Raw genomic sequence first — 56614 nt, 5'->3', positions numbered from 1 at the left:
ACCCGATGATCGCCGCGAACAGCGACGCGATGACGATGTGCACCGTCGGCGACTCACCGTGTTGGAAGGCGGTGAACCCGTCCGAGTCCAGGAACTCGGCGTACGCGATCAACGCGACCGTGCCGCCACCGACACCGTTGAACAGTGCCACCAGCTGCGGCATCGCGGTCATCTTCGTCCGCAACGCCGGCGGCACACCCAGGATCACACCGATCACCAGACCGGCGACGATCAGCACCCAGTTGGAGGTGTCCCGGATCGCGATCAGAGTGGCGACCACCGCGACACCCATGCCGACCGCGGCGATCTGGTTACCGCGGACCGCGGTCTTCGGGCCGGTCAGGCCCATCAGACCGTAGATAAACATCGCGAACGCCACGATGTACAGAACGTTGACCAAGTACTCCATTACCGGTCCCCACCCTTCTCAACAACAGCAGCAGCGGCGGGGGCGGCGGGCTTGGACTTGAACATCGCCAGCATCCGGTCGGTGACCACGAAACCACCGACCACGTTGATCGTTCCGAAGACCAGGGCGACGAACAGGATCACCTGCAGGCCCCACGGCGGGTTCTCGACCTTGCCGAGCACCACCAGTGCACCCAGCACGACGATGCCGTGGATGGCGTTGGTGCCCGACATCAGCGGGGTATGCAACGTGTTCGGGACCTTCGAGATGACCGCGAACCCCACGAACCCGGACAACACCAGGATCGCGATGTTCGCCAACAATTCGGTATACATCTAGGACACACCCTCCTCACGGGTGACGCAGGACGCGGCGAGGACCTCGTCCGAGAAATCGGGGGCCAGCGCCCCGTCGACGAGCATCAACTCGAGCAGCGCGGAGATGTTCTTCGAGTACAGCTCCGAGGCGTGCTCGGGCATGCTGGCGGGCAGGTTCAGCGGCGAGCAGATCGTCACCCCGTGCTTGACCACGGTCTGACCGGGCTCGGTGAGCTCGCAGTTACCGCCGGTCTCCCCGGCCAGGTCGACCACCACGGAGCCGGGCTTCATGCCCTCCACCGCGGCCGCGGTCACCAACCGCGGCGCCGGACGGCCCGGCACCAGGGCGGTGGTAATGACCACGTCGAAGCCCTTGATCGCGTCCTCGAGCGCCTGCTGCTGCTGCGCCCGCTCCGCCTCGGTCAGCTCGCGGGCGTAGCCGCCCTCACCGGCGGCGTCGATCCCGAGATCGAGCCACTGGGCACCGACCGAGCGGACCTGGTCGGCGACCTCCGGGCGCACGTCGTAGCCGGTGGCCCGGCCCCCGAGACGCTTCGCCGTCGCCAACGCCTGCAGGCCGGCGACACCGACACCGAGGACCAGCACCGTCGCCGGCTTGACGGTGCCGGCGGCGGTGGTGAGCATCGGGAAGAACCGGGTCGACTCCGACGCCGCGAGCAGCACCGACTTGTAGCCGGACACGTTCGCCTGCGACGACAACGCGTCCATCACCTGGGCGCGGGAGATACGCGGGATCGCCTCCACCGCGAACGCCTGCACCCCGGCCGCCTTCAGCGCGGCGACCTGATTGTCCTGGTTGCGGGGGGCGAGGAACCCGATCAGGGTCTGCCCGGCACGCAACCGGCCCACTTCCTCGTCCGATGGCGGCGCGACCTTGACGATCACGTCCGCCGACCACGGGTCGGCAATGGCGGCTCCTGCCAATTTGTACAACTCGTCCGGGATCAGCGCGCCCAAACCGGCACCCGACTCGACCACCACGTCGACGCCCTTGGCGATCAACGACGCCACGATCTTCGGCACCAACGCGACCCGACGCTCACCGTCGTTCGACTCCCGAACGACGCCGACCGTCGGGCGCGCGGTGGACGCGCTCTGCGATGTATCCATGTATCGACTTCCTGCGGTAGATGGTGTGTGTGCCGCGACGAGCGGCGATCAACCGATGATGAGCGGAAATATTTCCCCCGACTCGACTGAGTTAGCTGATAGTAGCCAGAGAAAGCGTGACGTAGGGAACAGAGAAGTCCGTGGGTAGGCGTCTGAATCGAGTCCGAACAGTCGTTCTCACAGATCTTTCTGCTCGTTTGTGAACCCGGTCACAGGGTGTTTCGTCGTAGTCTGACGGTAGACAGCCGCACGGAAGCGGAGGTTCGGCCATGAGCACACCGAAGGAACGGAGCGCGGAGGACGTCACCGCGAATCCACCGGTCGTCGTCGAGCGGGTCTACGACCATCCGACCGAGGGCGACGGACTCCGACTGTTCGTGGACCGGCTCTGGCCGCGGGGGCTCCGCAAGGACGCGTTCCATTTCGACGACTGGGCCAAGGACCTCGCACCGTCGACGGAGCTGCGTCACTGGTACTCGCACGACGTCGCCGCATTCAGCGAGTTCCGCGAGCGGTACGTCCACGAGCTCGACTCACCGAGCGGACGGAAGGCTGTCGCGCGGGTGCAGGAACTCGCGCAGGGGCGGCCGATCGTTCTCCTGACCGCGACGAAGGACGTCAGCCACAGTCACGCCGAGGTGCTCGCCGAATACATGCTGGATCGGTTGTGACCGCCCACCGCGACGACGCCGCGCCCATCACCGAACCGGACGACGACCTCGGCGGCGACCCCGTCTGCTGGCTCGACCGCGTGTGCCCCGACTGCGGGTTGTTCCTCACCGACCACACCGCGGGCACCTGCCCGCGCTGCGGGGGGCGCGGGACAGGTGACGGGCGGGACAGGTGACGTGCCGGAATTCAGCCGGCGTTCAGGTACCGGGCACGGAGTTTGTGCTTGACGAGTTTGCCGGTGGGTGTGCGCGGCAGGTCGTCGGAGAAGTCGATGCTGCGCGGTGCCTTGAAGTGACTCACCCGGTCGCGCACGTAGTCGAGTAATTCGCGGGCGACGGCATCGGACGGTTCCACCCCCTCGACGAGTTGCACGACGGCTTTGACCTGTTCGCCCATCTCCTCGTCGGGCACGCCGATCACCGCGACGTCGAACACCTTGGGATGCATCGTGAGAACGTTCTCCGACTCCTGCGGGTAGATGTTCACCCCACCGGAGATGATCATGAACGCGGCGCGGTCGGTGAGATAGAGGAAGCGGTCGGAGTCGATGTACCCGATGTCGCCGCTCGTGGTCCACGTCGGATGGTCGGGGTGCGTCGCGGATTCGGTCTTGGCCGGGTCGTTGTGATATTCGAACGGCCGTTCCTCCCTCTCCCAGTAGACGGTCCCGATGTCACCGACGGGTACGTCCGCACCGTTGTCGTCGCAGATGTGGACGATGCCCATGACCCCGTCGTGGCCGACCGATCCCGGCTTCGCGAGGGCCTGGGCGCTGTCGATGAACGTGGCACCGGCGCCTTCGGTGGACGCGTAGTACTCGTGGATCACCGGGCCCCACCACTCGATCATCGAACGCTTCACGTCGGGCGGGCACGGCGCCGCCGCGTGGATCGCCACCTTCAGACTCGACACGTCGAACTTGTCGCGAACGTCCTTGGGCAGCTTGAGCATCCGGACGAACATCGTCGGGACCCACTGGCTGTGGGTCACCCGGTACTCCTCGATGAGCCGCAGCGCCTCCTCGGCGTCGAAGCGGTCCATCAGGACGATCGTGCCGCCGACGGACGTGATGGTGCCGCAGAAGCGCAGCGGCGCTGCGTGATACAGGGGTGCGGGGCACAGATAGACGGTGTCGGAATCGAATCCGTACATCGGGGCGAACACGGCGGTGTACGGATCCGTGGTGGTGTCCACCTCGCCCTCGGGCAGAGCGGGTTTGATCCCCTTGGGCCTGCCGGTGGTGCCCGAGGAGTACAGCATGTCCTGCCCGCGGGGCTGCGAATCGAGCGGTTCGGCCGACTGCGCCGCCACGGCGTCGTCGTAGCTGTCGAATCCGTCGAGTTCGCCGCCGTACACGAGACGGTGACGGATGCGGGGCAGCTGATTCTCCTCGCGCGGCACGGCGCCGCCCGCATCGGCGGACACGATGAGCACCTCGGCTCCGCAGTCGTCCACGACGTAACCGGCTTCCTCCGGGGTGAGATGCCAGTTCACCACGGTGATGTACAGCCCGGATCGCAGCGCCGCCCAGTACACCTCGAGAACCCGGAGGTCGTTGCTCGACACGAGCGCCAGGTGGTCGCCGACCTTCAGGCCGAGCGAACGCAGGTGCCGTGCGAGGCGGGTGGACCGCTCGTCCAGCTCCCGGTAGGTCAGCTGCTCCCCCGTCGAGGGACGAATGACAGCGGGCTTGTCCGGGGTGGTCGCCACGAAGTTTCCAGGGAACATCCGCACTCCTTTTGTTAATGGAGATTCTCACCATCGGTCTACCACACCGAACCCGGGCCGGGGAGGCCTTCGACGCCGTCACCGGCGCATTCGTCCGCCCGCGGCGAAAACCCTCGGACGCGTCGGCGGGAGGTCCTAGAGTTGAGGCAAAAGGAGGCGTACGACCCGTGAATGCCCTGCAGAAGGAACCGATCCTCGACGCATTGTTCGAGGAATGGGACGTACTCGACGACGTGCTGTCCACGTTGTCCGGCGACGCGTGGTTCACGCCCACCGCGCTGCCGGGCTGGACCGTCCACGACGTGACCGCGCATCTCATCGGCACGGAGTCGCTCCTCGCCGGAATCTCCGCACCGCACACCAGTATCGACGTCCGCGGCCTCGCGCACGTGCGCAACGCGATCGGTGCGTTCAACGAAGAGTGGGTCGAAGGGCTGCGGGGCTGCTCCGGCCCCGAGATGCTCGAGCGTTTCCGGGTGATCGTGGCCCGCAGGCGGTCGGAGCTGAGCGAGATGACCGACGAGGCGTTCGAGGCCGAGACCACCACACCGGTCGGTCCGGCTCCCTACCTCCGGTTCATGCGCATCCGCGTGTTCGACTGCTGGATGCACGAGCTCGACCTGCGCGACGCCCTCGCGCTGCCCGGCGACGAGGGCGGCCTGCGCGGGGAGACGGCGTTCGAGGAGATCGCGGGCGCTGTCGCGTTCCTCGTCGGCAAGCGCGGTAAGGCCCCGGACGGGTCGAGGATCACCCTGGAGCTGACGGGACCGCTCGCGCGGAACATTCACGTCGCCGTCGACGGCAGAGCCGCGGTGGTCGACGCACTGCCGTCCGAGGCCACCGCGACCGTGACTCTCGACTCCCGGCTGTTCACCCGGTTGGCGGGCGGCCGGACGACGGCGGCCGATCACCGCGACGAGATCGCGTTGAGCGGCGACACCGCCGTGGGCAAGAGGATCGTCGACAACCTCGCGTTCACGATCTGACCGCGGTGCGCCTGTTCCTGTCTTCGTATCGGTTCGGTGCGGATCCCGCGCCGCTGCTGTCGCTCGTCGGCCGCCCGGGGCGTGTGGGGGTGATCGCCGCGGCCGCGGACGCGTGGCCGCGGACGGCGCGGACGTCCGCGGTCGTGAGTGACGTGATGCCGCTGACGCGGCTGGGCTTCACCCCGGAAGAGGTGGATCTGCGCGACTACATCGGCAGCGACGGGCACGCGCGTTCGGCCGTGCTGAGGGAGCGGCTGGCGGGGTTCGGCATGCTGTGGGTGCGCGGTGGGAACACGTTCGTGTTGCGCGCGCAGATGGCCCGGAGCGGCGCGGACCGGGTGATCCCGGAACTACTGCTGGGGGATTCGCTGGTGTACGCCGGCTACAGCGCGGGGGCGTGTGTGATGACTCCGACGCTGCACGGTCTCGACTCCTCCGATGACCCGGCGGAGGTGGTCGCCACCTGCGGCATGGAGCCGCTCTGGGACGGTCTGGGCGTGGTGGGCTTCGCGATCGTGCCGCATCACCCGCCTGCGGAGCTTCCAGGGGCCGAAGACGCCGTCCCCTTGGAGGACGCGGCAGCCGTTCGGCGCACTGTCACCGCTTTGAGGCTCGCCGGCATCGAGTACCGCACTTTGACGGACGATCAGGCGATCGTCGTGAACGGAGATCGAACCGAACTCGTGTGACGACGGCGAGCCCTGCGACGGGAAGGCCTTCAGCCGAAGACGGCGACCGGCACGGACGGAGTGAACGGGGCGACGCGGTCGAGTGCGGCCCAGGTGACCTCGCAGCGCTTGGCGGTGACTTCGTCCGCGTCGGCGAGGAGCGTGTTCAGGAGGGTCTTCGGGTTCAGGCGCCATTCCTGCACCATGGACCGAACTTCCTCGTTGGTGAACAACCCCGAACCGGCCAGTGCGAAGATCCATTCGTCGAACTCGCCACGGTGGATCTGTTCGATGGAATCGTAGTCGATACCACCGTCGAGGAACTCGTACGAGAACATCGCGGAGATGTAGCTGCTGGGATCTCGGTGGAGTGCATTCATCGGTGCGGGTCCTTCCAGGGTCGGTGCGGCAAAACCCGGCCCCAACCGTGTTCTAGCTCACATTTCGTGAGAATCTCCGTTTGGGTGTAACGCCTCGCCGGTGTTTGACGATGCAAGACGCTAACCCGTAGAAGTGAGTTTTTGCATTGCCTGGTCGATACGATCCGGTAACGGAGTGACGAATGTGACCTGTGTTACACCCGATTCGTCCGGTTCCTCGCGGTTCGCGGGACGCCCCTACCTGCATTTTCTCCTCCGGACCCGGTTGCATACCCCATCGCCGGAACCCCGGAAAAAATTCACCCCCCTGATCCCACATCGTGAGACTCCTACGCGTAAGTAACTAACAGATGGACTATTGGGATCTCACTTCCAGGCCGAACGTCCAGGTTGGAGCGATATCCGCATAAGCCGGTCGGAATCGGTTCAGTTGGACGCCTGACCAATTCGAGGACACCCGAGGCCCACTGGGTTACCGTCGGGGCGCCCGACACCCGCATTTCAGGAGTCACGATGACGGTCACCGACGACGCACTCGCGACGCTCGCCGCCGCGCTCCCCCAGGGGTGTCTCGTCACCGATCCGGACATCCTGGTCTCCTATCGCCAGGACTGGGCGCGCGACCCCGATGCCGTCCTCCCCCTCGCCGTCGCCCGCCCCGCGACCACCGAGGAAGTCCAGGTGGTGATGCGCTGGGCGACCGAGCACCGGGTCCCCGTGATCCCACGCGGGGCGGGATCCGGGCTCAGCGGCGGCGCCACCGCCGTGGCGGGGTGCGTGGTGGTCAGCACCGAGCGCATGCGCCGGATCGAGGTGGACCCGGTGACACGGATCGCCGTCGTCGAACCGGGACTGCTCAACGCGGAGGTCAAGGCCGCGGCCGCCGAGCACGGACTCTGGTACCCACCGGATCCGTCGTCGTTCGAGATGTGCTCGATCGGCGGCAACGTCGCGACCAACGCCGGCGGCCTGTGCTGCGTCAAGTACGGCGTCACCACCGACTACGTCCTCGCGCTGCGCGTGGTCCTCGCGGACGGGACGGACGTGCGCCTGGGCGGACCGCGACTGAAGGACGTGGCCGGCCTGTCGCTGACCAAGCTGTTCGTCGGGAGCGAGGGAACCCTCGGCATCGTCACGGAAGCGACACTGAGGCTGATCCCGGCCCAGCCGCCGTCGAGCACCCTCGTCGCGTCGTTCACCTCCGTCCAGGCCGCCGCCGACACGGTGCTGGCCATCACCCGCACGCTGCGGCCGTCGATGCTCGAATTCATGGACCGCGCCTCGATCGGCGCCGTCGAGGACGCGCTGAAGATGGGCCTGGACCGGACGGCGGAGGCGATGCTCATCGCCCGCTCGGACGCGCCCGGTGCGATTGCGGCCGAAGAGATTTCCGTGATGGCGGACGCGTGCACAGCGAACGGCGCGTCCGAGGTATTCACCACCGACGACCCCGAGGAGGGCGAAGCCTTCGCCGCGGCAAGACGATTCGCGATCCCCGCGGTCGAGAGACTCGGCAGCCTGCTCCTCGAGGACGTCGGGGTCCCGCTCCCCAAACTGCCTGCGCTGGTGGAGGGAATCGCTGCCATCTCCCGCGAGCGTGACGTGATGGTGGCGGTGATCGCGCACGCGGGCGACGGAAACACGCACCCGCTCATCGTGTTCGACCCCGAGGACGCCGCGATGGCCGAGCGTGCCCACCTCGCCTTCGGCGAGATCATGGACCTCGCAATCTCTCTCGGCGGCACGATCACCGGCGAGCACGGCGTGGGTCGGCTGAAGAAGGCCTGGCTGCCCGACCAGTTGGGCGAGGACGTCATGGAATTGACGCATCGGATCAAGAACGCACTGGACCCACTGGGGATCCTCAACCCCGGAGCGATTCTGTAGCTACACGGTCCGGGATGCGATACCCAATGGTTACCCAAGGGGCTGGTGTGGCAGGTGAGGTATTGCTAGCGTGACCGGACCCGACTCGATTCCTCGCAGAGAGGTGCGCTCGTGACCAGACTCCGCCGTGTCGCCTCCCTGGCGATGCCCGCCTTACTTGCTTCTACCTGCACGTTTTTCACGATGACGCCCCCTGTAGCGACGGCGGCGCCGTGCCTCGGCGGAACCGGCAGCCTCGGATCGAGCGGCTCCAACCAGGGCATCAACCCCATTCCCTGGCTCAACGGAAGTGACGGTCGCCTTCCCGAGCTGCGTGGCAAAACTCAGGCTATCGCGCACATCACCGGGCCGCGCAGCTCCAACGACACGATCGGCAGGTTCCGGGTGCTCGGCACCGACCTCGGCATCATGTGGGACAACGGCGGCGGTGAGATCCTCACCGCGTTCGGTGACACCGTCGGGCTGAGCGACAACCCGCTGTGCGGTCTTGTCGGCGACTGGCGCAGCAACATCCTGTTGCGCAGCTCCGACAAGGACCTCACCGACGGGATGCGCATCGACAATTCCCCGGTCGATACCCCGAACCATTCCAAGGAGATCATCCAGAGCAAGAAGATCCCGGGTGTGGAGCAGACCGTCATCCCCACCACCGGCATCTCGGTCGGTGAGGGTCCCGGGGCGACGCAGTACATCAACTACATGTCCGTGCGGAGCTGGGGCGCCCCCGGCGAGTGGGACACCAACGCGTCCGGCATCGCGTACTCCGTGGACAACGGCGAGAACTGGGTCACCGACCCTCTGACGCTGCGGCCCAACGTCCCGGGTACGGGCGCCGAGAACTTCCAGATGGGCTCGTACGTCAAGCACGACGGATTCGTCTACGCGTTCGGCACGCCGTCGGGTCGATCCGGCGACGCCCGGCTGTCGCGGGTGAAGGAAGCGGACATCCGGAACCTCACGCTGTACGAGTACTGGGACGGCAAGGCGTGGGTGAAGGCCAACGCCACCGTCGCCGCACCGGTCATCCCCGGACCCGTCAGCGAGTTGTCGGTGCAGTTCAACCAGTACCTCGGTCAGTTCGTGGCGATGTACACCGATGCCGGCAATTCGGTGGTCATGCGCCGGTCCGACCACCTCGAATCCGGCTGGAGCGAACCCGAGGTGCTGGTGAGCAGCCGGGACGTGCCGGAGCTGTACGGCGCGTACATGCACCCGTGGTCGCAGGGATCCGATCTGTATTTCCTGGCCACCACCTGGTCGGACTACAACGTCATGCTGCTGCGCACCAACCTCGCGGACTGACGGTAATCTGCGAGTGACAGCGTGCGCGGGACAGCGCGCACGCCACACGAGCAGAGGAGCGGTCTGTGGCGGCCACGGTGGAGCACGACGTGTCGGAATCCCGGTTCGAGATCTACCTCGACGGCCAGCTGGCCGGATACGCCGACTATTTCGAGCGGAACGGGGCCCGCGACTTCCACCACACCGTGACGTACCCCCAGTTCCGCGGTCAGGGTCTGGCCGCGGAAGTGGTGAAGGCCGCCCTCGACGACACGAAGGCCAGCGGGCTCACCGTGATTCCGTCGTGCTCGTACGTCGAGAAGTACATCGCCGAGAATCCGAGCTATGCGGAGCTCGTCTGATCCGGTCCGCCTGACCGTCCGCGCGTCGTGTCTGGTCGCCGCGGCGGTCGTGCTGGCCGGCTGCGGTTCCGGCGACGGTTCCGAGACCGATCCGGCGGCGTCCGCGCCGACCACGTCGGTGTCCGCACAGCCCGGCGCGTTCGTGGGTGAATGCGGCTCGCTGACCGACGCCGAGGTGTACGAGCGGGCCGGGATCACCGCGCTCACCCCGGTGTCGCGCAACGGCATCAAATGCCGGTGGGAGGCGGACGGCGGCGAACGGTACGTGATGTTCACCTGGTACCGCGGCAGCCCCATCGACCGGGAGCGGTCGGTGGCCAAGGGCATCGGTCACGAGGTCCACGACCTCGAGATCGCCGGGCACCGCGGGTTCTCCTCGCAGAACGTCGGATTCTGCGAGGTCGCGCTCGGCACGGGTTCCGACTTCGTGCACTGGCTGGTCCGCTACGGCACGGGCACCGCACCCTCCGATCCGTGCGCGGCTCCCACCGCGCTCGGCCGGTTGACGTTGGAGAAGGTCAAGTGAGCGCCGCCCGCCGGGTCGCTGCGGCGCTGGCGTCGGCGATGATCCTGGCCGGCTGCGGCACCTCCGTCACCGGCAGTCCCCTGCCCGAGGGCGCCGCATCGTCCGACGACGGCGGCTCCCCGCAGTTCGACAAGCTCCTCCGCGAGTGCGACGCCGTCCCCAACGACAAGATCGCGGAGACCCTCCACGGCGCCGGCATCGACCAGTACTTCTTCGGCGCGGTGTGCATGTGGACGGTGTCGTCCGCCGCCGGTTCGATCGACGTCACGTTCGGCTGGTTCGAGAACAACTCGCTGCAACGCGAGCGGAGTGTGGCCGATGGGCTGGGCTACGAGGTGGAAACCACGTCGATCGCGGGCACGTCGGCGTTCAGCGCCCGGCGTCCGGGCGATTCGGCGGCGTGCGGGATCACCGCCGCCTACTCCGGCGTCATCACCTGGTGGGTGCAGCAGCGGTCGGGCACCGGCGACCCGTGCGACGGAGCGCGCACCCTCGCCGAACTGACCCTGCAACGCAACCAGTAGCGGCCGAAATTCGCTCGCGGTGGCCACGACCTCGCTGTTAGCGTCGAAGGACCACCGATCGAGCCGACCAGAGGACCCTTGCCGTGACCGCCACCGAGACGGCTGTGACTCGCCGGTTCGGGCCCCTGATCCTCCTGAACCTCGCGACGCTGTTCTCGTCCACCGGCAACGGCATCGCGATCGTCGTGCTGCCCTGGCTCGTGCTCGAGAGGACCGGTCGCGCGTCCGACGCCGCGATCGTCGCGGGCGCGGCCACCCTCCCGCTGCTGGTGTCGAGCCTGTTCGCGGGCACGTTCGTCGACCTGTTCGGACGTCGCCGCACGTCGATGATCTCCGACTGCCTGTCCGCCCTGTCCGTGGCGGCCATCCCAGTGATCGCGAACACGACGGGCCTCACCGTCACGGTGATCGCCGTCCTCGCCGCGATCGGCGCCGCGTTCGATCCGGCCGGAATCGCGGCGCGGGAGTCGATGCTGCCGGCCGCCACGAAGTCCGCGGGCTGGTCACTCGACCGGATGAACAGCCTCTACGAGGCCAACTACAACGTGGCGTATCTCGTCGGACCCGGCATCGGCGGCGTCCTCATCGCCACCGTGGGTGCGGTGAACACGTTGTGGGTCACCGCCGTCGGATTCGTGCTGTCCGTGGTGACCATCGCATTCCTGCGACTGGAGAACGCAGGCAGACCCGACACGTCCACGCGCCCGACGTCCATCTGGCACGGCACGCTCGAGGGCCTGAAGTTCGTGTGGCACAACCGGCTCCTGCGCACGATCGCTCTGGTCGACATGGCGGTGGTCGCGCTGTACATGCCCGTCGAATCGGTGGTGTTCCCGGTGTACTTCACCGAACTCGACAAGCCCGCGCAACTGGGTTCGGTGCTGATGGCGCTCAGCATCGGCGGCGTGGTGGGTGCCCTCGCGTACGGACCGCTCGCGCCGTATGTGTCGCGCAGGATGCTGATGGTGGTGGCGGTGACGGTGCTGGGCGCGGCCATGGTCGCGATGGCGTTCCTGCCGCCGCTGTGGGCGATTCTGGCGCTGGCCCTCCTCCAGGGTCTCGTGTTCGGTCCGGTCGGCCCGATCGCCAACTACGCCATGCAGACTCGTAGTCCGGAGCACATGCGCGGGCGCGTCACCGGGGTCATGACGTCCACCGCGTACGCCGCGGGTCCGCTGGGTTACCTGCTGGCCGGTCCCCTCCTCGACAAGTGGGGAATCCAGCCGACCTTCTTCGTGCTCGCGATCCCGGTCCTGATCATCGGGCTGGCCTGCTTCGCGCTGCCCGTCCTGAAGGAACTGGACGACAAGGTCCCCGTCAGTTGAAGCCCATGACGTCGTTGCCCCACGCGATCCGCATCTCGTGGTCCGGGTCCTTCACGAGGGTGTCCGCGCCGTCGATCAGCAACGTCGAGCGGTTCTCCTCGTCGTAGGGCGCCCAGTGCTTGGACCCGTCCAGCGCGGCGGGGACACCGTGCCGCGCGAACGCGAGCCACCGGCGCTGGATCCGGCCCGACACCTCGAGCGCCGTCTTCCGGCCCCCGAGCCAGAACGTCGGGTCGATGTTGAGGGTGTCGAAATTGCCGAAGACGTACGGGAGTTCGGTGGCGTGGCCGGCTCCGATCCGTGCGGCCTTGAGCATCGGCGTGGCCTGATCGAACCGGTACATCCACGTCGGCGAGTGCCGGCTGTGGGCGTCGGCCACCCACAGGGCGGGCATCCGGAACGCGGCGTCCCTCGACATCGCGAGCGCGCCCTTCGGCTTTCCGCGGTCCGGGTACGCCGACAGGATGTCGGCGAGGCGGGCGGCGGGCAGTTCCGGGTGATCGGCCGCGATCGCCCTCAACATCTCCTGCACCGAATCCGACGTGACCGGCAGCAGAGGAGATTTCATGAACTTGAAGATCGACGACTCGTCCTTGTTGGAACCGATGATGAGAGGGATGCGGTGGGAGTGCCCCTTCTGGAACGCGGCCACCGGGTAGCGGGGCAGGAAGTCGCGGTCCACCACGGGCGCCATCGCGAGCGTGCCCGGAATCCTCGTCGGCACCTCGTTGACGAGTGTGTCGCTGGCCTCGATCACCGTGCGGTACGGAAGGTGCAGCAGGGTGTCGATCTGCGCGGGTTCCACGTCGAGGATGTCGAGGAACTGTTTCGCGACGGTGGCCGCCCGCTCGCTCCCGTAGACCGACGTGGCGGGCGGGCTCTGGGCGATCGCGCGGTGGAACAGGCCCTCCGCGCTCGGACACGTCATCAGCGTGGTGATCGACCCGGCTCCGGACGACTCCCCGAACACCGTCACCTCGTCCGGGTCACCGCCGAACGACGCGATGTTGTCGCGGACCCATTCGAGGGCCGCGACCTGGTCGCGCAGCCCGCAGTTGGTCTCGAACACCCGCTCGGTCGTGGAGAACGACGACAGGTCGAGGAAGCCGAGCGCTCCCACCCGGTAGTTGAACGAGACCAGCACGACGTCGCCGATTGTGGACAGGATGCGCCCGTTGTAGATGCCCTGAGCTGCGGTTCCCAGGCAGTAGGCACCGCCGTGGATCCACACCATCACCGGCCGCGGGGTGCCGTCGGGTCTCGGGGCCCAGACGTTGACGGACAGGCAGTCCTCGTCCATCTCGAGTCCCGCGTCGATGGGGACGGCGGTGCCGTGCCCCTGCGGCGCCATCGGGCCGAAGTCGACGCAGTCGCGCACACCCTCCCACGGTGCGGGCGGGGCCGGGGCGCGGAACCGCAGATCGCCGACGGGGGCCGCGGCGAACGGAATGCCCTTCCACGCGTAGACGTCGCCCTCGGGGTAGCCACGCACCTCACCGTCCCGGGCGCGGACGACGAGCGTGTCGCCGGACTTGTCGACCTCCACGGAATCTCCTCACGCAGCACGTTCCGGGAATCTCTCGCCAAACTACCAACGATGAGCAGGCAGGACCGATCGAACGCGACATAGATCAACAGTGCGCTAACATTCCCGCGTGGCCGCATGGACCGATTCCGAGGGCAGGAGCCTCCTCGACTACTTGCGCCCGTCCGTAGCCGTCGACGTCGCCGTCCTCACCGGCGACGGCCCGGAACTGAAAGTTCTTGTGGTTCCGCACCGTTCGGGCCGGCTCGCCCTTCCCGGCACGTTCCTCCACGAGGGTGAGCGACTGCGGGACGCCGCCGAGCGGTGCCTCCGCATCAAGGCCGGCCTGACGTGCACCGTATTCCATCAGCTGGCGATGCTGGACGATCCCGGCCGCGACGATCGCGGGTGGGTGCTGTCGATGACGCACGGCGCCGCGCTGCCCCGCACGGCGCTCCCCCGCGACACGATGTTGATCACCGTCGACGACGACCGGGTGACGCAGGACCTGGCGTTCGACCACGCGGACGTCGTCGCCCTTGCCGTCGCCGACCTGAGAGAGCGGTACGCGCGGGCCGTCGACCCGTCCGGCCTGGCCGGCGACACGTTCACGGTGCTCGAACTCCGCCGGGTGTACGAGGTGGTGTTCGGGCGTCCACTGCCGAAGGACTCGTTCCGGCGGCACCTGATGCCGGCCCTCGAGAACACCGGCGACATGGCCGTCGTCGGAACCGGCCGGCCCGCGGAGATCTACCGGCGCGGCCCCGCACCCCTCCCGCCGAGCGCGGCCGCGTTCCTCGCCGGCTGAGCCCCTCCACCGACCCTGGCCTTTCCGCCCGCGGCACGGCCGGTGCTAGGGTCGGCTTGTTCTGACACGGGGTGCTCCGCACGGGCGGGGCTGAGAACACACCCGGGAACCTGCTCAGGTAATGCTGACGAAGGGATGTCAACGTTGTGAATAGCTCTGTCCAAGATGCTGCCGGCGCCGGCCAGCACGCCCGATTCACGGACCACTTGTGGGACCGGACCAAGGTGCTGCGCGAGGCGATCGACGAACTCGAGTTCCTGCGCCGCCTCGGCGACGGAACGCTGCCGCTGGACGTGTTCCGCACGTACATCGAGCAGGATTTCCTGTACCTGACCGGGTACGCGAAAGCCCTTTCACTGGTGGCCGCGCACGCGCCGGGCCCGGTCGAGGCCGGCTTCTGGGCGGGCTCGGCCGCGGAGGCCGCCACGGTCGAGGCCGCGTTGCACCAGAATCTGCTGACCAGCGGACGACTCCCCGAGTCGGACGCGGAGCCGCTGCATTCGCCTGCCTGCCTCGGGTACATCTCCTACCTGACGGCCGTCGCCGCCACCGAGCCGTACGCGGTGGCCGCCGCGGCAGTGCTGCCCTGCTTCTGGATCTACGCCGACGTCGGGCACCGGCTCGCGGCGCGCGCCCGTGAGGTGCTCTCCACCGACCCGTCGCACCCGTACGCACAGTGGGTGACCACCTACGACGCGGAGGAGTTCCACGCCGCCGTCGCGAGGGCCCGCGAACTCGTGGACGCGGCGGCCGAGGCCGCGACCGATGCTCAGCGCGAGGCGATGGCGGAGGCGTTCGTGATCGCCAGCCGCTACGAACTCATGTTCTGGGACACCGCTCTCAACAAGCAGGAATGGCCGGCGTCGTGACACTCTTCTCTCGTACCAAGCGCGCCGCCACCGCAGCCGTCGTCCTGGTCTCCGCCCTGTCGCTGCTCACCGGTTGCGCCGGTGACTCCCAGTCCGGCGACACCATCCGGTTCGCACTCGACTGGACACCGAACACCAACCACACCGGCCTGTTCGTCGCCCAGCAGGAAGGCTGGTTCGCGGACGCCGGCCTCGACGTGCAGGTGCTGCCCTACAACGACACCTCGCCCGACACCCTGGTCGACGCCGGCAACGCGGAGTTCGGGGTGAGCTTCCAGAGTTCGGCGACGTTCTCGAAGGCCGCGGGCGCACAGACCACGTCGGTGATGGCTCCGCTGCAGCACTGGGCGACGGGCATCGCGGTGAAGGCGGATCGCGCCGACATCACCCGCCCCCGGGATCTGGACGGCAAGATCTACGCCGGGTTCGCGGACCCGGACGGCGAGGAGACGCTGAAGCAGATCATCCGCAACGACGGCGGCAAGGGCGAATTCACCACCGTCACGCTCGGCACCTCGGCCTACGAGGCCGTGTACTCCGGCACCGCCGACTTCACCGTCTCGTTCTTCGGCTGGGAGGGCATCGAGGCCGAGCACCAGGGCACGCCGATGCGTTACTTCCACTACACCGACTACGGCTTCCCGGATGCGTACGCTCTCGTCATCGAGGGCAACGAGGAGTGGATGGCCGACCATCCCGAGCAGGCCCGCAAGTTCGTCCAGGCCCTGCAGCGCGGATACCAGTTCGCCGCCGACCGGCCGGACGAGGCCGCGCAGATACTGATCGACGCCAACCCCGGCGCCTTCACCGACGAGTCCCTTGTGCGGGAGAGTCAGCAGATGCTGTCCTCCGAGTACATGAAGGACAGTTCCGGCAAGGTCGGGACACAGACGGCCGAGCAGTGGGCGGGGTACTCCGGTTTCCTGTTCCAGCACGGCCTGCTCACCGGCCCCGACGGGGCACCGCTGACCACGGAACCCGACTGGTCGACGTACTTCACCAATGAGTACCTCACTCAGCCCTGACCCGAGTCTGCGCACCACGGCCCCGGGCACGTCCCCGCTGCTGCGGCGGGTGCTGCCCGCGGTCGTGGTCGTGGCACTGCTGGTCGTCGCGTGGCAGGTGTACGTGACGGTCAGCGGAATCCGGCCGCAGGTGCTGCCGTCGCCGCTGCGGGTGGTCCAGCAGGGCTGGCGGGCGCGGGACGCCATCTCCGGTCACGCCTCCGCGACACTGCAAGTGACACTGATCGGGTTCGCCGTCTCCCTGCTCTTCGCGTGGGCCCTCGCCGTGCTCGTGGACTTCTCGCCGTGGCTGCGCCGCGCGTTCGTTCCGCTGTTCGTCGTGTCGCAGACACTGCCGATCATCGCGATCGCGCCGCTGATGATCATCTGGTTCGGATTCGGTCTGCTGCCGAAGATTCTCGTGATCGCCCTCGCCACGTTCTTCCCGATGACGATCGGTCTGATCGAGGGTTTCGCCGCGGCCGACCGGGAGGCGGGCGCGTTGTTGCGCAGCATGGGCGCCTCACGGTGGCAGGAATTCCGCTACGTGCGGCTTCCGTCGGCGATCCCCCGGTTCTTCACCGCCCTGCGCATCGGCATCACGTACGCCGTGGTGGGTGCCGTGTTCGCCGAATACGTCGGGGCCACGTCCGGTCTCGGCATCTACATGGCGACGCAGAAGAACTCCTTCCGCACCGACCTCGTGCTGGCGGCGGTGCTCGTGACCGCCGTGATCAGCGTCAGCCTCTACCTGCTCACCTTCGCGGTCGAGCGCGTCGTCGCCCCGTGGATCAAGAACGAAAGGGCTCGGCATGAGTGACACCGCGCGCGTCGCACTGTCCGGTCTGAGCAAGGGATTCCCGGTCCGCGGCGGCATCCGGCCCGTCCTCGACGACGTCTCGTTCACCGTCGAACCGGGTGAGTTCGTGTCGGTGATCGGCCCCAGCGGGTGTGGGAAGAGCACCGCGTTCTCCATGCTCGCCGGTCTCGATCAACCCGACTCCGGCACCGTCACGATCGGCGGCGAACCGGTGCGTCCCGCGGGGAGTGGTCCCGCGAAATGCGCGTACATGCCGCAGAAGGACCTGCTGTTCCCGTGGCGCACCGTCCTCGACAACACCACTCTCGGACTCGAGGTGCAGGGCGTGCCCCGGAAGCAGGCGCGGGACAAGGCCCGGGAATTGTTCTCAGTGTTCGGTCTCGGCGGATTCGAGGACGCCCGCCCCAGCCAGCTGTCCGGCGGGATGCGGCAGCGGGCCGCGATGCTGCGGACCGTCGTCCAGGACCGTCCGGTGCTGCTGCTCGACGAGCCGTTCGGCGCTCTGGATTCGTTGACCCGCACCGAGATGCAGACCTGGTTGCAGGACGTGTGGCAGCGCTACCGGTGGACGGTGCTGATGATCACCCACGACATCCGGGAGGCCGTCTACCTGTCGGACCGGGTGGTCGTGCTGTCTGCACGGCCCGCCACCGTGCGGCGCGAGGTGACGGTGGGCCTGCCGCGTCCCCGCGAATTGTCGATGATGACGTCGCCCGAGTTCGCGGACGTCGAACACGAATTGCTCGGGGTGCTCCACGAGGAGTCGCGGCGGGCACTCGTCGAGCAGGAGTCGGCCCGGCGCTGAAACAGGCGGCGTCTCAGAGCAGTGCCGCCTCGAGCTCGCCCAGAGCCGTCTCGAGATAGAAGAGGATGCGCTGCAGGCTCGGCACCGAGCGGCGGCACCCGATGACACCGAAATCGAGGTTGCCGCCGTTGGTGGTGAGTGTGATGTTGAGCGCCTGCCCGTCCAGCACCACCGACGTCGGATAGATGCCGTCCAGCCGGGACCCGTTCCAGTACATGGTCTTCCGCGGCCCCGGGACGTTGGAGATGATCACGTTGAACGGCGGCGGCGTGAAGCGGACGAACCCCGGCACCGGTGTCAGAGCGATCGGCGACATGTTGAAAGCGGACCACGCCAGCGCCTGCATCGAGGTGAGGCTGCCGAACAGCTCCTTCCCCTGGGACATGGAGGCGGAGATCGCCGTCAGACGTTCGGCCGGGTCGTCGACGTCCGTCGCCAGGTTGCACAGCGTGACCCCCACCGCGTTACCGCCGGCGTCGGCCTGCTGCTCGTCGCGCAACGACACCGGAACCATCGCGATCAGCGGCTCGTCGGGCAGCGCGTTCTGTTCCTCGAGGTACCCCCGCAGCGCCCCGGCGCACATGGCCATCACGACGTCGTTGACACTGACCCCCGCCGCCTTCCGGACGGCGTGGACGCGTTCGAGCGGCCAGGACTGCGCGGCGAACCGGCGCGCGCCACCGATCGGGACGTTCAGCATGGTGCGGGGCGCCTCGTACGGAAACCTCATGTCGTGCTGCCCCATCGCGGTGCGGGCGATGCGCAGCGACGCAGGCGCGAGACCGGCCACCTCACCGACCGTGCGACGGACCCCGTTCACCACCGACCAGAGGTCGGGGGCGGGGGCGGAACCGTTGGCCGACGCCCTGCGCGGCAGGTTCCACGGCGGCGGTGCGTCGCGCACGTCCGGGTCGGTCGACAGCGTCCGCATCAGCAGCCGCAAACCGGAGACCCCGTCCATCAGCGAGTGGTGCATCTTGGTGTAGATCGCGAACCGGCCGTCGCTGAGACCCTCGATCAGATACATCTCCCACAGCGGGCGATGACGGTCCAGCAGCGTGCCGTGCAACCGGGACGTCAGCGTCAGCAGTTCCCGGACCCGGTACGGGGCCGGCAGCGCCGAATGACGCACGTGGTATTCGAGATCGACGTCCGACTCGTCGGCCCACCACAGGTTCCCGAGACTGCCGACGGGGCCCGCAGGCTTCTTCCGGAAGGTGGGGTCGACGTCCGTGTGCTTCAGCAGAGTTTCGTGCATCGACTTCACGTAGTCGGGGCCGGCATCCTCCGGCGGTGTGAACAATTCGAGCGATCCCACGTGCATCGGATGCTCTCGCGATTCGCCGAGAAGGAATATCGAATCGGTAACCGGCATGATCCCCACCTGGACGTTCACCCCCACTCGGTCACTATCCCATTACGACTTCCGCCTGGATGCTACGTCGGGCGTAGCGTCCGTGCGACCAACTTCGATGTAGACCGTACGGCGCAAAGAGGTGGAAAACCTAAAGGCAGCAAGTCGATGGGCACCGAGGCCGGATCGGAGGCAGGCAATGAGCACTGCGACTTACGAATTCTGCCCGTCACCCCTCCCGGTGACGCGGCGGGAGTTCGCCGGAACCAGCCTGCAGTCGACGGCCCTCGCCCACACACTCCGCCGCACGGTCCGGCCGTTCCTGGACGGGTGGGCGCGCTACCCCGAACTGCCGTGGCCCACGGGAGTCGTCGACCTGTTCGGGTACTCGCTCGGCCCCATCCGCGGAACCGTGCGCAGGCCCATCCGGCTGCCGCACTGCCGCGCCGAATGGATCCGGCCTCCGGGTGAGCTCGGCGAGCGGGCGATCCTCTACCTCCACGGCGGGGCGTTCCTGTGCTGCGGGATCAACTCCCACCGCCAGATGGTGTCCCGGATCGCGGCGGAGTCGCAGGCGTCGACGCTGAACGTCGCGTACCGGATGATCCCGCGGAACCCCATCCGGGCGGCCGTCGAGGACGGTGTCGACGGGTACCGGTGGCTGCTCTCGCACGGGTACACCGCCGACCGCATCGTCATCGCCGGCGACTCGGCAGGCGGATTCCTGACGTTCATGGTGACGCTCGAAGCCCTGCGCCAGGGGTTGCCGCGTCCCGCCGCCGACGTCGCGCTGTCGCCGCTGACCGACCTCGACCCGGTGAACAAGCTGGCCCATCCCAACGCCGACCTCTGCGCCGTCTTCCCCAAACGCGCGGTCGGTGCCCTGTCCAGGCTGATCGAAAGGCTGGACACCAGGGGCGGGCACGAGCCGTCCACGTCACCCGTGGACGGCTCCCTCGCCGCCATGCCGCCGGCGCTGATCCAGACCGGCTCGCAGGAAATGGTCTACGTCGACGCGGAACTGATGTCCGAGCGGCTGTCCCAGGCGGGTGTGCCGTGCGAACTGCAGGTATGGGAGCGGCAGGTGCACGTCTTCCAGGCCGCCGCCGGACTGCTCCCCGAGGGCACCCGCGCCATCCGCGAGATCGGTCGGTTCATCCGCAAGGCCACACCCGTGAGTACTTCTTAACCGCCGGACGTTGACAAGTACTCACGGGGTGAAGAGGTGATTCCGGTCGAGCGTGGACCCCGGCGTGCGACGGCCACCCCACCCGATCACGGCGCGGTAGGCGCCGAGCGCCCCGGACGCGGCCAAACCCTCGGCGTCGGTGTGCGTCGAGTCCTCGGGAACCGGGGTGTCGAACGGCGCGACGTACAGCGCGTCGGTCGGACAGTTCGCCTCACACATGAAGCATGTCTGACAGTCCTCCTGATGCGCGACGACGGGAACCCCGTCCGTGCCGCGGCGGAAGACGTCCGTCGGGCAGACCTTGATGCAGATGTCGCACTGCACGCAGCGGTCGGCGACGACGACCTCGATCACGACGCGACCGTCCGGGCCTCGGCGGTGCCGTGTTCCGGACGCACCCACACCTCGCCCAGCCCGCCCGACAGCAGTCGACGGGTCTGCGCCGGGTCGGTGTCCGGCAGGTCGGTGCGCACGTGCATCCCCCGGGTCTCGGTCCGCGCCAGCGCGGAGTGCGTCGCCCACCGCGCGACGGCGAGCATCGCGGCGGCCGAACGTGCCTGCAGCAGCTCCCGTTCGGTGCCGCCGAGCAGATCGGCGGCGCCCGACCAGGCCTCGTCGAGGGCGGTCACGCTGTCCTGCAGGCTCGTTGCGCTGCGCCGGTAGCTGCGTCGCAGCGGCAGGGTGTGCTCCTGCACCAGTCCGACGATGGAGCGCGACGCCTGCCGGCGGGCGGACGGTCCGCGCAGGCCTGCCGCGCCCGCGCCGCGCACCCCGTCGGGGGCAGGACGCGTCCGCGCGAACCGGGCGGCCCCCGCACCGGCCCATGTCCCCGAGGAGATGGCCCACGCCCCGTTGTGGCTGCCGCCTCCGCTGCGACCACCGGTGATGAGCTCCCGGGTGGCCGCGTCGCCCGCCACGAACAGGCCGGGAACGTCGCTGGCGCAGTCGGTGCCGGCGACCCGGATGCCACCGGTTCCGCGCACCGTACCCTCCAATACGGCCCGCACGGGATACTTCTGCGTGAACGGGTCGATGCCTGCCTTGTCCAGCGGCAGAAAGTAATTCGGTTGCGACGTGCGCATGGCCGCGCGGATGTCGGGTCTGGCCCGGTCCAGTCGCGCGTACACGGGGCGGCCGGCGGCGAGGTGCGCCATCGCGGCGCCGCGTGCGGAGAAGCCACCGTCGCCGAGAGCCCGACCGTCCGCGTCGTAGTAGGTGGCGAACTGCATCATCAAACCCTTGGTGTGCCCACTCCACGCCGGTGCCAGCGCGTAGGCCGTCGAGAATTCCATGCCCGAGAACGACGCCCCGACCTCCGCGGCCATCAGCAGTCCGTCGCCGGTGTCGACGTTCGTTCCGAAGCTTCCGGACAGGAAGGCGCAGCCGCCGGTCGCGACGACCACCGCCCCTGCGCGCACCGACCACGGCGCGTATCCGTTCTGCCGTTGCAGACCCGCGGCACCGGACACGACGCCGTCACCGGTGGTGAGCAGTTCCAGGGCGGGGCTGTGGTCGAGGATGGTGACCCCGGCGCGGTGCACGCGCCTGCGCATCCGGCGCATGTACTCCGGCCCCTGCAGGCTGGTGCGCACCTCCCGGCCGTCGTCGCCGGACGGAAACCGGTAGCCGGCGCCCGCCAGTTCGTCCACCCGGTGGTGGGTCTCCTCGAGCACCCGGTACATCCAGGCCGGCTCCGACAGCCTGCCGCCGTCCTCGAAGCGGGCCTGCACCGACCGTTCGCGTGCCGGCCCGGGCGGGACGTTCCACAGGTTGTTGCCGCCCGACGCGGTGGGGCCGCTGGTGCCGCAGTACCCCTTGTCGGCGAGGACGACCCGCGCGCCGTCCCGGGCCGCCGCCAGTGCCGCCCACGTTCCCGTGGGTCCGCCACCGAGGACGAGGACGTCGGCGTCGATCTCGAGCCGGCTCACGAAGCGAACAGCATCGCCGACGCGGCGACGGCCGCCCCGGTTCGTTCGGACAGCGGGCGGCGGAACAACCAGTCGAGCAGAGACATCGTTACCCCCGGTCGGAGCGGTATGGACACCGCTCGATCGTCGGCTGACCGGCTCGTCCGAACAAGGGTTCTCGTCAGCGTGCGCCGAACCCCGGCAACCGTCCAGCGAACCCGCCCGGCCGACTCGACTTCCGAACACATGCGGCGGCAGGCGGCACCGCCCTCTATGGTGGACGCATTTGCACGCCGAGGACGGGTAGCGCATGGACGACAGGACTGTAGCGATCGGGGCACTCGCGATTGCCACCGTGTCGGCGGTCTCCGGCCTGATGATCGGTGCCGCGGGCGGCGCGTTCGGCAACCGCGGACCGACAGTCGCACCGCCGCCGCTGACGTCGGAGGGCCTGCAGGCCGCCGGACCCTACAGCGCCGCACCGGCCACCTTCCAGGTGTTCGTCCCGCCGACCCCCACCTGGCAGATGGCCGACCTCACCACCCCACGGGCCGTCACGCTCACCACCGAACCGGCGCCGGTGACCACGGCGCCGCCGCCCGCGCCCTCGACGACCCCCGCCCCGCCTCCGCCGCCGGTCCGGACCACGGTCGCGCCGCCTCCCCCGACGATCAGCCTCGCCCCGGTCACCACACCCGTCACCCGGCCTCCCGTCGTCACGACGACCGAGCAGACCGTGCCCCGGATCGCGGCCCCGCCGTCCGCGGCACCCGCGGAGCCGACCCTGCCGCCGGTCACCACCACCACGACGACGACGCGTCCGGTGATCACCATCCCGCCCGTCACCACCAGACCGCGCGGCTGACGCCCACCACAGCCCGTCCGAGATCGGGAGCACCGACACGCCCTGCGCAGGAGTCGGTAAGGTGGCTTCCCGCCGGATTGGGGGGTCCACTCCGGGACCGTGAGTGTCCAGCATCGGAGGTCGGGGATGAGTGGCGGGGAGAATTTTCGGTCGGGCGAGTGGGATCACCGCGCCATCAGGAGTGCGGTCGACGCGCTGAGGCCCGCCGAGTCCGGCGCGGTCGCCGCGGCCTGGGACGACCTCGGACGGCGATTCCAGGAGTCGGTCACCGCGTTCCACGACGCGACCCGCGCCGCGGTCGACACCGGCTGGCGTGGGCCGGCGGCGGCCGCGGTGGCATCGGCACTCGACGACTACGCCGTCCGCGCCGGGCAGGTCGGCGGCCGGTTCACCGATGTGGGCGATGCGTTGCGGCACGCGACCGCCGCAGCCGAAGCGGTGCGCGGCGCGGTCGGCAGGCCCGGCGACCACCCGGCCGACTGGACCCGGGTGCTGCCCGCCAACTGGACCGCGGACGCCGACGCGGACGCCGCGGAACAGAACGCGAAGGCCGCCATGGACACCCTCTACACCTCGGCGTACCGCCTTGCGGACGAACAACTCCCCGCGGCCGGCCTCGCCGCCACCCACGCCGCCGCAACGGCCCACGGTCAGCCGGTGGGCTTCGACATCGGACCGAACGGGGTGCACGGCATACCCAGCGATCAGCAGGTGGCCGAACCCGAATCCGATTCCATACCGCGCAATGAGCACCGCAGAAGCGGCGAGGTGCCGCTCGAAGACTCGCTGGCGACCGCGCAGACCGCACCGGGTTCGATCGCGGGTGCGGCGCTGGCCGGCGCCGTCGGCGGCGGGGTGGCGCAGTACGCGCGCGGCATCGTGTCCGCTCACCGGACGACCACCGCCGAGCGGCCCGGCGGCCCGGTCCGGCCCGCCGCACGGGAGGACGAGGAGGAACCACCCACCTACCTCGAAAGCATCGACGAGGGAAGCGAACTCGTCGGGAAACTGCCCCTCGTCACACCCGCGGTGATCGGCGAATAGTCGTGGGGCATTGGGTGTTGAGCGGTCCGCAGTTCTCGGCGTTGTGGGCCCAGACCGGACAGGACCGCATTCCGTATCCGTTCAAGGTCACGAGCACGCTGGCCACCGCCGACGAGTACGAGGCGGAGCAGCGCCGGATCCGCGCCGACTTCTCCGGCCCCGAACACGACCCGCTCGGGTTGGCACTGCTGGTGCTCGCCGAACCCGACCTCCGGATCGAGATCTCCGGTTCGGCAGGTGTGGACGGCGGTACCTCGATCCGCATGACGGGAGCCCTGGCACGCGGGCACGGGATCGCGGCGGTGCAGCATCCGGGCGCCGAAGTGGTGATCCGGAGCTGCGAACCGTACGACGTCGGCCGGCAGCTGATCGCTCAGCTCCCCGACACCGACCCGGGCACGGCGGCGGGCATCGTGGTCCCGCCGACACCGGCCGGGAGCGCACAGGCAGCCCGGATCCTCGACAGGCCCTCGACGAGCCAGGGGGTCGTCACCGTCGTCCGCGGCTCGCGGCACTCACCACGCCCCGTCGGCGGTCTGGCGTGGCGGGACATCGAGGGCGACGGCCGGTACCTCGTGTGGGGCGATACCGCCGTGGCCGTGGAACCGGGCACGTCGTGGGACCTCCTCGACGCCGTCACCAGGCTGACCGGACGGATCGCGGCCGGTCACCCCGTCTGAGCGCGCCACACCCTCCTGCGCTGCGGTCTCGGCGATCGCCGCTACCGTATAGAGCGGAAGTAGGTGATTCGTGGTCGACCCGGACGGAGCAGACATGCAGGACTTCGATCTGGATTCGAGTGTGAACCGCGACTGGGCCGAGTTCCAGCGGCGCCTCGCGGACTATCTGGCAGCGATGCAGGACGAGGACCTTCTGGTCCTGGAATCGGGGTTCGAGGAGCTCGACGAATCCCAGGGGCTGATGCCGTGCATCCAGTTCGTCGTGTGGGACGGGGACACGGTGCGCTGCGAGGTGCCGTCGAACCATTACCTGCACCCCGACCGCGCACTGACCGACGCCGAGCAGACGTACCTCACCGAGCTGGGCTGGAACCGGCCGACCCGCGGTCCGGACGACGAACCCGATGACGGCTCCCCCGCGTTCTACGTCGACAAGAAGCTGTCGTGGTCGGATCAGCTGGCCGCGATGGCCGTGGCCGCGTTCCGCGACGTCTGGGGAATCACGCATCCCGCGTTCCTGAGCACCGAGACGTCGAGTACGGATCCCGAGGCCACGTTCGACCCGGTTGCGGTGCGGCCGCCGCTGGTCGCGCAGCTCGACCCCGCAGCCGCCGTGGTCCCGCGCGACGTCGAGCACCTCCACGAACTGATCACTCTCGCGTTGGTCCCGATGCTCGGGCTGCTGCCCGAACGCGACCCGGACGGCGACGTCCCGATCCGGATGGGCAACACCATCCTGTTCGTCGGCCCGCTCGCCGACACCGTCGACGTGCAACTGTTCGCGCCGCTGGTGCACGACATCAGCGACCGCACCCGGGCCGCCGAGGTCACCGCCGACCTCAACCGCATGTGGTCGCGGATCAAGTTCGTGCTGGTCGACGACCGGTTGTCGGCGTTCCTGGAAGTATCGGGTAACCCGTTCGTCCCGCAGCACCTCACCGACAGCTGCAAGGCGTTCTCCGATTTCCTGCGCACCGTCGACAACGAGTTCGCGTCGCGGTTCGGTGGCGAACTGTTCTTCAACCGCGACTCCGGACCCGACGGGGAACCCGAACCGGACGCGGCACCTCGCACCGAGAGCCGGATGTCGTCGACCGACCTGCCGAAGGAACTCCAGACGCTGTTCCATCTCGATCCCGGGCCCGGGATCGACACCGATCCGGCTGTCGTCGCCGACGTCTGCGGTCACGACCGCGACCGGATCCTCGTGCTCCTGGACACCGGCACCGCCTGGGTGTCCCGGTTGCGGGAGACCGACGACGCGTCCGCCGACCAGTGGGAGCGCGTCGTCGGCGCCCTCCGCCACGCCCTCCGCACCGTCGTGCTGCCCCCGACGACTGGCGCCCCCGACACCAAGCCACGGCCCGAGCAGATGGGGCTGTTCACCAATCCCGAGGAGCAGACGCTGTTCGACGATCCGTCGTCCTAGAACCCGCCCTTTCGACGATCGGTCCGGGTTTCCCGGGATGTGGCGTACTGTCAGCACTATCGGAGCCGTCCAGGTTCCGCATTCAGGGATGGTCCATGGCTGACAAATCGCCCCGCAATTCCATGTCGAAGAAATCCGGTAAGTCGCTGAAGGAGAAGCGCGCCGACAAGAAGATGAAGACGAACGGACAGAGCGATCCGGAAATCGTCTCGCACGTCAAGAAGCGCTAGCGCCCGTGCGCCTTTCTGGTAGCGGCAGCAACCACAAAGGCGCACAAACCGTCAGGCGACGACGGAGCGCTGGGGGACGCCCGAGTACTCGCTGAGCGGGCGAATCACACTGTTCGACGCGCCCTGCTCGATGATGTGGGCGGTCCACCCGGTGATCCGGCTCATCACGAACATCGGCGTGAACATTTCCACGTCGAATCCCATCAGGTAGTACGCCGGACCGGTCGGGAAGTCGAGATTCGGCGCGATCCCGGTGGCGCCGGCCATCGTCTTCTCCAGGATGTCGTACATCCGCACCCACTTCTCGCCGCCGGTGGCGGCGGCGATGTCGAGCAGTGCCGCCTTCATCGTCGGTACCCGCGAGTCACCGTTCTTGTAGACCCGGTGACCGAAACCCATCACCTTGTCCTTGGCGGCGAGTTTGCCCAGCAGCCACTCCTCGGCGCGGTCGGGCTCGCCGATCTCGAGCATGTCGTGCATGACGGCCTCGTTGGCGCCGCCGTGCAACGGACCCTTCAACGCCCCGATCGCCGCGGTGACCGCACCGTAGATGTCGGACAGTGTCGACGTCACCACGCGAGCCGCGAACGTGGACGCGTTGAAACTGTGCTCCGCATACAGGATCAGCGACACCTCGAACGCCTTGACGACGGCCGGATCGGGCATGTCCCCGAAGCACATGTTCAGAAAGTTCTCCGCGAACCCCAAGTGCGAGTGCGGTGCGATCGGGTCCTGTCCACGCCTGCGCCGGAAGTCGGCGGCCACGATCGTGGGCAGCACCGCCGTCATGCGCAGCGCCTTCGCGAGGTTCTCGGACGGCGAATTATCGTCCTCCGCCGGGTCTTCCGCGCCGAGGTAGCTGATCGCCGTGCGCACCACGTCCATGGGGTGGCAGTTGTCGGCATCTTCGCCAGCAGCGACAGCAGGGAGCGGTCGGCCCGGCGTGCCGCCCGTTCACGCTGGCAGAGCAGTTCCAGTTGCGCGGGGGTGGGGAGTTCGGCCTACCAGAGCTGGTACGCCACCTCCTCGAAGCTGCAGTGCGCTGCCAGGTCCTGCACCGCGTAGCCGCGGTAGGTCAGCGAATTGGTCTCCGGCACCACCCGAGAACGGTCGTCCCGATCGGCGCGGGCTGCAAGGTCTGCGACCGGCCCGCGAGCGCGCAACGCGCCTTCCCGCAACTGGGCCGGGCTGTCCTCGTCAACGAGGACAGCAGCGGCCATCTCCCGTATCCGCAGGGCCGGTAGGCGCTCCGCGCCCGTGCGCGGTTAACGAGTCCAGGGACTCGTCGACCACTCACGGGCGGTAACGCTGCTCGCAATCGTGACGACTAGGACTTCGGATGCTCCTTCGTTCGGGATGAGCGCCTGCGACACGGGTGGGGGCACATGAGCGACGGCGCGGACAGGCGCAAGGACCGCTGGACGACGGGACTCGTCGTGGTGTCGATCATGGCGTGCGGGGTGATCGTCGCGGGACTGCTCGATACCGGATCCGGCCCGGCGACCGTCGACCTCACCGCCGACGGTCCCGCCGAAGCCCCGTCGTACGTCACGCCGACGGTCGAGTATCCCGTCGACATTCCCGGTTGCGCGACGGTGGAACCGCCGTCGGAGGGGGAAGCCTTCGCCATGTGGGTCGGAGGCGAGCAGAGTTACGACAACCCGCGCTACCCGTGGTTCTCGGCACTCAAGGCCTCGGCCATGACTGCCGCCGTCCTCGACGCCCTGCCGGAGGCGGTGGAGATCCCCCTCGTCAGCCCCACGGAGTCGTTGCTGTTCGAGCCGATTCCGGAGTACGAGCAGCCACCGGACGTCGAGGACGACTTCGGCGGCGTCACCAGCGCTCGGGGACCACTGCTTCGGGACTCGTCCCCCGGGTCGCTGTGGTTGTCGGTCAGCAAGGCGGACAAGCCGATTCCGCCGTGCGTTGCCGGCGAACTCGACCGTCGCACGACGCTGCCCGACGGCACCGTGCTGGATGCGGACGACACGTGGTCCGAGTACGACGGCCACCGCACGCTGTCCCGGAGCGTCGCCGGCTACTTTCCCGACGGCACATGGATCCATGCCGACGCCACCGACGAGAACTTCGCCGAGGCCGACCCCGGCTCGAAGTACAGCGGCACCATCCCACTGAGCCTCGACGAACTCACCGCCATCGTGCTGCGTCCCGAACTGTTGGCGAGTACACCGGTTCCGCCGGGCACCCCGCCTCCCCCGACGGCATGCGGGTCGGGGGGCGGCTCCGAGGACGAGGGACCGGCGCTGACCCGCGCCGATCTGGACCGGCTGAATGCCGTGCTCGACGACGCGTGGCGCGATCAGCGCATCGCGCTGTCGAGACCGCTCGGATCGCTGCAACTGGCCGATTACAGCGACAACGCGGTGTGTGAGAGCGTCGACGTCACCACACCCGGATCCGAGGGGACCCTGCGGGTCTCGATCGCGGGCGGCTACACCGTTCCGCCCGAGCCGGACAAGTACGACCCGTCCTACGACCCGCAGGCCGCGAAGGCCACCCGACTTCCGGACGGTTCCGTGTTGGAGCGACGGGACGGGTACACCTCCGCGGCGACCGACCCCGGTGAACCCGCCGTCGACGAGGCCGGCCGTCACGTGACGCTGACACGGCCGTCGGGCACCCGGGTGTCGGTCAGCTCGACCTCCACGCTGCCGGCCACTCCGCTCCCCTACGAGCTTCTCGAATCCCTGGCCACGACCCCCGGACTGGAGCTGTAGCCGACATGGGCCTCGACACGAGCACCCGAAACCTTTGGGCCGCAGCGCTCGTGGCGGTCGTGACCGTCGCCGGCGCCGTCACCACCGTGATCGTGCACGAACCGGAGTACCAGGAGGTGAACATCCCCGGGCTCACCGGTTTCGTGGGCCCCGACGCCCCGGAGGCGTCGCCCGATGCACCAGGCGCCGAGTGGTCGCTGGATGCGGCCGCCACCTACGATCGACAGTTCGCCGTCTTCCGCAACCCGGTGTACGGGAGCGGATTCGACTCGGGCGAGCCGGGATTCGTCGACGCCGGACAGGTGCTGGTCACCATGATCGGGTTGGTGAACCAGCAGACGTCGGGGCTGGACGAGACGCGGTTGGTCGGGGTGGACGCCGACACGGGATCGGTGCGTTGGGAGACGCCGGTCGAGTCGCTGGGCGGGTGCGCCGACACCCTCGCTGCCGGGCGGATGGTCTGTTACACGACTCCCTTCGAGGACGCACGCGTCATCCTGGCGGTCGACACCGACAACGGGTCCGTGACCCGCACTCCCACCGACTGGACGATCCTGGCGATGACGGCTGCCGACGACTGGCTGTACGTGATGGAAGGCGACCCGGAATCCGACGACATCCGGGTGCACAGCGGTGTGCCCACCGACCCCGACGCCCGCTGGTCGCAGCGGTTCGATCTCGGTTCGGCGTGGGAGGACGCGTTCGGTCACCTCATGAGCACCGAGCACGGTCAGGGTGTGCTCGAACTCGGCGGGGAGGTGGCGGGGTTCGACCTCGCGACCGGGACTCCGACGTTCACCCGCACCCTGCCCGACTGCACGCAGTCCGCCCGGGCCACCGAGGGTGGGGTGGTCGTCCGCGTCCACAGCGACTGCACCCTCAGCAAGGTGCTGGGCTCCGAGGCCGTCGATCGCACCGGTCGCGTCCTCGCGGCATCGGATGTGGAGGCCGCACACACCCTCGCCGTCGATCGCCCCGCCGACAGTACGATTCCGGTGCTTCTCGGCGACGGTGCCTACGACCGGACGACGGGCGAACTGCTGTGGACCAGCCCCGCTCTCGTGTCGACGCCACGGGTCGACACTCCGGAGTCGTACGGCCCGAACGCCACGCAGGGCACCGCTGTGGCCGTGCTGGGCGAGGTGGCATTGCTGCGCGACTACGAGGGCAGGACCGAAGCCGCACTCGACCTGAGGTCCGGGGAACGGTTGTGGCAACGACACTCCGACTCGTACGGCACCGTCGTCGCCGCGGAGGGCGACACCGCGGTCTTGCTGGAATCCGATGTCCTGCGCGCCGAGAACGTCCGGTCCGGCGAGGAACTGTGGGTGCTCCCCCTGCAGACCGTGAGCGACGACGACTCGTGGGGCAGCACACCCGTCGTCGCGGCGTCGAGCCCACGCCTGGTCTATATGACGTCGGGGACGATGGTCGGGTTGGGCTCAGCGAGGTGAGTTGCTACGTGCCGGGCCGGACGAAGTGCACGAGCTGGCTGACGTTGAGCTGCCACCGCTCCTGCACATCGAAACCGTAGGACCGCACGACGCGGTAGTTGGCGCCGAGCCGCACCGGATCACGGGCATCGACGGCCGCCCAGGTGTGGCTGTCGACCCCCGCGGACCGGTTGGTCAGCAGCCAGATCGCGGGACAACTCCTGATCCGGTCCGCGATGCGGTCGGGCGCCAGCGTCTCGTCCCACAACCCGCCCAGTTCCGCGGCCGTCGATCCCCGCGAGATGTCGCGGAGAGCGGCGAAGGCGGGCGGATCCACGGTCTCGACGGTGCGCATCGGGCCGGGATTCCAGACGTTCTTCAGGTCGAACAGCACACAGTCGCCGGGTGCGGCCTCGGATTCGACGAGGTCGGCGACGCGGCTGTAATCCATGCCGCTCGGCTTGGCATAGGGTCCGCGCTGCACGAGGTAGTGCGGCAGGGCGACGGCTCCGAACAACGCGAGGATCACCGCGAGTAGCGGCAGCGATCGTCGTCCGGCGAGACCCGCGATCCACACCATCGACTGTCCGAGGAGCAGTGCGCACGCGGGGGCGGTGAACGTGAAGTACCGACCCAGATACACGTTCTGCGACGTCAGCGAATACAGCAGCACCAGCGCGGTGGGAATGAGGAGCCAGGGCACGGCCGTCGCGAGAAGCCCCGGCTGTTCGCCGCCCCGGTGGTCACGCCCACGGACGATGCCGACCGTCACTCCGGCGACGACGAGCAGTCCGGAGACGACGGCGACGGCGAGTGCGTTGTCGAAGTACTGCTCGACGAGCACGATCCACACGAGATCGAAATTCCGGCCGGCGATCCACGAGACCTGATCCGCCTGCGATTGCACCAGCACGATCACCGGCGCCGCGATCGCGATGCCCGCGCCGGCAGCCAGGAGGAACGACCCGACGCAGCGACGTCCGGTCCTCGTCACCGCGAGCGTCACCACGTGCGCGGCAACGATCAGGATGCTGTAGAGGAACACCGTGGTCGAGACCGCGACGAGCAGCGCGTACAGCACCCACGCGGTGCCCGTCCGCCTGCGCACGGCCACGACGAACACGACGGTCACCCACACCGCCAGCGCCGCGGACAGCGCGTACGAGCGCGCCTCGATTCCGGCGGACGTCACCCGCGGCAGGATGGCGAACACGAGCGCCGCGACCAGGGCCACCCGTCGCGTGGACAGCAGCTTTCCGAGCACGACGAGGCCGGCGGCGCCGATCCCCACGGCCAGCACGCTGGGCAGTCGCAGCCAGAACTCGGTCAGGGGGACGACGCGCAGCCACCCATGCATGCCCAGGTAGTACGCGCCGTGGACGGCGTCGACGTCGAACAGCAACCGCACCATGTCGGGGATGTCGCGCCCGGCGACCGAGACGGTGGCCGCCTCGTCGTGCCAGAACGACGGCGACCAGGACCGGAAGCCCGAGATCGCGACCGCCACGAGTCCGAGCAGGAGCGGATCGCACCATCTCGTCCACAGCCGGGTTCCTCGCTCCGCACCGCTGCGCCGCGACTCGGAAGCCAGCACGGGCAGGGGCGACGTCATTCCGCGGTTCCTCGAGGTAGGTGAAATCAATGACCTACATGGAGACCGTTCCGGACCGCGTCGCCGTTACGTCCGGTGCTACCCGGCGGACGAGTCCTGCGCCCCGAGCCGCCACAGCGACGTCACTTCCCGCTTGCGCGCGGCGTGCAGCGCATCCGATCGGTCGGCGACCTTGCCGTGCCGGGGCGCCACGTCCCGGCGTCCGAGGACGGTCAGTCCGGCGTCGTCGATCCAGGTCAGTAATTCCTCGCGGGTCCGCAGTCCGAGGTGCTCGGCGATGTCGGACAGGATGAGCCAGCCCTCTCCCCCGGGCTCGAGGTGCTCGGCCAGGCCGCCCAGGAATCCGCGGAGCATCCGGTTGTCCGGATCGTAGATCGCGTACTCGATCGGCGAGGTGGGACGGGCGGGAATCCACGGCGGGTTGCACACGACCAGCGGTGCCCGGCCCTCGGGAAACAGATCCGTTTCCACCACCTGCACCTGACCGGCGTAGCCGAGCCGGTCCAGATTCGCCCGGGCGCAGGCGAGCGCATTCGCGTCGAGTTCGGTCGCGATCACCTTCGCGACGCCGCGGTGCGCGAGGACGGCGGCCAGCACACCGGTGCCGGTGCCGATGTCGAATGCCTGCGTGTTTGACGGCAGCGGGGTGTCGGCGACGAGGTCGACGTATTCGCCGCGAATCGGGGAGAACACGCCGTAGGCGGGGTGGATGCGCGCACCGAGGGCGGGGATCTCGACGCCCTTCTTCTGCCACTCGTGGGCGCCGATCGCCCCGAGCAGGTCGCGCAGGGTGGTGACGGTGGGCTGGTCCGTCGGTCCGTACGCCTCGAGCACCGCTTGCCGCACGTCGGGGGCGCGCCGCAGCGGGACGGTCTGGTCGGCGTCGAACGGCACCAGCAGCATCCCCAGGATCCCCGCCCGCCGCGACTGCGTCTGCCGGTGCAGGTGGAACGCGGTGGCGGGGTCGGTGGACGTCTTGCGAGCCTTGCGGTCGGTGCGGGCGGCGACGGCGGTGCCGAGCTGGCGGGCGTTGTGGAAGTCGCCGCGCCACAGCAGCGCCGTCCCCTCGCACGCGAGGCGGTACGCCTCGTCGGCGGTCATCGAGTCGTCGGCCACCCGGATCTTCTTCGGGGGCGTCGCCCCGCTGGTGGACCGCCACACCGCCGAATGCTCGGTGCCGTCCTCGGTCCAGCGGACGAACTCGGTTTCCATGGGGGAGAGCCTAGGCGCTTCGCGCCCGTGCGCCTTTTTGGTAGCTGTAACTACCAAAAAGGCGCACGGGCGGCGGAGCCGCCTCACCGGAGGGTGAGGACACTCTTCCCGACGGTTCGGCGGTGTTCGAGGTCGAGCAGGGCATCGGCTGCCGCGTCGAACGGGTACCGGGTCGGCTCCGGAATCGTCAACGCGCCCGACGCGAGCAAGGGACACAATTCGCTCCACTGCGCGGACAGTCGTCGGGGGTCCTCGGCCCACCACGAGCCCCACGCGACTCCGACTGCGGACGCGTTCTTCAGGAGCAGTCGGTTCACCTTCACCGAGGGGATGTCCCGGCCGGTGAAGCCCATCACGAGAATCCTCCCGCCCGTCGCCAGCGATCGGACGCTGTCGGTGAAGCGATCGCCCCCGACGGGATCGACCACGACGTCCACCCCGCGGCCGTCGGTGATCGCGAGGACCTCGTCCCGCCAGTTCCCGGTGGCCACGACGTCGGAGGCGCCGAGACTCCGCACGTACTCCGCCTTCTCCTCACTGCTGACGACCGCGATGGTCCGCGACGCGCCGAGGTGCGGCGCCAGTGTCGTCGCGGCGGTGCCGATGCCTCCCGCCGCGCCCTGGACGAGCACCGACTCCCCCGACTCGAGGCGTCCACGACGTACCAGCGCGAAATGCACGGTGAGGTAGTTGAACAGCAGGGCGGCGCCCGCGGCCATCGAAATCGTGTCGGGGAGGAGGAAGGTCGTCTCCGGCGGCAGTGCAACCACTTCGGCCATCGCGCCGCCAACACCGGTCAAACCGACGACCCGGTCGCCCGGAGAATATCCGCTGCCGCCAGGCGCTGACCGAACGATCCCGGCGACCTCTCCGCCGGGGACGAAGGGCAGTTCCGGCTTGTACTGGTACAGGCCCTGGGTGAGAAGCAGATCCGGGAACGACACCCCGACCGCATGAACCTCGACGAGGATCGCGGATTCGTCCGCGACGGGTTCGTCGACCTCGACCGGCGCGAGCGCCCGGGGACCGTCGAGCGCGGTGACCATCAGGGCGCGCATGCGGTTGTGCCCGTTCATGTGATCGGGAGTTCGCGGACGGCCGCTCGGCGCAGCTTGCCGACTTCGGTGCGCGGGAGGTCGGGCCGGAAGTCGACGACTTTCGGTGCCGCATAGGGGCCGACGCGCTGCGCGACCAGGTGTGCGAGTTGCGTGACGAGGTCGCTGTCGTCGGCCCGGTCGTCCGCGCGGACGACGACGGCCCGGACCACTCCGCCGCGGATCGGATCGTCGTACGCGACTGCCGCGGCGTCGGCGACCGCCGGATGCTGCAACAGCGCGTTCTCGACCTCGACCGGGCTGATGTTGTGCCCCGACGCGATGATCATGTCGTCGTCCCGGCCCAGTATCTGCCACCGCCCCTGGGGGTCTGTGACGGCTCGGTCCTCGGTGAGGAATACGTCGCCGCGCCAGCGGTCGGCCCACAGGTCGGGGGTGTTCTCGTAGCCGCTGGACATCTGGTACCGGGGCTGCCGTACCGCGATCAATCCCGGTTGGCCGTCGGCCACCGGTTGCCCGTCCCGGTCGGCGAGGAAGGTGTCGAACCCGGGAATCGTGGCGGACATCCAGCCCGGGCCGGACCTCGTTTCGGTGCCCTGGGTGTCGCCCAGGAGCATGCCGACCTCGGACAGTCCGTACCCGTTGCGCACGGCGGGTGCACCGGTGCCGGCCCAGGCCGCGGCGACCACTGCGGTGAGCGGTTCGCCGGCAGCGGCGACGGTGCGGAGCGTCGGCGGGACCCCGTCCTGCGCGAACGTCGCCGTCAGTCGCCGCAGGGCGGCCGGCGCGGTGGTGAGGATCGTGGCCTTCTCTTCCCGGATGACGCGATGCCAGGCCTCGGGGACGAACTTCCCCGAGTACATGACGCGCGGCACGCCCAGCGCCATGACGGCGGCACCGGTGCTGTACAGCCCGAACGCCCACGCCGGGTCCGACGTCGAGAAGACGACGCTGTCGCGGGTCGCCCCGAGAACGGCCTTCGCGTAGGGCATGACGGAGACGAAGGTGGCGTGGGTCATGGTGCACGCCTTCGGTGTTCCGGATGTTCCGCTGGTGAACAGCAGGGTGGCGGTGTCCCCGAGTGCCGTGGTCGCGAGCGGACCGTCGGCGTCGGCCCGGTCGACCTCGGTCCAGAAGGACCTGTCGTCCGTGCCGGCCGCGACGTCGCCGACGACGAACACCGCGGGATCGAGTCCGTGGGTCGCCTGCGCCTGCGCGAGGGCCGGCCGGTACCGCTGATCGACCACGACCGCGCGGACTCCCGCCGCGTCGAGGCGCAGGCCGATCGCGTCCGGGGCGAACCCGCCGAACAGCGGCACGTACACCAGCCCGGAGCGCCACGCCGCCAGTGCGGTGATCCAACTCTCGACCTGTCGCGAGAGCAGTCCGCCGACGCGATCTCCCCGCGTCAGTCCCGCACGCGCGAACACCCGTGCCGCCTTGGCGGCGAGCCTGTCGAGTTCGCGGTACGTCCAGCGGTCGGCCGAGCCGTCCTCGTGCCGGACGGTCAGCGCCACCCGATTCGGGTCGGCCGCATAACGGGTGCAGATTTCGTGGGCGGTGTTGAAGTCGCCACCGAACGGGTCGCGGTCCAGCAGGGATTCGATGTCGTGCCAGGCCCCGGCGAGTGCGGACGTTGCGAGTCTGTCGGGAGACATCAGTGATTCACCTTTGCAGTTTTCGTCAGGGTCAGGACCAGGACCGTGATGGCGCACGCCGCTGCGATGTACGCAGCCAGTGCCCACGAACCGTCCGTCTCGGCAGCGATCGCCACCGCGATGAACGGAGCGGGAGCACTGAACACGACACCACCGAACTGGTAGGCGACGGACGCGCCGGTGTATCGGACTTCGGCCGGGAACAGACCGGTGACGTAGCCGGCCACCGCGGAATAGGTGACGGCGTGACCGATAGTGATGATCAGAATCATCGCCAGCAGGACGGCCACACCCACTCCGGTCGACAGCAACCAGAAAAACGGATACGCGATCGCCGCCATGTAGAGGGACCCGTAGATCAACATCTTCCGTGCTCCGATCCGGTCCGCGATCATCGACGTGTAGGGCACCGTCAGGATGTCGAGGACGCACGCGACGAGGATGCTCAACAGAATCGTCTGCCGCGAGATGCCGAGTTCCTTCGGACCGTACGACAGGACGAAGACGGTGACAAGGTAGAACGGCACGAGGGAGGCGGCCTGGGTGAGAATCCCGACGCCCAGCGCCCGCTTCTCACCCCGCAGGACCGCGAGGATCGGGAAGTCGGCAATCTTCTTGTTGCGCTTGACGTTCTCGAACTCCGGCGATTCGACGACCTTCAGTCGCACGTACATGCCGACCGCGACCAACCCGGCGCTAGCGAGGAACGGAAGCCGCCATCCCCATGCCTGTACCAGGTCATCCGGAAGCTGCTCGACCAGGAGGAATGCGAGCGTTGCGAGAACGAGTCCGGCGGGCACGCCGGCCTGCGGCCAGCTGCCGTAGAACGCCCGCTTCTCGCGCGGCGCGTGTTCGACTGCCATCAGCACCGCGCCGCCCCATTCTCCGCCGACCGCGAAGCCCTGTGCCAGGCGCGCGAGGACGAGCAGCACGGGCGCGGCGAGACCGATCGCTCCGTAGGTAGGGATGAGTCCGATCGCGACCGTCGACGACCCCATCAGCACCAGGGACAACACCAGCATCTTCTTGCGGCCGATCCGGTCTCCGAAGTGCCCGAAGACGATCGCGCCTGCGGGACGCGACACGAACGCGACACCGAACGTCGCGAACGCGGCCAGCGTTCCCGACAGCGGACTCAACGACGGGAAGAACGCCTTCCCGAATACCAGTGCGGCCGCTGTCCCGAAGATGAAGAAGTCGTACCACTCGATTGCCGTTCCGACGAAGGACGCGAAGGCAACCTTCCGGGGTTTGACCCGAGTGACCTCCAGGTCGTCGATGACTCTCATATCGAATCTCCCATCGCTGCTGATGTGGGGCGGTGCGGCTGCCGTGTGTCGATCCGGTGCCACCGCGGTTATGAGCGGGCCGTCGGGCCTCGTCCGGGGTTCGCCGATCGGACATCGTCCGCGCCGTCGCCCCGTGTGGCCACGGTCAAAGGTCTAGCACATCCCGGACGTCGACCGCAAGCATTCTTGTACCGATCGATCCATGTCGTGAACTCATCCAAATATCCAGGTAATTCGTCGTTCAGACCAACTTTCACGAACACTCTGGACTATTTTTGGATCGATCAGTACATTTCTGAACATGAACAAGAACGATCACGACGATCCCCGCGTCGCGCTGGTCTCCGGCGGTTCCCGCGGCATCGGAGCCGCCGTCACCACGGCCCTGACGCAGCGCGGCTGCCGGGTGGGATGCACGTACCGGACGAGACGTGAGGACGCCGAGAAACTCGCCGCGGACGCTCCCGAGCAGGTACTTCCGATCCGCTTCGACCTGCACGACGACACCACGGCGCTCACGGCGGTGGAGCGCGTCGTCTCCCACTGGGGACACCTCGATTCGCTCGTCCTGAACGCGGGCCAGTGGTCGGGCGGGCGGCTCGTCGAGACGGACCCGGACGCCTGGTGGAGCGTGATAGAGACGAACCTCCGCGGCACCGTCGCTCTCGCGCGGGCAGCGCTGCCCCACCTCGTGCACGGCAGGTCACCGAGCATCGTGCTGGTGTCGTCGGTCGTCGGCCTGATCGGTCACGCCGGCGACACCGCGTACGCGGGTGCGAAGTCCGCGATGATCGGCTTCGGTCGCTCACTCGCCAAGGAGGTCGCGCGGGACGGCATCCGGGTCAACGTGCTGGCCCCCGGCTTCGTCAGCACCGACATGACCGATGCAGTGCCCGACTCCGCGCGCAGGCGCATCGAACGAGAAACCGTCCTCGGCCGATTCGGCACCGTCGACGAAATCGCCAAGGCCGCAGTCTTCCTCAGCGAAGACGCCACATTCTGCACAGGCTCCGTCCTCACCGTCGACGGTGGCTGGGCGCTGTGACACACGACGACCGCAACGACCAACAACGAAGGGACACAACACCATGACCGCGACACTCACGCATTCGGTCGGCATTCCGGAGTCGGAGTACCTGGCGCTCCGGGACCGCATTTTCGAGGCGATCTGGTCCGAACTCGATCCACTCGAACAGCGGATCGAGAACGACGAGCAGGTTCCACACGACATCGTCATGCCCATCCTCGAGCGGATCGGCGCGCTCGGCCTGCTCGTCCCCCGCGAGTACGGCGGCAGCGGCCTGTCGATCGCCCAGTACCTGCCGATCATCGCCGAGTTCGCCAAGGTGCAGGGCGGGCTCCGGGTCATCGTCCACGTGCACAACTCCTTCGCCCACGCGCTATCCGAGATCGGCAGCGACCGACAGAAGGCGGACGTCCTCCCGGGCACGGCCACGGGCCGGAACTCGGTCGCGTTCGCGCTGACGGAACCGGGTTTCGGGACGGGCGCCGACCTCGGGTCGACCGCGGTGCGCGAGGGCGACGACTACGTCCTGAACGGCGAGAAGTGGTTGATCACCAACTCCGACATCGCGTCTCACTTCATCGTCTTCGCGAAGACGACCGCGACCGATGTCTCCGCGTTCCTCGTTCCCCGCGAGACCGACGGTCTCTCGATCGCAGCGCTTCCCGAGACGATGGGATGCAAGGGCACCGAGCACGGACGCGTCACCCTCGATTCCGTCCGGGTTCCCGCCACCGCCCTCGTCGGCGTCGAGGGACAGGGAAACGAGCACCTCGAACGCGCACTGGAGATCAGCCGGGTGTTCATCGCGGCAAGCTCCCTCGGCACGTCCGAGCGCGCCCTCGAACTGTCGATCGCCCACGCGAAGAGCCGTGTCACATTCGGCAAGCCGATCGGCACACGGCAGGCCATCCAGCGCTACCTGGCGGAGATGGCCACCGACGTCTACGCCCTGCGCGGGATCCTCGCCGACGCAGCACAGAAGTGGGATGCCGGCGAACGGATTCCCACCGAGGCCAGCATGTGCAAGCTGTTCGGCCTCGAGGCCGTCGGCCGGGTGACCGACCGGGCTCTGCTCATCCACGGCGGAATCGGATACACGCGCGCGCACCCGATCGAGCGCCTCTACCGGGATGCCCGCCTCAACTGGCTCGAGGAGGGCACCCCGACGATCCAGTACCTGGTCACGGCGGGACGCCTGCTCGACGGGTACGCGTTCTCCGACGCCTTCGAGACGTCGCGTACTAACTGACATCAGCCGCCCTGCGGCCGGGAACGGCCGCAGGGCGGCACCACGCTCGCGAAGGAGACGAACAATGACCGACCACCACGACCCCACCGTCCTCGTCGCGGGGGCACGAACCCCGTTCGGACGCTTCATGGGATCCCTGTCGAGCCTGAGCGCCCAGGTACTGGGTGGCCACGCGATCGGTGGTGCGCTGGAATCGGCCGGTGTCGACGCACGCGCCGTCGACCACGTCGTCATGGGCCAGGTGCTCACCGCGGGCAGCGGCCAACTGCCGGCGCGCGTCGCGGCGGCAGCCGCCGGAATCCCCATGACCACACCGGCACTGACCATCAACCGGATGTGCCTCTCGGGAATCGACGCGATAACGCTGGCGCACCAGATGATCTCCGCCGGCGACGCGGACATCATGGTCGCCGGCGGTCAGGAATCGATGAGCACGGCGCCGCACCTCCTGACGAACAGTCGGCGCGGGCACAAGTACGGCGACACGGTACTGATCGACCACCTCGCGTTCGACGGGCTCCAGGACGCCTTCACCGGGTCGTCGATGGGGGCGCTCACCGAGTCGAGGAATCCCGAGTACGGGATCACCCGGGACGCCCAGGACGAGTGGGCCGCTCGCTCGCACCGTGCGGCCGCACGCGCGCGCAAGGACGGCGTCTTCGCGGCCGAGATCGTTCCCGTTCCGATCAGGTCCGGGCGGGGTGAGTCAACCGATTTGAGCCACGACGAGGGCATCCGGGCCGACACCTCGGCAGCGGACCTCGCGGGTCTGCCCCCGGCTTTCGCCGCAGGCGGCTCGCTGACGGCCGGCAACTCGTCACCAATCTCCGACGGTGCCTGCGCCGTCGTGGTCACACGGAAGTCGACGGCCGTCCGGCTCGGACTGTCGTGGCTGGCCGAGATCGGATCACGTGCCGTGGTCGCCGGACCCGATTCGGGTCTGCACGAGCAGCCGTCCAACGCCATCCAGGCTGCATGCCGACGGGAGGGGATCGCACCTCGCGACCTCGATCTCGTCGAGATCAACGAGGCGTTCGCCGCGGTCACACTCGTTTCGTCCGAACGCCTCGGTCTCGACGCGGACCGGGTGAACGTCAACGGCGGCGCGATCGCGCTCGGCCACCCGATCGGTGTCTCGGGGGCACGGATCGTCCTGCACCTCGCGCTCGAACTGCGACGCCGCGGCGGTGGCGTCGGCGCAGCGGCGCTGTGCGGGGGCGGGGGCCAGGGGCAGGCCCTGATCGTGCACGTCGAACGGTGATTCGATGAGCACCAAATACGACCTCAACCGCGCCGAAATTCTGCGCGTGTCCGCCGAGTTGTTCGCGAGGTCGGGCTACCACGGCACCGGGATCGCCGACCTGGGCACGGCGGTGGGGCTCGGCCGCGGGGCCCTGTACCACTACATCGGCAGCAAGGAGGAGGTGCTGTTCGCGATCAGCAGCCGGCAACTCGCGCAGATGAACGACGTGGCCGACGAACTCGCCCTGACCGAACCGGATCCGGAGCGCCGCCTCCGCGGTCTGGCACGGGCCCTGCTCCGCAACATCGCCGAGTACCGCGCCGAGTGGACGGTGTTCTTCCGCGAGTACCACGCCCTGACCGGTGATCGGCGTGCGCGGGTCGTCGCGGCACGCGAACGGTACGAATCGCATTGGCGGCACGCGTTCGACGAAGGCGTCCGAGACGGGGTGTTCACCCTGTTGCCGCCGTTGATGATCAAGGGTGTGCTCGGCATGTTCAACTACAGCTACCTCTGGCTCACCGCCGACGGGGCCCGCACCCCCGAAGAGATCGCCGACGGCTTTCTCGACGCCCTGATCACCGGACTGGCCGCGCCGAACCCGTGATCTGGGCCGTCTAGACTCACATCTTCGACCGCCGGGAGACAAAGGGGCCCTTCGATGAGCGACAAGTACGACGCCAACCGGGACCGAGTCCTGCAGGTGGCCGCCGAATTGTTCGCGAAGTCGGGCTACCACGGCACCGGGGTCGCCGAGATCGGTGAGGCGACCGGGCTGGGCCGGGGAGCGCTGTACCACTACATCGGCAGCAAGGAGGCAATCCTCTACGAGATCAGCAGCCGGCAACTCGCGCAGATGAACACGGTGGCCGACGAACTCGCGCTGTCCGAGGCCGATCCGGAGAAACGGCTGCGCGGCCTCGCACGAGCCCTCATGCGGAACATCGCCGAGCACCGTGCGGAGTGGACGGTCTTCTTCCGCGAGTACCACGCCCTGACGGACGAGCGTCGGGATCGCATCATCGCCGAACGTGAACGCTACGAATCGCATTGGCGGAACGCGCTGGAGCAGGGCATCCGCGACGGACAGTTCCGGGCTCTCCCGCGGCTGATGGTCAAGGGCCTGCTGGGCATGTTCAATTACAGCTACCTCTGGATCACCCCCGCGGGCGCCGAGACACCCGAGGAGATCGCGGACGAGTTCCTCGACGCCGTCGTCACGGGGATGCGGGCGTGAGGCGCTTCGCGCCCGTGCGCGGTTAGCGAGTCTCTGCACTCGTTCGCCGCGCACGGGCGGCGAAGCCGCTGGCTTGGACGCACCAAGCCAGTACGGACTATCCTCGTTGCATGAGTCCGTCGTCGGCCACGCCTGCCCGTTGCTCCATCGCGCGCACCCTCGAACTCCTGGGCGACAAGTGGACGCTGCTCATCGTCCGCGACGCCTTCTGGGGCCACAGTCGGTTCTCGGAGTTCACCCGCAGTCTCGGGGTGGCGTCCGACGTGCTCACGGCACGGTTGGCGATGCTCGTCGACGAAGGGATCCTCGAACGTCGCGCCTATCGTCAGGAGGGGTCGCGGGAACGTCTGGAGTATGTGCTGACGGAGAAGGGCAAGCAGTTGCATGTCGTGATCGGGGCGCTGGGCCAGTTCGGTCGCGACCATCTGCCGCGTCCGGGTAGCACCTCCCCCGAGTACACCGACGAGACCACCGGCGAGGCCGTGTCCCTCGCCTTCGTCACCGACGACGGTCGCCGCGTCCCCGCATCGACTCTGCATGTACAGCAGGGTGCTCCGGCCCCGGCGGGCGATTCGCAGGGTTAACCGGAACTCGTGAAGAACGGGGCGCGACCTCGTCGTATCCGTGCTAACTTGGAAATTCCAAGTTAGCGAGAGAGCAAGGAAACCATGTCTGTACAACACGGAGTTCACGCAGTCGAGAATTTCTGGGCCCGGGTGTGGCAGTCACCCCAGGACCCGCACGCGATCGACGAGCTCGTCGTCGAGGATTTCGTCATCGTCACCGGCGGGGAGGCGATCCGCGGCCGGGACGCCTTCAAGGAATGGGTGCTGAAGTTTCAGTCGACCGTCGAGGATCTGGAGTTCATCCCCGTCGAAACGTTCCAGAACGAGGACGGTTCCCGCGTCGCGTCGCTGTGGGAAATGACCGGCCGCAACCGCGGATTCATGGGTACCGAACCCGACGGGCAACCGATCCATCTGACGGGCACCGCGGTGTGGAGCGTCCGCGCTGACGGGATGCTCGAATCCAATCGCGTCGAGCGCAATGCTTGGGAGCTGCACCGGCGGCTGACGGCCTAGGCGCTTCGCGCCCGTGCGCCTTTCTGGTTGCGGGAGCTACCAAAAAGGGGCACGAGCGGCGGAGCCGCCTACTTGGCTGCGGCGATGCGGGCCTCGGCGACGGCGTCGGCTGCGGCGCCGGCGAGGATGCCGTCCCGCTTCGCGACGTCGAGGATCTGGACGACGGTGGCGAAGATCTTCTCGACCTGCGCGCGGACGTCGTCGGCGGACGTGCCGAGCCGCTCGCCGGCGACCTGGATGAGTCCGCCGCCGTTGGCGACGTAGTCGGGAACCCAGGTGATGCCGCGTTCGCCGAGGTCGTGCTCGACCGCGGGGTGGGCGAGCTGGTTGTTGGCGGCCCCGCAGATCACCTGGGCGGTGATCGCGGCGACGGACTCGTCGGTGAGCGTGGCGCCCATCGCGCAGGGTGCGTAGACGTCGAGTTCCTGCCCGATGACGCTCGACGCGATCTTGACGTCGGGGAAGTCGCGGGCCACGCGGTCGAGTGCGGCGGCGTTGACGTCGGTGGCGACCACCGACGCGCCGTCGGCGAGCAGCAGCTTGATCAGCTGGTAGCCGACCTTGCCGGTGCCCTCGACGCCGACGGTGCGGCCGGCGAGGCTTGCGGTGCCCCACGTGGCCTGGGCGGCGGCGCGCATGCCCTGGAACACGCCGAGGGCGGTCATCGGGGCGCTGTCGCCGGACCCGCCGGCGGCCGTGTTGCGTCCGACGACGTAGTCGGTGGCGCGGCCCATCACGTCGAGGTCGTCGGAGTTGGTGCCCACGTCGCCGGCGGTGATGTACCGGCCGCCGAGCGTCTGAACGAACCGGGCGTACGCCTCGAGCAGCGCCTCCGACTTTCCGGTGGCGGGGTCGCCGATGATGACGGCCTTACCGCCGCCGAGGTCGACTCCGGCGATCGCCGACTTGTAGGTCATGCCCCGCGACAGACGCAGGACGTCCTTGAGTGCGGCGGCCTCGTCGGCGTACGGGTAGAAGCGGGTTCCGCCGAGCGCCGGTCCGAGGGTGGTGTCGTGGATCGCGACGATCGCCTTGAGTCCGGTGGCGGGGTCCTGGAAGAACGTCACCTGCTCGTGGGCGGTGTCGGTGGGGAAATCGGTGCGCTCGAACACTCCAGCGTTTTCGGGTAGTGCGGTGTCGTGACGTTCCGCGGTGAGAGTCATGTCTTCTCAGGACCTTTCCGGAGTGGTGGCAATCGTGATGGTGGAGGTGTCGACGCCGAGTTCGGCGAGACGCTGGAGGTAGACGGTGACGTTGCGCAGCTTCACGTCCTCGTAGCCCCGGACGAGGTCGGGGGTCGCGGCGATCAGCGTTGCGGTGTCGTAGGTGTCGGCGGAGAGGTCGGCGACGAGGCGGGCCACCGTGGTCTCGTAGTGTGCGAGCAGCTGACGCTCGAGGCGACGGACCTTGGCGTAGCCGAACGGGTCGAACGCGGTGCCGCGCAGGAACTTCGCCTTGGCGAGGGTCTTGAGCGCGACGTGTGAGCGGGGGCCGAATCCGATCTTGGTCTTGCGGCCCATGGCCTTGAGGACGGGCGGGTGCAGCTTGTAGGTGAGCTTGCCCGCGCCGGGGACCTCGCCGGCGGCGGCGTCGAGGAACGCCTGGTCGGTGAGCATCCGGGCCACTTCGTATTCGTCCTTGTAGGCGGTGAGCTTGTGCAGGCCGGCGGCGACGGCCTCGCTGAACTCGGTCCGGCTGCCCAGTTCGCGCTCGGCGTCCCATGCCTGCTGCACCAGGGCGATGTAGCGGGCGGCGACGCGGTCGCCCTGGAAGGCGACGAGGTTCGCGGCGCGGCGTTCGGTGAGTTCGAGCGTCGTGCCGTCCAGGGTGGATCCGGCGAACAGGTGCGTCGGGACGACGGTGTCGCTGCGCTGGGGCACGGCGGCCGAGCTGGTGGCGGCGAGGAAGGCTTCCCGGTCGGCGACGGCGACGCGTCCCCAGTGGAATGCGGCCTTGTTGGACTCGACGGCGACGCCGTTGATCTCGAGGGCTTCCTCGATGAAGCGGGCGGGGACGGGCAGTCCGCCGGCCTGGTAGGCCGCGCCGACCAGCAGGAAGTTGGCGGCGGCCGTGCTGCCGAACAGTGCGGTGGCGGCGGCGAGCCCGTCGATCGCGGTCAGTTCGCGGGCCGAGACGTCGAGACGCTCGAGCAGCTTGTCCTCGTCCGGGTAGCGGACGGCGGGGTCGTAGACCATGTCGCCGGTCGGGGTCTGGCTGGTCGACGCGACGGTGATGGTCCGCTCGGAGCTGCCGAAGCCGGCGTACTTGGCGTCGGCCGCCGTCAGCAGGTCGAATGCGAGGACGCAGTCGGCGGTCGCGGGGCTGATCCGGTTGGACGGCGCCGAGCTTCCCGACCGCGTCTTCTGATCGCTGAGCCGCAGGTGCGAGGTGACGGGTCCGGCCTTCTGGCTGAGTCCGGTCTGGTCGAGTCCCTCGACGTGCAGCCCGGCGCGCAGTGCGGCCATGCCGAGCACCTGGTTGACGGTGACGATGCCGGTACCACCGACACCGGCCATGAACAGGTTGTGCGTTCCGGTCCACACTGCGGGGTCGGGGTCGCCGACCTCCGGCGGAACCGGGATCTCGCGCAACGTCTTCGGTGCGCCTTCCTCGGGCAGCTCGACCGTCACGAACGACGGGCAGTCGCCCTCGAGGCAGGAGTAGTCGGTGTTGCAGCTGGTCTGGTCGATCTTGGTCTTGCGGCCGAATTCGGTGTCGACGGGCTGCACGGACAGGCAGTTGGACTTGACGCCGCAGTCGCCACAGCCCTCGCAGACGGCCTCGTTGATGACGACGCGGGTGCGGCGGGCGGGCAGCTTGCCGCGCTTGCGCTTGCGGCGGGCCTCGGCGGCGCACTGCTGATCGAAGATCAGCACGGTGACACCCTCGACGTCGCGGAGGACGCGCTGCGCCTCGTCGAGCCGGGTGCGGTCCCACAGCAGGGTGTTGGCGGCGAAGTGGGCGCCCTTGTGCCGCTTGGGGTCCTCGGCGCACACGATGATCTGCTTGACGCCCTCGGACGCCAGCTTGTGGGTCAGCTGCGGCACGGTCAGCCCGGCCTCGGCGTCCTGCGCCCCGGTCATCGCGACGGCGGAGTTGTAGAGCACCTTGTACGTGATGTTGACGCCGGCGGCGACGCACGCCTGCACGGCGAGCTGACCGGAGTGGAAGTAGGTGCCGTCGCCGACGTTCTGGAACATGTGCTTGACGTCGCTGAACGGGGCCTGCCCGATCCACTGCGCGCCCTCGCCGCCCATCTGGGTGAGCATCGTGACGGCGCTGTCGGTGCGGCCGGACATCGTGACCAGCGTGTGGCAGCCGATGCCGCCGCCCGCGATCGATCCCTCGGGTACCGCGGTGGAGCGGTTGTGCGGGCAGCCGGAGCAGAAGTACGGGGTGCGCGACGTCGGGAGGACGGTCAGCTCGAGGCGCGGCGGCGGGGCCGGCGTCAGCGCGACCCGGTCCTTCAGGACGCGGCGCAGCGGTCCGGTGAGACGGGCGGCGGTCAGTTCACCGTCGACGGGAATCAGGTTCTTGCCCTGCGCGTTCTTCTTCCCCAGCACTGCCGGTGCGCTGGCGCCGCCGTAGAGGATGTCCTTGAGCTGCGACTCGACGAACGGCATCTTCTCCTCGACGACGAGGACCTGCTCGACGCCGTCGGCGAGTTCGCGAACCTTGTCGGCGCCCAGCGGGTAGGGCATGCCGACGCGGAGGATGCGGATGCCGGCGTCCTCGAGCTGGGAGTCGCCGAGCCCGAGGTCGAGCAGGGCCTGGCGCAGCGAGTCGTAGGCGGTGCCGACGGCGGCGATGCCCAGCCACGCGCTGCGCGGGTTCACCTCGATCTTGTCGATCTCGTTGGCGGCGTTGAACGCCTCGACCATCGCCCAGCGCGGCCCGTACAGGTCGGCCTCGGCATAGACGCTGTCGGGCGGGGACGCGAGCACGCGCTGCCGGTACGACCACGGCTTGCCGTTCCACTCGATCTCGGGGAGCACGATGTCGAGGTCGGCGAAGTCGCGGTCGAGGGTCCAGAGTCCGTCGGCCACGTCGGCGACGATCTTCATGCCCGACCAGCAGCCGGAGATCCGCGACAGCGCCACACCGTAGAGGCCGAACGTGATGACCTCCTCGGCGTTGCGCGGGAAGAACACGGGCATGCCCATCGCGGCCATGGACCGCTCACTGGCGCAGGGGATGGTGGAGGACTTGGCGTTGGGGTCGTCGCCGACGAGGACGAGGACGCCGCCGCGGGCGTTCGCGCCGTACATGGCGGCGTGCCGGATGGAGTCGCTGGCGCGGTCGAGGCCGGGACCCTTGCCGTACCAGACGCCGACGACGCCGTCGTGGGTGCGCTCGCCCTGCGGGAGGTCGACCTGGCTGCCCCAGACGGAGGTCGCGGCGAGTTCCTCGTTCATGCCGGGCACGAACTTCACGTCGTGGTCGGTGCTCAACGTGGGGATGGCGGCGATGGTGCGGTCGAGTCCGGCGAGGGGGCTGCCCTGGTAGCCGGAGACGAACGTCGCGACGTTCAGTCCCGCGCGGCGGTCGCGTTCGTGCTGCTCCACCAGCTGGCGGGCGATGGCCTGCACACCGGTCATCAACACCGGGCCCGAGTCGGCCCGGTATCGGTCGGCGAGATCAAAGGATGCTGCACTGGTGCGAGCGTCGTCTAACTGAGTCATCTGCGATTCCCGATCCGTCGCGTTGAGCATTTCGTGAGCTTGATCCTGTATCTGGTCTAAGATTTGGTCAACGCAAATCGGATCAACTGATCAGTTCACGCAACAGGTGACGGTCGTCACTTCCCGGAGGTACCCAAAGTGCTCAGCATCGACAAGCTCGACGTGCAGTTGCTCGGACTGCTCGGCCAGGACTCACGCATGAGCGTGGCCGAACTCGCCAACTCGCTGGGCGTTGCCCGCAACACCGTCCAGTCCCGGATGAAGCGCATGGAGACCAGCGGACTGCTCACCGGCTTCCGCCCCAACCTCGACCTCGCCGAGGTCGGGATTCCCATCCAGGCGTTCGTCGGGCTCGAACTCGAACAGGGCAAGCTCACCGCCGTCGGCAACCGCCTCGTCGACCTGCCGGAGGTCATCGAGATCCACGCGACCACCGGCCGCGAAGATCTGCTGGTGCGGGTGGCCACGTCCACGCACGCGGAGCTGCAGAAGTTGCTGGAGAAGATCGCGAACCTGCCCGGCATCACGCATTCGACCACCACCATCGCGCTGACCAGCCCGCTGCCGTACCGGATTCAGCCCCTGCTCGAGCACCTCACCGACGACTCCGGGTGGGGCCGGTCCACGGCACTGCCCCGTTCACAGCGCTAGCTCCGGTGCAGTAGTTTCAGACCATGAGTGAGAGTCAGGGACGAATCGCGTTCATCCAGGCCACGTGGCACCGCAACATCGTCGATCGCGCGCGCGAGGGCTTCACCGACGAGGTGAACACGCTGGGGTATTCGAAGGACGAGCTGGACTTCTTCGAGGTGCCGGGCGCGTTCGAGATCCCGCTGCACGCACGCCGCCTCGCCCTCACCGGGCGTTACGACGCCGTCGTCGCGGCCGCGCTCGTCGTGGACGGTGGCATCTACCGGCACGAGTTCGTCGCGACCGCGGTGATCGACGGCCTCATGCGCGTGCAACTCGACACGGACGTACCGGTGTTCTCGGTTGTGCTGACGCCGCACCACTTCCACGAGCACGACGAGCACCTCAACTACTTCCACGACCACTTCGTGAAGAAGGGTGCCGAGGCCGCTCGTGCCTGCGTCGCCACCGTCACGTCGCTGAAGTCGCTGCCGACCGCGAACTGAGATTCGCCCACTCCGAACCGCAACGAGAAACCACCGTCAGTACGTACTGACGGTGGTTTCCTCGTATTACCTGTCCTTCGCGTGCCGGTGCTGGACGTAGAGGAGCCAGAACACGGGCGCGCCGACGACGGCGAGGATCGTCGCGAACACCCGCAGCCCGACGTTCCCTTCGCCGAAGGGGGCGATCATGAGGACAATCGTGCAGACGACGGCGCCGAGGAGTCGCCAGTGGGCGCCGAAGAAGCCTGCGACCATCGCCCATGCGTTGCGGGCGACGATGCGCGCCGGCGATTCGGGCTCCGGTGGGGGCGGCGGGGACGGGGCCACCGCAACCGTCGAGTTACGCGCGGCGGCCACCAGTTTCGGGGCGTGGACACCGACCGGCGGGGTATCGCCGTCGGGCTCGCACCGGAACAGGGCGATGCCCACCGTGTCCGCGTAGTCGACGGCCTCGTCCGTGTATCCGGGGCCGGAGAAGTACAGGAGCTTCCGGGCGTGGCTGGTTCCGCGGGTGCCGTAGAGGTTCGCGAGGTCCGACTTGCCTGCACTGCCGCCACGCCACTTCACCTGCGCGTACGCGCGTGACGAGTAGACGTCGATGCCGCCGTCCGCGCCTCCGAGTAGCGCTGTGGCGTCGCCGTAACCGAGCTTCTGCATCTGCTCGGCGGCGTTGATTTCGGCTTCAGCCGCCGTGCGTATGCGTGCCATGCCTCACTCCCCCAGATCGAACCAGTCTTTCCCCTCGAAGGTACCCGCAGATCCGGTCAAACCAGCTATCGGCCGGTGAACGTCACACCGGCGCCATCGAATTGCAACACACTGCAACTCTTCCCGCCCCCGGCCGCGCGCCCGTACCGTTCCCCGAATCAGCACGTTCACAACGTAGTGAGGGCGGATTCATGAGGGCAGCACGCTTCCACGGCCGACGCGACATCCGGATCGACGACATCCCGGAGCCGGAATTGCGGCCGGGCGCGGTGAAACTCCGGGTCGCGTGGTGCGGAATCTGCGGCACCGACCTCCACGAGTACCTGGAGGGCCCGATCTTCATCTCCCCGCCGGGGCATCCCCATCCGCTGTCGCACGAGAATGCTCCGGTGACGATGGGCCACGAGTTCTCCGGGACGGTCGAGGAGGTCGGTGAGGGCGTCACCGATGTCGCCGTGGGTGACAACGTGGTGGTGGAGCCGTACTTCGTGTGCAACGAGTGCGCGTCCTGCAAGGCAGGCAATTACCACCTGTGTACGAAGATGGGTTTCATCGGATTGGCCGGTGGCGGGGGCGGACTCAGCGAGAAGGTGGTGGTCGACCGCCGGTGGGTGCACAAGATCGGCGACATCCCGCTCGACGAGGCGGCCCTGATCGAACCGCTCAGCGTCGCGCACCATGCGGTCGTCCGCAGCGGGGCCAAGGCCGGCGACGTCGCGCTGGTCGGCGGCGCGGGGCCGATCGGACTCCTGGTGGCCGCGGTCCTGAAGGGTCTGGGTGTCACCACGATCGTCACGGAACTCAGCGACGCCCGGAAGCAGAAGGCGCTGTCCAGTGGGGTCGCGCATCACGTGATCGACCCGTCGTCGGAGGACGTGAAGACCCGGGTGCTCGAGCTGACCGACGGTGTCGGCGCCGACCTCGGGTTCGAGTGCGCCGGGGTCAACGCCGTCCTCGACACCATCCTCGACGCCGTCCGGCCCGCAGCCGTGGTGGTGAACGTGTCGATCTGGGGAAAGCCCGCGACGGTCGACATGCAGAAGCTCGTCCTCAAGGAGATCGACCTGCGCGGCACCATCGCCTACGTCCGAGATCACGAGGCGGTGATCGAGCTGGTGCGCAGCGGCGTGATCGACCTGGCCCCGTTCATCACCGGCCGGATCGAACTCGACAACCTGGTCTCCGAGGGCCTCGCGACGTTGATCGAGCACAACGACACGGCGGTGAAGATCCTGGTCCGGGCGTGACCGTCAGTCGGGTTCGTCCGTCGACGGCGTCACCGCCCTGGCCTTGAGCGCCAGCCACAGCTCCATGCGGTCGTCGGCCTGGTCGAGGTTCCGCCCGGTCAGCGCCGCGATCTTGTCGATCCGGTTCCGGACGGTGTTGCGGTGCACGGAGAGGGCGGCCGCCGCCGGGTCCCAGGCCCCGTTGGCTCGCAGCCATTCCTCGAGCGTTCGCTGGAGTTCGACGCGTTCGCGCGGCTCGAGCTGATCGAGGGGTGCGAGGACGGCGGTCGAGAAGCCGCTGAGCACGTCGGCCGAGCCGAGTCGCAGCAGCAACTGCACGGTCTCCCCTTCCTTGGCGTCGACGGCGCGGCCCAGTCGGGCGCTGACGGCGACGAGAGATCGCGCCTGCATCGCCGACACGGCCAGCGCGTCCACCGGAACCAGCGCGCCGATCCCGATGGCGCATCCCTCTGCCACGCCCGACAGCAGGTCCGCCAGCCCGGCGACCTCGGGGTGCGCGATCTCGATGTCCGAATTGCGCTGTCTCAGGACGGAATCCGGAAGGACCGAACCGATCCGGACGGTCAGGTCGGCCACAGCCTCGGGAGTGGAGCGCACGACGGCGATCTGCAGGGGTTCCCGGGACAGCCCGATGCCGGCCGCGATCTGATGTGCGCGCTCCCGCCGGAGTCCGGGTCTGAGCAACTGCGCCAGCGCCGCCGCCCGCCGCTGCCGCTCCGGTTCGCCGGCCACGTGACGCCGTTCGAGTTCGAGCGACAGCAGCGAGACGAGAACATTGGACGCGTGCCGCAGCGCGCTGTCCGCCGACCGCTCGAGCACGACGAACGCGAGCGGGTTGTCGATGCGAACGGGGTGCAGTTCGAGTTCCCGCCGACCGGCACCGCCGAACGCCGTCCAGCCCTTCGCCCGGGTGGTGTAGCGACCCACCTGGTCTTGGGCGTCCTGCAGGAACGCCGCGTCGACGCCGTCGGAGAGTTGGACCACCCCGCCGGACGCGTCCAGCACCGCGCAGAGGGAGCCGCTGACGCACCGCCACTTGTCGAGCAGTCCGCTCAGGGGCGACGGTCCGGCCGCGACCGCGGTGAGCTGATAGCTGAGTTCGATGGCGTCCTCGAGCGCACGTTTCTCCTCCTCGGCGATCCGGGAGAAGATCCATTTGGTGATGGCGATGAACGGCACCGAGTCGGGGGCGATGAGCAGCGGGACGCCGAATTCGCGCGCCGCCGCAACGAGGGGCGCCGGCGGCGCCTGGTAGGGCAGCCCGTGCCCCAGACCGAGGCACAGTGCGGCGACCCCGCCCGCGACGCAGTCCCGCACGTAGTCGCGGCACCCGGATTCGGTGGTGGGAAGCATCAGGCCGACGGTCATCAGCAATTCGCCACCCTGCAGCCAGTCCCGCGGACGCGTCAGTTCGGACACGTGCGCTGCGGTAATGGGGTTGCCGACTCCCGCCGTCCCGCTCATCGACGTGAGCCGCAGCGTGGGAGCAGACAGGACGTCCTGGACGGTGATCACCGGCGACCTCTTGTACTAATTGCCCAACCGTAATAGACGAACTGTACATCTCGCCTCTGGTGCCGGGGCGGCGCAGTGCGCAGAGTGGTGATCAGAGCCACAGCACCTCCAAGGAGTTTCAGTGTCAGATCACTCCGGCGACACCGCCGCGACCCTCGGTGGCACCATCGAGACCCGCTCGATCGACTACGTCCCCGAGGACGAACGTCACGGGAAGGTCCGCGACCAGGGCCCCTTCTGGTTCGTCGGAAACTTCCAGCCCTTCACGGTGGCCATCGGCTTCGTCGGCCCCGCCCTCGGCCTGTCGCTGGGCTGGACGGTCGTCGCGGGCATTCTCGGCATCTTCTTCGGAACGCTGTTCATGGCGTTCCACGCGTCGCAGGGACCGGTGCTCGGACTCCCGCAGATGGTGCAGTCCCGCGCGCAGTTCGGCTATCGCGGTGTCGTCCTCGCACTCATCGGGACGTTGTTCACGTACGTCGGGTTCAACGTCGTGGACGTCGTCATCATCAAGGCGGGCCTGCACAGCATCTTCGGGTGGAACGCGGCCGTCATCGCCGTCGTCATCACCGCGGTCGCCACGCTGCTCGCGATCTACGGTCACGATCTGCTGCACCTGTCGTTCCGTGTGCTGTTCTGGCTGTCGCTGCCGCTGTGGGCCATCCTCACGTGGGGCGTCGTGTTCGGGCACGCCGGCGGCGACGCGGGCGCGGCGACGGGCGGGTTCACCCTGCTGGCGTTCATCGCCCAGTTCAGTGTCGCGGCCTCCTACAACATCACCTACGCGCCGTACGTGTCGGACTACTCGCGGTACCTGCCGCGCAACACGCGGACGTCGGCCATCGTGTCGGCCGTGTTCCTCGGCGCCTCCGCGTCGCCGGTCTGGCTGATCCCGGTGGGTGCGTGGATGGCCACCCGGCTCGGAGCGGCGGATGCGCTCGCCGGCATCCACGACGCCGGCAACTCGGTGGTCCCGTTCCTCGGCAGTGTGCTCGCCCTCGTCGCGACGCTCGTGCTGGTGGCGACCATGGGCCTGAACGCGTACAGCGGCATGCTCACCGTGATCACCGGCATCGACTCCTTCCGGAAGGTCACCCCGTCCCGCCGGATCCGGGTGGTGACCGTCCTCGCGCTGGCCGCGGTCTGGCTGGTGCTGAGCCTGCTGTTCACCGATTCGACGACCGTCCTGAACACGACGCTGCTGATCATGCTGTACCTCCTCGTGCCGTGGACCGCCGTCAATCTCACCGACTTCTTCTTCGTGCGCCGCGGGCATTACGCCATCACCGACCTGTTCACGCCGGACGGGCTGTACGGAATGTGGTCGTGGCGGGGAATGACGGCCTTCTTCGCCGGCATCGTCGCCTCCGTTCCGTTCATGGTGCTGCCGTTCTACGTCGGGCCGATCGCCGCGGCCCTCGGTGACGTCGACGTCGCGTTCGCGGTCGGACTCGCCGTGTCGGGGATCGCGTACTGGGTCCTGTCCCGGTCGCTGGACCTCGACACCGAGGAACGGTTCATCGAAGACAGCGAAGCCGCGCTGGCAGTCGAGGAGACCCCAGCTCATGGCTGACACGAAAACGGCTGACGTCCAGCACGCGATCGACGCGCTGATCCGGGCATTCGGCGAGCACGACACGACCGCCTACTTCGAGGCGTTCAGCCCGGACGCGACGTTCGTCTTCTACACCCACCCGGTGCCGCTGCCCAGTCGCGAGGCCTACCGCGACCTGTGGGCCGAGTGGGAGTCGGACGGGTTCCGCGTTCTGGCGTGCCGTTCCAGCGAGCAGAACGTCACGTTTCCGGCCCCGGATGTCGCGGTGCTGACGCACCGGGTCGGCACCACCGTGCGGGATTCGACAGGAACGGTCGAGCTCGACGAACGAGAGACGATCCTGTTCCGGCGGCGTGAAGATTCAGGCTGGATCGCCGTCCACGAGCACTTGTCGCCCCAGTCGATCACAGCCTGATAGCTGACAGATAGCTGGCTCGACGTGGACCGCGTCACATCAGGACCCTGTCGAGTTGCGGACGCAGTCGCCCGACGGTGTACTGGTCAGTAAACCTGCCCGGCTCGGCCTATCGCGAAGGTGCACAGATGACGGACGAACGGCCCGGCAAGAATCAGACCCCACCGGACAAGGCCACGCGACCGACACCGAAGGAGGCGACCCCGGACGTCTCCAAGACCGATCTCGCGGCCGTCGTCGACGCGCTCACCGCGACGAACGAGAAGAATTTCGACTTCTGACCTCGCTCCTCAGGCCCGTTCCCGGTGCGGCACGAACTCGAACGTCAGGCACGCGAACGCCACGGGCAGCAGGTAGCGGAAACGCAGGAGGACGTAGCGCCGGTTCCCCGTGGAATGGAACTTGCCGAGGTAGCGGTACAGCGACTCGAGCGAGATCAGCACGTCGCCGAGGTGCAGGACACGGCGGAAGAGCCGGGCCCCCGCGCCGGGTGCGTCGGGGTCGAGGAGTTCGGGGAACGCCGCGAACGACAGCGAGACGTATCGCGCACCGGTGTGCCCGGCGTAGCGGATGACGTCGACGGTCATGCGTTCGTCGGTGCCGTTCGGCGCGCCGTCGGCTCGCCACGGAACGTCGAGGCTCAGTTCGCGGGCGGAATCGGCGGTGCCGTAACGCTGGAAGGCGACGGCGCGCCCGGTGCAGTCGCGGGCGATGACGAGCAGAACACCGGGGAGTGCGCCGTCCAGCAGGTGGTCGAGGATCATCGAGAACCCGCGGCGCTGATGTCCGGCGCGGGCGTTCTCGACGATGTCCGTCAACTCCCGGCGCGTTGGTTCGTCGAGCGCGGCTTCCGGGACGATCTCGGTGGTGAGCCCGGCGTTGTGGGTGCGCTGCACGGCCTGCCGGAGGTTGCGGAATTTCCTGCCGTGCAGGGTGAAGTGTCCGACGTCGATCACCACGTCACGGCCGATCGGGACCGCCGACAACGGCTTTCGGGTGTCGCCGCCGATCTCCCACAGCCGGGCGACGCGCTCCCCCGCTCCGAGCACGGCGACGCGCCAACCGCGTTCGGCCGCGAACTCGGAGAACTCGTCGAGGAGGGCGCCGAATTCGAGCGCGTTGCCGATGGGATCGCCGGAGACGACCGCTATTCCGGATCGCGCCCGGTAGGCGATCGCCGCGGTGCCCGACGCGTTGAAGTAGTACGACTTCGCCGAATTGAGGGCGAACGGCGACAACGGGTCGTCCGTGGTCTGCTGGATCAGCGAGAAGACGCGGGCACGGTCCTCGGGTTGCGGCACACTGCGCACCGGCAGCATCAGGACGGGTCCGGTGGCCACGAGGAGGAGAAATCCCGGAGTCGAATGTGCGCTCGTGTACGCCACATCCGCGGCCGCAACGAACACCACCGCGGCCACCGAATGTGTCATGGTGACGGGCCGCCGCAGATGCAGTCCCCGGGCCACGAGCAGGACGGCGATTCCGGCCGCCACCATCCACGTGCGAACGGGACCCGACCGCCCGGCCATCCACGTGAGCACGAGGCCGACCACGACGGTTGCGCCGACGAGCGCCATCCGCGCTGCGGGTGATTCGGGCCGGTACACCCGCAGCCCCGGCACGGTCATCGGTGTCGACTTCGAATTCTGCATCCGCACCCCTGCCCCAGGTGACGACTGTTCCGGTGCCTCCAATCTAGCGGCTCCGCCGCCCGTGAGTGGTTGACGAGTCCCTGGACTCGTGTCATGTCTCAGGACTTGGAGGACAGATATGTCTCAGGACTTTGAGGACAGTTT

The 56614-nt window shown here is 68.5% G+C and carries 55 protein-coding genes, 2 pseudogenes and 1 riboswitch (1 of these 58 cut by a window edge); of the genes and pseudogenes, 37 read left to right on the top strand and 20 right to left on the bottom strand.

Features of this window, described 5'->3' with window-relative positions; translation table 11 throughout:
- The 3 genes in view from QM693_RS22940 to QM693_RS22930 are tightly spaced (each overlapping or abutting the next) and all read right to left on the bottom strand, a layout consistent with a single transcriptional unit that may run on beyond the window.
- Positions 1-409: the start of an NAD(P)(+) transhydrogenase (Re/Si-specific) subunit beta gene (locus QM693_RS22940; protein WP_283353529.1), read on the bottom strand. It extends 1016 nt beyond the left edge of the window; only the first 409 of its 1425 coding nucleotides appear in the window; the start codon lies at positions 407-409; its stop codon lies off the left edge, out of view.
- Entirely contained in the window at positions 409-744 is a 336-nt protein-coding gene (locus tag QM693_RS22935; protein ID WP_283353528.1) for an NAD(P) transhydrogenase subunit alpha part 2, read from the bottom strand. The genes QM693_RS22940 and QM693_RS22935 overlap by 1 nt, the downstream gene beginning before the upstream one ends.
- Positions 745-1857 carry a Re/Si-specific NAD(P)(+) transhydrogenase subunit alpha gene (locus tag QM693_RS22930; RefSeq protein WP_283335835.1) on the bottom strand — a complete coding sequence of 371 codons (1113 nt, stop codon included), beginning with the start codon at positions 1855-1857 and terminating at the stop codon, positions 745-747.
- Positions 1858-2126: 269 nt separating this feature from the next.
- Between QM693_RS22930 and QM693_RS22925 the strand changes: the two genes are divergently transcribed.
- Together QM693_RS22925 and QM693_RS22920 are read left to right on the top strand one after the other, a co-directional pair.
- Positions 2127-2528 carry a DUF488 domain-containing protein gene (locus tag QM693_RS22925; RefSeq protein WP_280783684.1) on the top strand — a complete coding sequence of 134 codons (402 nt, stop codon included), beginning with the start codon at positions 2127-2129 and terminating at the stop codon, positions 2526-2528.
- Positions 2525-2704 (top strand): hypothetical protein, encoded by a 180-nt coding sequence (locus tag QM693_RS22920; RefSeq protein ID WP_283353527.1) that lies wholly within the window; start codon positions 2525-2527, stop codon positions 2702-2704. Before QM693_RS22925 ends, QM693_RS22920 begins: the two co-directional genes overlap by 4 nt.
- Positions 2705-2715: 11 nt before the next feature.
- Here QM693_RS22920 and QM693_RS22915 read toward each other — a convergent pair whose 3' ends face one another.
- Complete coding sequence (locus tag QM693_RS22915) at positions 2716-4257, bottom strand: AMP-binding protein (RefSeq protein ID WP_105423739.1); 1542 nt, start codon at positions 4255-4257, stop codon at positions 2716-2718.
- A 167-nt stretch (positions 4258-4424) separates the two neighbouring features.
- Here QM693_RS22915 and QM693_RS22910 point away from each other — a divergent pair, with 167 nt between their 5' ends.
- A complete protein-coding gene (locus QM693_RS22910; protein WP_280783687.1) occupies positions 4425-5243 on the top strand; it encodes a maleylpyruvate isomerase family mycothiol-dependent enzyme in 819 nt (272 codons plus the stop codon).
- A 5-nt stretch (positions 5244-5248) separates the two neighbouring features.
- Complete coding sequence (locus tag QM693_RS22905; RefSeq protein WP_283353526.1) at positions 5249-5932, top strand: Type 1 glutamine amidotransferase-like domain-containing protein; 684 nt, start codon at positions 5249-5251, stop codon at positions 5930-5932.
- A 29-nt stretch (positions 5933-5961) separates the two neighbouring features.
- Here QM693_RS22905 and QM693_RS22900 read toward each other — a convergent pair whose 3' ends face one another.
- Positions 5962-6291: a hypothetical protein gene (locus tag QM693_RS22900; RefSeq protein WP_011594545.1), complete on the bottom strand. Its 330-nt coding sequence runs from the start codon at positions 6289-6291 to the stop codon at positions 5962-5964.
- A gap of 513 nt (positions 6292-6804) precedes the next feature.
- Between QM693_RS22900 and QM693_RS22895 the strand changes: the two genes are divergently transcribed.
- The 6 genes from QM693_RS22895 (at position 6805) to QM693_RS22870 (ending at position 12196) form a co-directional block, all read left to right on the top strand.
- A complete protein-coding gene (locus tag QM693_RS22895; protein ID WP_283353525.1) occupies positions 6805-8178 on the top strand; it encodes an FAD-binding oxidoreductase in 1374 nt (457 codons plus the stop codon).
- Positions 8179-8361: 183 nt separating this feature from the next.
- The gene (locus tag QM693_RS22890; protein WP_280783690.1) at positions 8362-9480 is read left to right on the top strand and encodes a glycoside hydrolase family 183 protein; all 1119 of its coding nucleotides are present in this window, start codon (positions 8362-8364) and stop codon (positions 9478-9480) included.
- Positions 9481-9545: 65 nt separating this feature from the next.
- Positions 9546-9821 (top strand): GNAT family N-acetyltransferase, encoded by a 276-nt coding sequence (locus tag QM693_RS22885; RefSeq protein WP_005252788.1) that lies wholly within the window; start codon positions 9546-9548, stop codon positions 9819-9821.
- Positions 9805-10347 (top strand): DUF3558 domain-containing protein, encoded by a 543-nt coding sequence (locus tag QM693_RS22880; RefSeq protein WP_280783691.1) that lies wholly within the window; start codon positions 9805-9807, stop codon positions 10345-10347. Before QM693_RS22885 ends, QM693_RS22880 begins: the two co-directional genes overlap by 17 nt.
- Positions 10344-10871 (top strand): DUF3558 domain-containing protein, encoded by a 528-nt coding sequence (locus QM693_RS22875; protein WP_283335825.1) that lies wholly within the window; start codon positions 10344-10346, stop codon positions 10869-10871. Before QM693_RS22880 ends, QM693_RS22875 begins: the two co-directional genes overlap by 4 nt.
- An 83-nt stretch (positions 10872-10954) precedes the next feature.
- On the top strand, positions 10955-12196 hold the full coding sequence (locus tag QM693_RS22870; RefSeq protein ID WP_011594550.1) for an MFS transporter: 1242 nt from the start codon (positions 10955-10957) through the stop codon (positions 12194-12196).
- On the opposite strand, the gene QM693_RS22865 is transcribed toward QM693_RS22870, so the two are convergent.
- Entirely contained in the window at positions 12189-13742 is a 1554-nt protein-coding gene (locus tag QM693_RS22865) for a carboxylesterase/lipase family protein (RefSeq protein WP_283353524.1), read from the bottom strand. The two genes, QM693_RS22870 and QM693_RS22865, sit on opposite strands and share 8 nt — an antisense overlap.
- Before the next feature lie 109 nt (positions 13743-13851).
- On the opposite strand from QM693_RS22865, the gene QM693_RS22860 reads away from it, so the two are divergent.
- The 5 genes from QM693_RS22860 to QM693_RS22840 all read left to right on the top strand — a co-directional run bounded on the left by QM693_RS22860 (position 13852) and on the right by QM693_RS22840 (position 18027).
- Positions 13852-14529, top strand: a complete 678-nt coding sequence (locus QM693_RS22860) for an NUDIX hydrolase (protein WP_283353523.1) — start codon at positions 13852-13854, stop codon at positions 14527-14529.
- Positions 14530-14586: 57 nt separating this feature from the next.
- Positions 14587-14682: riboswitch (TPP riboswitch) on the top strand.
- Entirely contained in the window at positions 14676-15398 is a 723-nt protein-coding gene (locus QM693_RS22855; protein ID WP_283353522.1) for a TenA family protein, read from the top strand. Its footprint overlaps the riboswitch before it by 7 nt.
- Positions 15383-16423 (top strand): ABC transporter substrate-binding protein, encoded by a 1041-nt coding sequence (locus QM693_RS22850; protein WP_283335819.1) that lies wholly within the window; start codon positions 15383-15385, stop codon positions 16421-16423. The genes QM693_RS22855 and QM693_RS22850 overlap by 16 nt, the downstream gene beginning before the upstream one ends.
- Positions 16401-17222, top strand: coding sequence for an ABC transporter permease (locus QM693_RS22845; RefSeq protein WP_061044482.1), 822 nt, complete (start codon positions 16401-16403; stop codon positions 17220-17222). Before QM693_RS22850 ends, QM693_RS22845 begins: the two co-directional genes overlap by 23 nt.
- The gene (locus QM693_RS22840) at positions 17215-18027 is read left to right on the top strand and encodes an ABC transporter ATP-binding protein (protein WP_283335817.1); all 813 of its coding nucleotides are present in this window, start codon (positions 17215-17217) and stop codon (positions 18025-18027) included. Before QM693_RS22845 ends, QM693_RS22840 begins: the two co-directional genes overlap by 8 nt.
- 13 nt (positions 18028-18040) lie before the next feature.
- Here the strand turns inward: QM693_RS22840 and QM693_RS22835 are convergent, their stop codons facing one another.
- Positions 18041-19402: a WS/DGAT/MGAT family O-acyltransferase gene (locus QM693_RS22835; protein ID WP_280783698.1), complete on the bottom strand. Its 1362-nt coding sequence runs from the start codon at positions 19400-19402 to the stop codon at positions 18041-18043.
- A gap of 178 nt (positions 19403-19580) precedes the next feature.
- Here QM693_RS22835 and QM693_RS22830 point away from each other — a divergent pair, with 178 nt between their 5' ends.
- Entirely contained in the window at positions 19581-20570 is a 990-nt protein-coding gene (locus QM693_RS22830; protein ID WP_283353521.1) for an alpha/beta hydrolase, read from the top strand.
- Positions 20571-20591: 21 nt separating this feature from the next.
- Here QM693_RS22830 and QM693_RS22825 read toward each other — a convergent pair whose 3' ends face one another.
- Together QM693_RS22825 and QM693_RS22820 are read right to left on the bottom strand one after the other, a co-directional pair.
- Positions 20592-20924 carry a 4Fe-4S dicluster domain-containing protein gene (locus QM693_RS22825; protein ID WP_283331303.1) on the bottom strand — a complete coding sequence of 111 codons (333 nt, stop codon included), beginning with the start codon at positions 20922-20924 and terminating at the stop codon, positions 20592-20594.
- Complete coding sequence (locus QM693_RS22820; RefSeq protein ID WP_283353520.1) at positions 20921-22498, bottom strand: FAD-dependent oxidoreductase; 1578 nt, start codon at positions 22496-22498, stop codon at positions 20921-20923. The genes QM693_RS22825 and QM693_RS22820 overlap by 4 nt, the downstream gene beginning before the upstream one ends.
- A 289-nt stretch (positions 22499-22787) precedes the next feature.
- Between QM693_RS22820 and QM693_RS22815 the strand changes: the two genes are divergently transcribed.
- From QM693_RS22815 to QM693_RS22795, 5 genes are all read left to right on the top strand, one after another.
- On the top strand, positions 22788-23342 hold the full coding sequence (locus QM693_RS22815) for a hypothetical protein (protein ID WP_283353519.1): 555 nt from the start codon (positions 22788-22790) through the stop codon (positions 23340-23342).
- 126 nt (positions 23343-23468) lie between these two features.
- Positions 23469-24386 (top strand): PPE domain-containing protein, encoded by a 918-nt coding sequence (locus tag QM693_RS22810; protein ID WP_283353518.1) that lies wholly within the window; start codon positions 23469-23471, stop codon positions 24384-24386.
- Between the two features lie 14 nt (positions 24387-24400).
- Complete coding sequence (locus QM693_RS22805) at positions 24401-25066, top strand: ESX secretion-associated protein EspG (protein WP_283353517.1); 666 nt, start codon at positions 24401-24403, stop codon at positions 25064-25066.
- Between the two features lie 70 nt (positions 25067-25136).
- Complete coding sequence (locus tag QM693_RS22800) at positions 25137-26495, top strand: T3SS (YopN, CesT) and YbjN peptide-binding chaperone 1 (protein WP_283353516.1); 1359 nt, start codon at positions 25137-25139, stop codon at positions 26493-26495.
- Positions 26496-26590: 95 nt separating this feature from the next.
- Complete coding sequence (locus QM693_RS22795; RefSeq protein ID WP_005254130.1) at positions 26591-26725, top strand: hypothetical protein; 135 nt, start codon at positions 26591-26593, stop codon at positions 26723-26725.
- Positions 26726-26776: 51 nt separating this feature from the next.
- Here the strand turns inward: QM693_RS22795 and QM693_RS22790 are convergent.
- Positions 26777-27888, bottom strand: a pseudogene (locus tag QM693_RS22790) (bifunctional 2-methylcitrate synthase/citrate synthase).
- Here QM693_RS22790 and QM693_RS22785 point away from each other — a divergent pair.
- The 3 genes and pseudogenes from QM693_RS22785 to QM693_RS22775 all read left to right on the top strand — a co-directional run.
- A pseudogene (locus tag QM693_RS22785) lies at positions 27826-27969 on the top strand (short-chain fatty acyl-CoA regulator family protein); the annotation flags it as partial. The pseudogenes QM693_RS22790 and QM693_RS22785 sit on opposite strands and share 63 nt — an antisense overlap.
- A 141-nt stretch (positions 27970-28110) precedes the next feature.
- Complete coding sequence (locus QM693_RS22780; RefSeq protein WP_283353515.1) at positions 28111-29463, top strand: hypothetical protein; 1353 nt, start codon at positions 28111-28113, stop codon at positions 29461-29463.
- Between the two features lie 5 nt (positions 29464-29468).
- Positions 29469-30917 carry an outer membrane protein assembly factor BamB family protein gene (locus QM693_RS22775; RefSeq protein WP_283353514.1) on the top strand — a complete coding sequence of 483 codons (1449 nt, stop codon included), beginning with the start codon at positions 29469-29471 and terminating at the stop codon, positions 30915-30917.
- A gap of 4 nt (positions 30918-30921) precedes the next feature.
- On the opposite strand, the gene QM693_RS22770 is transcribed toward QM693_RS22775, so the two are convergent.
- The 5 genes from QM693_RS22770 to QM693_RS22750 form a co-directional block, all read right to left on the bottom strand.
- Positions 30922-32508, bottom strand: a complete 1587-nt coding sequence (locus QM693_RS22770; protein ID WP_283353513.1) for a glycosyltransferase family 39 protein — start codon at positions 32506-32508, stop codon at positions 30922-30924.
- A 78-nt stretch (positions 32509-32586) separates the two neighbouring features.
- A complete protein-coding gene (locus QM693_RS22765) occupies positions 32587-33720 on the bottom strand; it encodes a methyltransferase (protein WP_283353512.1) in 1134 nt (377 codons plus the stop codon).
- An 83-nt stretch (positions 33721-33803) separates the two neighbouring features.
- Complete coding sequence (locus QM693_RS22760; protein ID WP_283353557.1) at positions 33804-34778, bottom strand: NADPH:quinone oxidoreductase family protein; 975 nt, start codon at positions 34776-34778, stop codon at positions 33804-33806.
- A 14-nt stretch (positions 34779-34792) separates the two neighbouring features.
- Positions 34793-36433, bottom strand: a complete 1641-nt coding sequence (locus tag QM693_RS22755; RefSeq protein WP_283353511.1) for an AMP-binding protein — start codon at positions 36431-36433, stop codon at positions 34793-34795.
- Complete coding sequence (locus tag QM693_RS22750) at positions 36433-37722, bottom strand: MFS transporter (RefSeq protein ID WP_283353510.1); 1290 nt, start codon at positions 37720-37722, stop codon at positions 36433-36435. The genes QM693_RS22755 and QM693_RS22750 overlap by 1 nt, the downstream gene beginning before the upstream one ends.
- A gap of 301 nt (positions 37723-38023) precedes the next feature.
- Between QM693_RS22750 and QM693_RS22745 the strand changes: the two genes are divergently transcribed.
- The 7 genes from QM693_RS22745 (at position 38024) to QM693_RS22715 (ending at position 43560) form a co-directional block, all read left to right on the top strand.
- Positions 38024-38767 (top strand): SDR family NAD(P)-dependent oxidoreductase, encoded by a 744-nt coding sequence (locus tag QM693_RS22745; RefSeq protein WP_283353509.1) that lies wholly within the window; start codon positions 38024-38026, stop codon positions 38765-38767.
- A 43-nt stretch (positions 38768-38810) separates the two neighbouring features.
- A complete protein-coding gene (locus QM693_RS22740) occupies positions 38811-39998 on the top strand; it encodes an acyl-CoA dehydrogenase family protein (protein ID WP_283353508.1) in 1188 nt (395 codons plus the stop codon).
- A 64-nt stretch (positions 39999-40062) separates the two neighbouring features.
- Entirely contained in the window at positions 40063-41259 is a 1197-nt protein-coding gene (locus QM693_RS22735; RefSeq protein WP_280781968.1) for an acetyl-CoA C-acetyltransferase, read from the top strand.
- A 4-nt stretch (positions 41260-41263) separates the two neighbouring features.
- Positions 41264-41848, top strand: a complete 585-nt coding sequence (locus tag QM693_RS22730; protein WP_280781969.1) for a TetR/AcrR family transcriptional regulator — start codon at positions 41264-41266, stop codon at positions 41846-41848.
- A 54-nt stretch (positions 41849-41902) separates the two neighbouring features.
- Entirely contained in the window at positions 41903-42478 is a 576-nt protein-coding gene (locus tag QM693_RS22725; RefSeq protein WP_005252730.1) for a TetR/AcrR family transcriptional regulator, read from the top strand.
- A gap of 110 nt (positions 42479-42588) precedes the next feature.
- Positions 42589-43062 (top strand): winged helix-turn-helix transcriptional regulator, encoded by a 474-nt coding sequence (locus tag QM693_RS22720; protein WP_283331289.1) that lies wholly within the window; start codon positions 42589-42591, stop codon positions 43060-43062.
- A gap of 84 nt (positions 43063-43146) precedes the next feature.
- Positions 43147-43560: an ester cyclase gene (locus QM693_RS22715; protein WP_283331288.1), complete on the top strand. Its 414-nt coding sequence runs from the start codon at positions 43147-43149 to the stop codon at positions 43558-43560.
- Positions 43561-43628: 68 nt separating this feature from the next.
- On the opposite strand, the gene QM693_RS22710 is transcribed toward QM693_RS22715, so the two are convergent.
- Both QM693_RS22710 and QM693_RS22705 read right to left on the bottom strand, forming a co-directional pair.
- Positions 43629-44723 carry a Glu/Leu/Phe/Val family dehydrogenase gene (locus QM693_RS22710; RefSeq protein ID WP_283353507.1) on the bottom strand — a complete coding sequence of 365 codons (1095 nt, stop codon included), beginning with the start codon at positions 44721-44723 and terminating at the stop codon, positions 43629-43631.
- Between the two features lie 6 nt (positions 44724-44729).
- On the bottom strand, positions 44730-48242 hold the full coding sequence (locus QM693_RS22705) for an indolepyruvate ferredoxin oxidoreductase family protein (protein ID WP_349307516.1): 3513 nt from the start codon (positions 48240-48242) through the stop codon (positions 44730-44732).
- Between the two features lie 138 nt (positions 48243-48380).
- Here QM693_RS22705 and QM693_RS22700 point away from each other — a divergent pair, with 138 nt between their 5' ends.
- On the top strand, positions 48381-48893 hold the full coding sequence (locus QM693_RS22700; RefSeq protein ID WP_009474314.1) for an Lrp/AsnC family transcriptional regulator: 513 nt from the start codon (positions 48381-48383) through the stop codon (positions 48891-48893).
- Positions 48894-48916: 23 nt separating this feature from the next.
- A complete protein-coding gene (locus QM693_RS22695) occupies positions 48917-49378 on the top strand; it encodes a 6,7-dimethyl-8-ribityllumazine synthase (protein ID WP_005252720.1) in 462 nt (153 codons plus the stop codon).
- 66 nt (positions 49379-49444) lie between these two features.
- Here QM693_RS22695 and QM693_RS22690 read toward each other — a convergent pair whose 3' ends face one another.
- Positions 49445-50086 carry a restriction endonuclease gene (locus tag QM693_RS22690; RefSeq protein WP_283353505.1) on the bottom strand — a complete coding sequence of 214 codons (642 nt, stop codon included), beginning with the start codon at positions 50084-50086 and terminating at the stop codon, positions 49445-49447.
- A 191-nt stretch (positions 50087-50277) separates the two neighbouring features.
- Between QM693_RS22690 and QM693_RS22685 the strand changes: the two genes are divergently transcribed.
- Positions 50278-51333: a 2,3-butanediol dehydrogenase gene (locus QM693_RS22685; RefSeq protein WP_283353504.1), complete on the top strand. Its 1056-nt coding sequence runs from the start codon at positions 50278-50280 to the stop codon at positions 51331-51333.
- 3 nt (positions 51334-51336) lie between these two features.
- Here QM693_RS22685 and QM693_RS22680 read toward each other — a convergent pair whose 3' ends face one another.
- Positions 51337-52848, bottom strand: coding sequence for a PucR family transcriptional regulator (locus tag QM693_RS22680; RefSeq protein WP_283353503.1), 1512 nt, complete (start codon positions 52846-52848; stop codon positions 51337-51339).
- A gap of 121 nt (positions 52849-52969) precedes the next feature.
- On the opposite strand from QM693_RS22680, the gene QM693_RS22675 reads away from it, so the two are divergent.
- From QM693_RS22675 to QM693_RS22665, 3 genes are all read left to right on the top strand, one after another.
- Complete coding sequence (locus tag QM693_RS22675; protein WP_283353502.1) at positions 52970-54421, top strand: purine-cytosine permease family protein; 1452 nt, start codon at positions 52970-52972, stop codon at positions 54419-54421.
- Positions 54414-54818 (top strand): YybH family protein, encoded by a 405-nt coding sequence (locus tag QM693_RS22670; protein ID WP_283353501.1) that lies wholly within the window; start codon positions 54414-54416, stop codon positions 54816-54818. The genes QM693_RS22675 and QM693_RS22670 overlap by 8 nt, the downstream gene beginning before the upstream one ends.
- A 128-nt stretch (positions 54819-54946) precedes the next feature.
- Positions 54947-55099, top strand: a complete 153-nt coding sequence (locus tag QM693_RS22665) for a hypothetical protein (RefSeq protein WP_009474321.1) — start codon at positions 54947-54949, stop codon at positions 55097-55099.
- A gap of 9 nt (positions 55100-55108) precedes the next feature.
- Here QM693_RS22665 and QM693_RS22660 read toward each other — a convergent pair whose 3' ends face one another.
- Entirely contained in the window at positions 55109-56470 is a 1362-nt protein-coding gene (locus QM693_RS22660; protein ID WP_283353500.1) for a bifunctional lysylphosphatidylglycerol flippase/synthetase MprF, read from the bottom strand.
- Positions 56471-56614 lie beyond the last annotated feature (144 nt).

Origin of the sequence: Rhodococcus sp. IEGM 1305 (assembly GCF_030058635.1) — a bacterium.
Taxonomy (GTDB): Bacteria; Actinomycetota; Actinomycetes; order Mycobacteriales; family Mycobacteriaceae; genus Rhodococcus_F; species Rhodococcus_F opacus_D.
Note: the sequence above shows the minus strand (reverse complement) of the source record. Positions and strands in the feature narration are given on the sequence as shown.

Excerpts from the sequence above, each read along its gene's own strand:
- QM693_RS22935 (WP_283353528.1), bottom strand. The coding sequence starts at position 744 with ATGTATACCGAATTGTTGGCGAACATCGCGATCCTGGTGTTGTCCGGG.
- QM693_RS22930 (WP_283335835.1), bottom strand. The coding sequence starts at position 1,857 with ATGGATACATCGCAGAGCGCGTCCACCGCGCGCCCGACGGTCGGCGTC.
- QM693_RS22925 (WP_280783684.1), top strand. The coding sequence starts at position 2,127 with ATGAGCACACCGAAGGAACGGAGCGCGGAGGACGTCACCGCGAATCCA.
- QM693_RS22915 (WP_105423739.1), bottom strand. The coding sequence starts at position 4,257 with ATGTTCCCTGGAAACTTCGTGGCGACCACCCCGGACAAGCCCGCTGTC.
- QM693_RS22900 (WP_011594545.1), bottom strand. The coding sequence starts at position 6,291 with ATGAATGCACTCCACCGAGATCCCAGCAGCTACATCTCCGCGATGTTC.
- QM693_RS22895 (WP_283353525.1), top strand. The coding sequence starts at position 6,805 with ATGACGGTCACCGACGACGCACTCGCGACGCTCGCCGCCGCGCTCCCC.
- QM693_RS22890 (WP_280783690.1), top strand. The coding sequence starts at position 8,362 with ATGACGCCCCCTGTAGCGACGGCGGCGCCGTGCCTCGGCGGAACCGGC.
- QM693_RS22880 (WP_280783691.1), top strand. The coding sequence starts at position 9,805 with ATGCGGAGCTCGTCTGATCCGGTCCGCCTGACCGTCCGCGCGTCGTGT.
- QM693_RS22850 (WP_283335819.1), top strand. The coding sequence starts at position 15,383 with ATGGCCGGCGTCGTGACACTCTTCTCTCGTACCAAGCGCGCCGCCACC.
- QM693_RS22845 (WP_061044482.1), top strand. The coding sequence starts at position 16,401 with ATGAGTACCTCACTCAGCCCTGACCCGAGTCTGCGCACCACGGCCCCG.
- QM693_RS22840 (WP_283335817.1), top strand. The coding sequence starts at position 17,215 with ATGAGTGACACCGCGCGCGTCGCACTGTCCGGTCTGAGCAAGGGATTC.
- QM693_RS22835 (WP_280783698.1), bottom strand. The coding sequence starts at position 19,402 with ATGCCGGTTACCGATTCGATATTCCTTCTCGGCGAATCGCGAGAGCAT.
- QM693_RS22830 (WP_283353521.1), top strand. The coding sequence starts at position 19,581 with ATGAGCACTGCGACTTACGAATTCTGCCCGTCACCCCTCCCGGTGACG.
- QM693_RS22815 (WP_283353519.1), top strand. The coding sequence starts at position 22,788 with ATGGACGACAGGACTGTAGCGATCGGGGCACTCGCGATTGCCACCGTG.
- QM693_RS22810 (WP_283353518.1), top strand. The coding sequence starts at position 23,469 with ATGAGTGGCGGGGAGAATTTTCGGTCGGGCGAGTGGGATCACCGCGCC.
- QM693_RS22795 (WP_005254130.1), top strand. The coding sequence starts at position 26,591 with ATGGCTGACAAATCGCCCCGCAATTCCATGTCGAAGAAATCCGGTAAG.
- QM693_RS22780 (WP_283353515.1), top strand. The coding sequence starts at position 28,111 with ATGAGCGACGGCGCGGACAGGCGCAAGGACCGCTGGACGACGGGACTC.
- QM693_RS22775 (WP_283353514.1), top strand. The coding sequence starts at position 29,469 with ATGGGCCTCGACACGAGCACCCGAAACCTTTGGGCCGCAGCGCTCGTG.
- QM693_RS22770 (WP_283353513.1), bottom strand. The coding sequence starts at position 32,508 with ATGACGTCGCCCCTGCCCGTGCTGGCTTCCGAGTCGCGGCGCAGCGGT.
- QM693_RS22765 (WP_283353512.1), bottom strand. The coding sequence starts at position 33,720 with ATGGAAACCGAGTTCGTCCGCTGGACCGAGGACGGCACCGAGCATTCG.
- QM693_RS22760 (WP_283353557.1), bottom strand. The coding sequence starts at position 34,778 with ATGCGCGCCCTGATGGTCACCGCGCTCGACGGTCCCCGGGCGCTCGCG.
- QM693_RS22755 (WP_283353511.1), bottom strand. The coding sequence starts at position 36,433 with ATGTCTCCCGACAGACTCGCAACGTCCGCACTCGCCGGGGCCTGGCAC.
- QM693_RS22750 (WP_283353510.1), bottom strand. The coding sequence starts at position 37,722 with ATGAGAGTCATCGACGACCTGGAGGTCACTCGGGTCAAACCCCGGAAG.
- QM693_RS22745 (WP_283353509.1), top strand. The coding sequence starts at position 38,024 with ATGAACAAGAACGATCACGACGATCCCCGCGTCGCGCTGGTCTCCGGC.
- QM693_RS22740 (WP_283353508.1), top strand. The coding sequence starts at position 38,811 with ATGACCGCGACACTCACGCATTCGGTCGGCATTCCGGAGTCGGAGTAC.
- QM693_RS22735 (WP_280781968.1), top strand. The coding sequence starts at position 40,063 with ATGACCGACCACCACGACCCCACCGTCCTCGTCGCGGGGGCACGAACC.
- QM693_RS22730 (WP_280781969.1), top strand. The coding sequence starts at position 41,264 with ATGAGCACCAAATACGACCTCAACCGCGCCGAAATTCTGCGCGTGTCC.
- QM693_RS22725 (WP_005252730.1), top strand. The coding sequence starts at position 41,903 with ATGAGCGACAAGTACGACGCCAACCGGGACCGAGTCCTGCAGGTGGCC.
- QM693_RS22720 (WP_283331289.1), top strand. The coding sequence starts at position 42,589 with ATGAGTCCGTCGTCGGCCACGCCTGCCCGTTGCTCCATCGCGCGCACC.
- QM693_RS22715 (WP_283331288.1), top strand. The coding sequence starts at position 43,147 with ATGTCTGTACAACACGGAGTTCACGCAGTCGAGAATTTCTGGGCCCGG.
- QM693_RS22710 (WP_283353507.1), bottom strand. The coding sequence starts at position 44,723 with ATGACTCTCACCGCGGAACGTCACGACACCGCACTACCCGAAAACGCT.
- QM693_RS22705 (WP_349307516.1), bottom strand. The coding sequence starts at position 48,242 with ATGACTCAGTTAGACGACGCTCGCACCAGTGCAGCATCCTTTGATCTC.
- QM693_RS22695 (WP_005252720.1), top strand. The coding sequence starts at position 48,917 with ATGAGTGAGAGTCAGGGACGAATCGCGTTCATCCAGGCCACGTGGCAC.
- QM693_RS22690 (WP_283353505.1), bottom strand. The coding sequence starts at position 50,086 with ATGGCACGCATACGCACGGCGGCTGAAGCCGAAATCAACGCCGCCGAG.
- QM693_RS22685 (WP_283353504.1), top strand. The coding sequence starts at position 50,278 with ATGAGGGCAGCACGCTTCCACGGCCGACGCGACATCCGGATCGACGAC.
- QM693_RS22670 (WP_283353501.1), top strand. The coding sequence starts at position 54,414 with ATGGCTGACACGAAAACGGCTGACGTCCAGCACGCGATCGACGCGCTG.
- QM693_RS22665 (WP_009474321.1), top strand. The coding sequence starts at position 54,947 with ATGACGGACGAACGGCCCGGCAAGAATCAGACCCCACCGGACAAGGCC.
- QM693_RS22660 (WP_283353500.1), bottom strand. The coding sequence starts at position 56,470 with ATGCAGAATTCGAAGTCGACACCGATGACCGTGCCGGGGCTGCGGGTG.